The sequence below is a fragment of the Streptomyces sp. NBC_00986 genome (genome assembly GCF_045162565.1).
Lineage (GTDB): Bacteria > Actinomycetota > Actinomycetes > Streptomycetales > Streptomycetaceae > Streptomyces.
Genome location: NZ_CP108733.1, coordinates 9490215 through 9546805, shown reverse-complemented (window position 1 = coordinate 9546805; position 56591 = coordinate 9490215). Strand labels below are relative to the sequence as shown.

Sequence of the window (56591 nt, the reverse complement as noted above, 5' to 3'; positions counted from 1 at the left end):
GGCGCCGGATGCACGGAGACGTGGCTGGTCCCTCAGTGGGGCGGGCACGGACCGGGTGGCCGGGTGAGTGCCGGACCCAGGGAGGCATGGCTGGTCCCGGATCGGGCGCAGGCAGGGTGTCCGGGTGGGTGCGGGCCCACGGAGACGTGGCTGGTCTCAGGGTGGGCCGGGCCCAGGCAGGGTGACCGGGTGGGCGCCGGATGCACGGAGACGTGGCTGGTCCCTCAGTGGGGCGGGCACGGACCGGGTGGCCGGGTGAGTGCCGGACCCAGGGAGGCATGGCTGGTCCCGGATCGGGCGCAGGCAGGGTGTCCGGGTGGGTGCGGGCCCACGGAGGCGCGGCTGGTCTCGGGGTGGGCCGGGCGCGGGCCGGGTCAACGGGTGGGCGCCGGGCCCACGGAGGCGCGGCTGACCACAGGGCAGGCCAGGCGCCGGACGGTCGCGGGTGGTGTGGGGCCGGCTTCGATGGCGTTCAGGAGCAGCCGGGCCGCCGCCTCGCCCATCGCCCGGTGCGGCAGCGCGATGGAGGTGAGCGGCGGGGTGAGGAACGCGGCCATGTGCTCCTGGTCGTCGTAGCCGACCACCGACAGATCGGCGGGCACGTCGATCCCGAGCCGGGTCGCGGCGTGCAGGACGCCCGCCGCGACCCGGTCGTTGTAGCACAGGACGCCCGTGGGGCGACGGCTCGGCTCGGCGCCGTCAAGCAGGCGCAGCGCCCCCGCGTATCCCGCGGAGATCTCACCGCCGCCGCGCACGATCCACTCCGTGGGCACGGTGACGCCCTCGGCGCGCAGCGCGTCCCGGAAGCCGCGGGTGCGTTCCACCGAGGCGATGTCGTCCAGGCCGCCGATCACGGCGAGCCGGCGGTGGCCCGCGGCGAGCAACAGCCGGGCGGCGGTACGGCCACCGGCACGCTCGGCGGGTACCACTGCGGGCAGCGAGTCGTCCTCGGGCAGGCAGTTGGCCAGCACGGAGTGGGTGCGGTGCAGGCCCTCGGGGACACGGACCCGGCGCAGTGACATGGCCGCGTAGATGATGCCGTCCACGCGCCGGTTGAGCAGTTCCGCGACGGCCGCGTCCTCCTTGGCCGGGTCACCGCCGGAGTCGACGGTGAGGACGAGATGGTCGCTGTCCCACGCGGTCTCCATGGCGCCGCGCAGCAGCCGCCCGGCGAACGGCGAGGACGCGATCTCGTCGGTGACCAGCCCGATCACGGCCGTACGGCGACGGCGCAGCCCGCGGGCCACCGGGTCGGGGCGGTAGCCCAGCTGGGTCGCTGCCTGCCGGATGCGTTCCTGGGTGGCGGGCGAGAGGTTGCCGTCGGCGCGGCCGTTGAACACGAAGGACACCGCGGTGTGGGACACACCGGCGATCCGGGCGACGTCCCGTGACGTCGGGCGCCCGGTGCCCGTGTTCCTGCTCTCCTCGGCACCGCCCACGCCGTCCGCCGCCCTCGCCCAGCCCGTCCCTGTCGATCACCGCCCACCCTATCCGCGGGGAGCGCCACGGCACACAGGGCATCCTCAGGGCGGGCCCCCCGCCCGACCGGACCACCCGTGATCGACAGGCGGACGACGTCTCGGTTCTCGGCCGGGCGCCGACTCCGGTTCTCAGCCAGGTACCGCCTGCTTGAGTTCCGCCGTCCGTGGCTGTGCCGGTGCCGGCACCTCTCGGTGGGCCGGGTCCGTCACCTCGCCCACCAGGAGTTCCAGCACGTCCTCCAGGGCGACCAGACCGAGCACCTTGCCGGAGGCGTCGGCGACCTGGGCCAGGTGGGTCGCCGCTCGGCGCATCACCGTCAGGGCGTCGTCCAGGGGGAGTTCGGCCCGCAGCGTCGTCATGGGTCGCCAGATCTGCTGCGGTACCGCCCGCTCGGACTCCTCCAGGTCCAGGACGTCCTTGACGTGGAGGTAGCCCATGAAGGCGCCGGTCTCCGCGGCCACCGGGAAGCGGGAGTAGCCGGTACGGGCCGTGAGGGCGACGATCTCGCCCGGGGTCACCGAGGGACTGACCGTCACCAGGTCCTCGCGGCGCAGGAGTACGTCGGTGACCGGGCGGGAGCCCAACTCCAGGGCGTCCTCCAGGCGTTCCTGCTCCTCGGGGTCGAGGAGGCCGGCCTGGCCGGAGTCCTCCACCAGGCGGTTGAGCTGTTCGCTGGTGAAGACGGCCTCGACCTCGTCCTTGGGCTCGACGTGGAAGAGCCGCAGGATGCCCTGGGCGACGGCGCCGAGGGCCACGGTGATCGGCCTGCAGACGCGGGCGAAGGCGACCAGGCCGGGGCTGAGCCACATCGCGGCCTTCTCCGGCGCGGCCATCGCGAGGTTCTTCGGGACCATCTCGCCGATGACGAGGTGGAAGAAGACGACTGCGGCGAGCGCGAGGATGTAGCCGAGGGGGTGGATCATGCCCTCGGGCAGGTGCATCCACTCGAAGACCGGCTCCAGGACGTGCGCGACCGTCGGCTCGGCGACCGCGCCCAGCGTCAACGAGCAGACGGTGATACCGAATTGGGCCGCCGCCATCATCTGCGGCAGCCGCTCGAGACCGTAGAGGACCTGGCGGGCGCGGGCCGTGCCGAGGGGCTCGATCTGGCTGCGGCGGACGGAGACGAGGGCGAACTCGGCGCCGACGAAGAAGCCGTTGGCGAGCACCAGCAGGACGGCGAAGAGGAGTTGGAGGACGGTCATCGGGCCGCCTCCATGACGTTCACCGCGGGAACCGTGCGGACGAGGCGGACGCGCTCGGCGCGGTAGTGGCCCACCTGGCGGACCGACAGCCGCCAGCCGGGGAGTTCGGCCTTGTCGCCGGGGGCCGGGATGCGGCCGAGAAGGTCGGCGACCAGTCCGGCCACGGTCTCGTACGGTCCCTCGGGGACGTCCAGGCCTATGCGTTGGAGGATGTCGACCCGGCAGCTGCCGTCGGCGTCCCAGGCGGGTTTGCCGTCCTCCGGTGGCGCGGCGGCGAGTTCGGGTACGTCCTGGTCGTCGTGCTCGTCGCGGACCTCGCCGACGAGTTCCTCGACGATGTCCTCCAGGGTGACCACCCCGGCCGTACCGCCGTATTCGTCGACGACGACGGCGATCGGCTGTTCGCTGCGCAGCCGGGCGAGGAGGGGCTGGACCGGGAGAGTCTCGGGGACCAGCACCGGGGACTTGGCGATGCTGGTGACGGAGGTGCGCAGGCGGTCGTGCGCGGGCACGGCCAGCGCGTCCTTGAGGTGGACCATGCCGACGATCTCGTCGATCTTCTCGCGGTAGACGGGGAAGCGGGACAGACCCGTGGCGCGGGTCAGGTTGACCACGTCCTCGGCGGTCGCCGACGACTGCAGCGCGCTGACCTTCACGCGCGGGGTCATGACGTGCTGCGCGGTCAACTCGCCCAGCGACAGCGTCCGTACGAAGAGATCGGCGGTGTCCTGCTCCAGCGTGCCGGCCTGCGCCGAGTGCCGGGCCAGGGAGACGAGTTCGCCGGGGGTGCGGGCCGAGGCCAGCTCCTCGGTGGGCTCGACGCCCAGCGCGCGGACGAGTTTGTTGGCGACGGTGTTCAGCGCGGCGATCACCGGGCGGAACAGCTTGGCGAAGGCGTGCTGCGGTGCGGCGACGAAGCGCGCGACCTGGAGCGGCCGGGACACCGCCCAGTTCTTGGGCACGAGTTCGCCGATCACCATCTGCACGGCGGAGGCCAGCAGCATGCCGACGACCACGGCGACGCCGGAGACGGCGCCCTCGGGGATGCCGATCGCGCTGAACGGGCCGTGCAGCAGCTCCGCGAGGGCCGGTTCGGCGAGCATGCCGACGACCAGGGAGGTGATGGTGATGCCGAGCTGGGTGCCGGAGAGCTGGAAGGACAGCTCCTTGAGCGACTCGACGACCCTGGCGGCCCGTCGGTCGCCCTCGGCGGCGGCCTTCTCGGCCTCGGGACGCTCCACGGTGACGAGTCCGAACTCGGCCGCGACGAAGAATCCGTTGGCCAGAATCAGCAGCATCGCCGCTCCGAGGAGCAACAAGGGGATGGTCATGCCGCCGCCTCGATATGTCGGGAGGGGGCGGCGCAGGTACTACAGGACGATCCGTCCATCGCTGGAGGGAGTCACTCCTCGGGTCGCAGGGGGCCTCAGAAGACAGGGGGGAACATCGGTGGCGGAGGCGGGAACGAAAAACGCCACCGACAACAGATTAATCAAGACATGGCCCTCTACGGCAGATCCCTCAGCGACCGGTCCTCGGCGAGAGCCCGCAGAGCGCGTGCGTCGGCGATGGCCCGCTGCTTGGCGATACCGGGCTGAATGCCGAGAACGGGCAGGCTGGTGCCGTCGCTGAGGTTGAGGAAAACCCAGGGGTCGCCGGGCCGAAGGTTCACCTGGAGGATCTCGGCCCACGCCAGCCGGCGCCTGCTCACGATGTTCACGACGGTGACACCGGACTCGTCGGCGACGACCTTCACCCGGGCGAGCATGGCCAGTACGGCGAAGAGGAGGGCACCGGTGAGGACGAAGCTGAGCTTCTCCCCCGGGGTGAGCTGCTCCAGGAGCATCGCGACGGTCGTGATGACGACGAAGATCGCGATGCCCGCGGTGAGCAGCACGGCACGGGTGCGGCCCGGCCGGAACGTGACCGGCAGGGCGGGCAGTTGAGACATGGTCGGCGTGTTCCTCAGAGACGGCAGGCGTGGATGGCCGTCGTCAGGATGGCCCGGGCGCCGATGTCGTACAGGTCGTCCATGATCCGCTGCGCTTCCTTGGCGGGGACCATCGCGCGGACGGCGACCCAGCCCTCGTTGTGCAGCGGGGAGACGGTCGGGGACTCCAGGCCGGGGGTGAGCGCTACGGCCTTCTCCAGCTGCTCGACCCGGCAGTCGTAGTCCATCATCACGTACGTCCGGGCGACCAGGACGCCCTGGAGGCGGCGCAGGAACTGCTGGACCTTGGGCTCGGCGGTGTCGTCGGTCTCGGCGCCCGTGCGGCGGATGACGACGGCCTCGGACTTCATGATCGGGTCGCCGAAGACCTCAAGTCCCGCGTTGCGCAAGGACGTTCCGGTCTCGACGACGTCCGCGATGACCTCGGCGACACCGAGTTCGATGGCGGTCTCTACGGCGCCGTCGAGGTGGACGACGGAGGCGTCGACGCCGTTGTCCGCGAGGTACTTGGCGACGATGCCCTCGTACGAGGTGGCGACCGTCTTGCCCTTGAGGTCCGCGAGGGTGTTCGCGGCGCCCGGCTTGGAGGCGAAGCGGAACGTGGAGCGGGCGAAGCCGAGCGGGAGGATCGGCTCGGCGCTCGCGCCGGAGTCGATCAGCAGGTCGCGGCCGGTGATGCCGATGTCGAGGCGGCCGGAGGAGACGTAGATCGCGATGTCGCGGGGGCGGAGGTAGAAGAACTCGACCTCGTTGACCGGGTCGACGATCCGCAGTTCCTTGGACTCCCGGCGCTGCTGGTAGCCGGCCTCATGCAGCATGTCCGCCGCAGGTCCTGACAGGGAACCCTTGTTGGGGACGGCGATGCGCAGCATGAGGTCGGCTTCCTTCGCATGAAAAGGGGTGAACTGTCGGAAACGGCTCTAAAGGGGTTTTTACAGGTGGGCGTAGACGTCGTCCAGCGAGATTCCGCGGGCGACCATCATCACCTGGACGTGGTAGAGCAGCTGCGAGATCTCCTCGGCGGCCGCCTCCTTGCCCTCGTACTCGGCGGCCATCCACACTTCGGCGGCCTCTTCTACGACCTTCTTGCCGATGGCATGGACGCCCTTGCCGACCAGCTCTGCGGTGCGGGAAGTGGCGGGGTCGCCGGTGGCGGCCTTCTGCTGGAGCTCGGTGAAGAGCTCCTCGAACGTCTTATTGGACATGGTGCCGCCCACCCTATTGCAAACAATCGTGGGCTTAACGCCACGGTTCAGATACTGAGCGGAGGATGGCCGCCGTCGCCACCGCCGCCGTCACCGCCTCGTGTCCCTTGTCCTCGTTCGAGCCCTCCAGGCCGGCCCGGTCCAGGGCCTGCTCCTCGGTGTCGCAGGTCAGGACGCCCATGCCGACGGGGACGCCGGTCTCGACCGAGACCTGGGTGAGGCCCTGGACCACGCCCTGGCACACGTACTCGAAGTGCGGGGTGCCGCCCCGGATGACGACACCGAGGGCGACGATCGCGTCGTAGCCCCGGCCCGCCAACACCTTTGCCACGACCGGGAGTTCCCAGCTGCCGGGGACCCTCAGCAGGGTCGGCTCGTCGATCCCCAGGTCGTGCAGGGCGCGCAGGGCACCGTCCACGAGACCGTCCATCACCTTTTCGTGCCACTGCGCCGCGATGACGGCGACCCGCAGGTCTCCGACGTTGCGTACGGACAGTTCGGGTGCGCCCTTGCCGCTCACGTTCTCTGGTCTCCTCGGTGACTTCTGAAGGTGTCTTACTGGTTGCCGCAGGTGGACACGGGGGCCGTGTCCAGCCAGGGCAGGTCGTGCCCCATCCGGTCCCGCTTGGTGCGCAGGTAGCGGAGGTTGTGCTCGCCCGCCTGTACGGGCATCGGCTCCCGGCCGGTGACCTTGAGGCCGTGCCGGACGAGCGCGTCGGTCTTGTCGGGGTTGTTGGTCATCAGGCGCAGGCTGTGGACGCCGAGGTCCTCCAGGATCTGCGCGCCGGCGCCGTAGTCCCGGGCGTCGGCGGGCAGGCCGAGCTCCAGGTTGGCGTCGAGGGTGTCGCGGCCGCGCTCCTGGAGTTCGTACGCCCGGAGCTTGGAGAGCAGGCCGATGCCGCGCCCCTCGTGGCCGCGCAGGTAGACGACCACTCCCCTGCCCTCCTCCTGGATGCGCTCCAGGGAGGCCTCCAGCTGGGGGCCGCAGTCGCAGCGCAGGGAGTGGAAGACGTCGCCGGTGAGGCACTCGGAGTGGACCCGGACCAGGACGTCCTCGCCGTCGCCGATCTCGCCGTGGACGAGGGCCACGTGCTCGACGCCGTCCACGGTGGAGCGGTAGCCGTAGGCCGTGAACTGGCCGTGGCGGGTGGGGAGTTGGACCTCGGCCTCGCGGCGGACGGTGGGTTCGGCGGCCTGGCGGTAGGTGATCAGGTCCTCGATGGAGATGATCGTGAGGCCGTGCTTGCGGGCGAAGGGGATCAGTTCGGGGAGGCGGAGCATACGGCCGTCCTCGCCCGCGATCTCGACGATCGCGCCGGCCGGGCGCAGGCCCGCGAGGCGGGCAAGGTCGACGGCGGCCTCGGTGTGGCCGTTGCGGACCAGGACGCCGCCGGTACGGGCGCGCAGCGGGAAGATGTGGCCGGGGCGGACGAGGTCGTCGGCCTGGGCGTTGCCGCTCGCCAGGACCTGAAGCGTGGTCGCACGGTCGGAGGCCGAGATACCGGTGGTCACACCGTGAAGGGGCGCGGCATCCACGGACACCGTGAACGCGGTTTTCATGGACTCGGTGTTGTCCTCGACCATCTGCGGGAGCCGGAGCCGGTCCAGCTCGTCGCCCTCCATGGGCGCGCAGATCAGGCCGCGGCACTCGCTCATCATGAACGCGATGATCTCGGGGGTCGCCTTCTCGGCGGCGATGACGAGGTCGCCCTCGTTCTCGCGGTCCTCGTCGTCGACGACCACGACGGGGCGGCCTGCCGCGATGTCGGCGATGGCCTGCTCGACCGGGTCGAGGGAGAAGTCCTCGAAACCGTCGGTGCTGTACAGGATCGGCGGGATCGAGGGGGGGACGCGAAGCGTCTCGTTTAGGGCGGTGGTGGGTGACGGGCGGGCTGTCATGCCGGCGCTCCTTCCAGGACGGGCTGCGGGGTCTTGCGGGAGCGCAGCCACCAGTCGCGCATGCCCCACAGGACGAGTGCGCCGTAGATGACGTAGACGAAGCCGGAGAACGCGAAGCCGTTGGCGAAGTTGAGGGGGACGCCGACGAGGTCGACGAGGAGCCAGGCGAACCAGAACTCGACCATGCCGCGGGCCTGGGCGTACATCGCGACGACGGTGCCGACGAAGATGTAGGCGTCGGGCCACGGGTCCCAGGAGAGCGAGGGGTACGCCTTGAAGAGGGCGGCGACCGCGACCGTTCCCACGGCGGCGGAGCCGGCCAGGATCGCGCGCTCGCGCCAGGTGGCGAAGCGGGGCGTGATGTGGCCGTCGGCGGAGCCGCCCGTGCCGCGGTTCCACTGCCACCAGCCGTAGACCGCGACGACCATGACGACGACCTGCTTGCCGGCGCTGCCGGAGAGGTGGGCGGTGGCGAACGCGGCGAAGAGGATCACGCCGGAGACGAACTGGGTGGGCCAGCTCCAGATGGACCGCCGCCAGCCGAAGGCGAGGCCGATCAGTCCGATGACGTTTCCGATCATGTCCGACCACTTGATGTGCTGGCCGAACAGGACGAAGGCCTCGGAGTTGAGCCAGTTCACGGGGTCACCTCGCGCGCGCCCATCAGCCGCTCCACGTACTTGGCGATGACGTCGACCTCGAGGTTGACCGGGTCGCCGGGCTGTTTGAGGCCGAGCGTGGTCAGGCCGAGGGTGGTGGGGATGAGGCTCACGGTGAAGTAGTCGGGGCCCGCGTCGACGACGGTGAGGCTGATGCCGTCGACGGTGATGGAGCCCTTCTCGACGACGTAGCGCGTGAGGTCGGCCGGGAGCGAGATCTTGACGATCTCCCAGTTCTCGGACGGCTTGCGCTCGATGACCTCGCCGGTGCCGTCGACGTGCCCCTGCACGATGTGGCCGCCGAGGCGGGCGCCGAGGGCCATGGGGCGTTCGAGGTTGACGCGGGAGCCGACGGCGAGGACGCCGAGGCTGGAGCGGTTCAGGGTCTCGGCCATGACGTCGGCGGTGAACTCGTCACCCTCGTGCTCGACGACGGTGAGACAGACGCCGTTCACGGCGATGGAGTCGCCGTGCTTCGCGCCCTCGGTGACGATGGGGCCGCGCAGACGAAAGCGGGAGGCGTCGTCGAGACTCTCGACGGCGGTGACCTCACCCAGCTCTTCGACGATTCCGGTGAACACTTCCCGGGTCCTCCTGCCTCATAGGGCACGGACTCCGGGGCCTGTCGAAGACGACAGAATGAAACGGACGAGAACACCGGGAACGACGCCGGACAGAACCCGTCCACACAGGACGAGCCGATACGGCGGCGCGCACGAATGCCCGCCCGCCGCGCACTGCCTCCCATCCGGACTTTAACCGTCGGTCCAGGAATTCCACCTGGTCAACCGGCCGCTGAACAACACGGACGGGTCGCGGACTGTAACCGCCGGTTCGGACTTTCACCGACCCCGGAGTGCGCTGCTTCTGGTACACGGCCAGTGTGCCACGCCCGGCAAGGGTCCATCCAGGCGAAGGATGTGGGCTGGCTCACAGACAGTGCCGCTGGACTTCTCAAGCGGCCCCTACCTGCTGGATCATCTGGTCTAGTCCTTTTCGGATCTCCGGAGGGGACACCCCTGGACCGGTCCGGCGGTGGTGACGACGGCCCTTGCCCACCGCCGGGCCACTCAGGCCAGGTGCGACCGCGCACCCGGCCGGCTATCCGAACAACTCGCCCTGCGCACCGTCCTGAGCCGTCAGCAACGCCCCGCGCAGAACGGCGGCACCACCGAGGACGCTTGGCCGCACCTCGGCAGGCAACGGGGACATGCGGACGATCCGCTCCGCGACCCGTACGGCGAGTTCGTCACCCCCGGCCTGCCCGACCTCACCACCGAGGACCACGCACCCGGGGTCCAGCAGCGCGACGACCGACGCGACACCGAGGGCGAGCCGGTCGGCGAGGGTGTCCAGGAAGCGGGCGGCGGAAGGGGAGCTGGGGACTGAGGCGCCGCCGGGAGTGTCATCCGCGCCTCCCCCGGCACCCGACTCACCCCCGCCCACCCCCGCGACCGCCCGCCGCACGACCTCAGCGGCACCGCCCCCCTCAACCCCCGACACCCCGCACTCCCGCGCGAGTTCAAGCACAGCCCCCGCCCCCGCGAGCGAGTGGAAACCCCCCTCGCAGTCCGTGGACGAAGGGAGCCCCCGCGTCCCCGGCACCGGGAGAAAACCGAGTTCGCCCGCACCCCCCGACGCACCCCTGCGCAACGCCCCGTCCAACACCACCGCCGCACCGATCCCCATGCCCAGCCAGAGCAGGACGAACGTGTCCCGATCATGGGCCGCGCCGTCACGCTGCTCGGCCAGCGCCGCGAGGTTGGTCTCGTTCTCGACGACGATGCGGGTGTCGGGGAGGCGTTCGTGGAGGGCGGCGACGAGGCGGCGGTGCCAGGCGGGGAGGCCGGTGGTGTCGCGGAGTTCGCCGGTGGCCGGGTCGATGAGGCCGGGGGCGCCGACGCACACCGTGTGGAGGTGTTCCGCGCCCGCCTCCTTCGCCGCCCGTTCGACCAGCGCCACGGCCTGCTCGACCGCCGGGCCCGTGCCCGAGCCGCCGTCGATCGGTACTGACGCCTCCGCGAGCACCCGGCCCACCAGGTCGGAGACGAGCACGGAGACGCTCTCCAGCCGGACGTCCAGCGCGGCCAGGTACGCGCGATCGGCGACGAGGCCGTACAACCGGGCGTTCGGACCGCGCCGTTGCTCCCCGGCTTCGCCGACCATCTCGATCAGCCCGGAGGCCGTGAGGCGTTCGACGAGGTCGGCGACGGTCGGCCGGGAGAGTCCGGTGAGCTGCTTCAACTGCCCTGCCGTCAGGGGGCCTTCGTGCTGCAGAAGGCGCAGGGCGAGCCGGTCGTTGATGGCCCGGGCGGTGCTCGGGGATGCGGGCATGCCGGGAATCCTCCCAGATCGAGGGGGTGCGGCGGGCGGCCGGTAATTCGCTATCTATCAGGCAGGGTTCCTGATAGTTTACCCGGCGCGAGCGGGACGAGAACACGCGAGCAGGGACTGTGACGGCGGCGGGGACGTGACCAGCAGGAGGGGCCGACAATGAGCGAAGTGGTCTACGACCGACACGAGGTGAAGCGCGCCCGGTACGCCGTGGCGGCCGTCTTCGCCGTGCACGGCGCGGTCACCGGCTCGTTCGCGACCCGCGTGCCGTGGATCCAGGAGCACGCGCACGTCGCCGCCGGCTGGCTCGGATTCGCCCTGGCCTTCGGGGCGTTCGGCGCCTCGTGCTCGATGCCGCTGGCAGGCTGGATCACCCACCGCTTCGGCAGCCGCACCGCGCTGCGCGGCCTGATCGCCATGTGGACCATGTCCCTGATCCTGCCGTCCCTCGCGCCGAACCTGGTCACCCTGTGCCTGGCGATGTTCACGTACGGCGCGAGCGCGGGGATGGCCGACGTCGCGATGAACGCGCTCGGCGTCGAGATCGAGCGCCTCCTCGACAAGTCGATCATGTCGAGCCTGCACGGCATGTGGAGCGCGGGCGCCCTGATCGGTTCGGCGGGCGGCACGCTCGCCGCGCACCTCGGCTCGGACGCCCGGGTGCACCACCTCATCGCCGCCGTGATCCTCACCGCGCTCGGCGTGACCGCCTGCCACTGGGTGCTCGACATCCCCCCGGGCGAGAAGGAGGAGGCGCCGCCCCGGTTCACGCTGCCGCCCAGGTCCGCGCTGCTCATCGGCGCGGTCGGCTTCTGCGCGGTCTTCGCGGAGGGGGCGAGCCTGGACTGGTCTGCGGTGTTCCTGAAGGACCAGTTGGGTACGTCGGCCGGGCTCGCGGCGGCCTCGACGACCGGCTTCATGCTGACGATGGCGGTGGCCCGGCTGGTCGGCGACGGGGTCGTCAACCGCTTCGGCTCGGTGCGTACGGTCCGTGCGGGCGGGGTGCTGTCCGTGTTCGGCGGGCTGCTGATCGTCCTCGCGGAGAACCCGGCACTGACGATGGTCGGCTTCGCGCTGCTCGGACTCGGCATCGCCGTGGTCGTCCCGCTGTGCTTCGCGGCGGCGGGCCGCAGCGGCCCAAACCCCAGCCAGGCCATCGCGGGCGTCGCGACGATCACCTACACCTCGGGCCTTGTCGCGCCGAGCCTGATCGGCGGGGTGGCGCAGGCGACGAGCCTGGTCGTGTCGTTCTGCCTGGTCACAGTGCTGGCGGGCGGGCTCGTGGTCTTCGCGGGCGTGCTCCGCGCCGGGGACCGCGACCGCCCGAAGGTCAGCCCGCCGAGCGCAGCAGTGTCCGGCCCACGGCCCTGAACCCCTCGCTCCAGGGCGCGGGCCGCAACGTGCCCGCGTCCAGCCGCACGAGCACCCGGGTGCCGGTCGCGTACGTCGTCACGCCATCCGCCGAGCAGAACCGGAAGCCGTACGTCAGCCCCGTCGTCCCCAGCCGGTCGAGCCAGAGGTGTACGGCGTACGCCCCGGGCCTGGTGACCGGCGCCTCGTAGCTGATCAGCAGTTCCTTCACCACGTTGCAGGCGTCCCCGGCGCTCGCCCAGTCGCCGTCGAAGCGGACCCCGTGCCCCTGCCACAGCTCGGTCCACGCCCGCTCGACGAGGAGCGGGTAGCGGGCGTTGTGCAGCATGCCGAGCGCGTCGAGGTCGTCGAAGTGCACGGTGACGGCGACGAGTTGGCCGTACGACAGGGTGGCGGGCGGGCTTTCGACGGTCACGGCGGGGCTCCCGAGCGGTGCTGGTGGGGCGGTGGAGACTGTGGGGACGCCCCATTCTAAGCGACCGCTCAGGAGCCCCTGTCAGGAAGGCCCTGGTCAGGCCGGTGACCGGCCGGCGGTCACCCCGCGATCGAGTCCAACTGCTCGACCGCCGGACGCAGCGCCCAGAGGTCACCGCCGGGCGGCGCCTCCAGCTTCGGTAGGGCGGCCCTCGCCTTCGCGTCCCCCGCGTCGGCGGCCGCGTGGACGACGTCGCTCGCCGCGTACCGGTAGAACTCCAGCTCCGGATGCGACCACGCGGCGGCCCCGGTCGCGGCCGGCAGCAGATAGTCCACCGCTTTCAACAGGCCCTGCCCGTCCGGGCCTTGATAGGCCCACAGGTTCACGCCGACATGCCGGCCGATGGCGGCGAGCCGGGTGTACGCGACCAGGTCGAAGGTCGAGTAGTGCCAACTCCGCGTCCGCGCAAGCTCTTGCGGCTGGCTGCCGTCGCCCGCGATCTGCGGGTCGATGCGCTTGGCGCGCGCGTCCAGCGCGGTCCGCCTGGCCAGCGCGGTGTCGCCGGTCGCGTAGGCGAGGGCGGCCAACTCCATGTCGTAGAAGGTGCCGTGGTTGTTGGCGGCGGCACCTTCCTCCTTGCCGAAGGCGCTGTTCTTGAGCCAGGCGAGGAAGTCGGAGTTCCAACCGGCCATCTCCGTACGGTCGTTCCTCGTCCAGCCGGGGGCGCCGGTGCCGAGGATCGCGATGGCGTCGACGACGCTGGTGTACGACTGGGAGAAGTCGATGATGCCGATGGCGCGGCCGTCGTACTTGCACGGGATGAACTGGGCGTGGTCCAGGTTGGGGTTCATCTTCGTGGCCGGGTCGAGGAACCAGGTGCGCAGGACCTGGTCGGCCTTGTGGGCGTAGCGCTTGTCGCCGGTGTAGTACCAGGCGAGCGCGAGGTCGTAGGTCGAGTCGAAGACCTTCTCCACGTCCTGGCGGTCGGTCCCCGTGTCGACCTCGGGGTTGCGCTGCCCGTCGCGCTGGACGTACGGGCAGCCCCACGGATTGTCGGCGGTCGGGGTGGTCGTGGGCCACCAGTAGGGCGCCTGACTCAGGTAGTCGTGAACGTCCCCTCCGGGAGCGGGCTTCGGTTTGTCCACGACCGTCCAGGGGCCCTGGTGCAGCCAGTTGTCGGCGCGGGTCGTCAACTGCTTGAGCGCGCGCCGGAGTTGAGGGTCGCCGCGGTCCAGGCGGAGCTTGGCCTGCTGGAGGCGGGTGCCGTCGAGGACGGCGGTGCGGGGGACGGCGGGGGCCGTGTGCGCGGAGGCGGAGGGGGCGAACAGGGCTGTCAGCGTCGCCGCGGCCACCAGCAGAACACTCAGCCGGGGTCTTCTACTCACCGATCAACTCCGATCAGATACGTGAACGCAGTTCATGAGTGGAACCGTGCGAGCGTAGAACCCCGAGGTACCCGTGACAATGGTCCGGACCGTCTTCAGATAGACAGAATTCAGCTAGCAAATTCAGCTACAGAGAAAGCGAACCCCACCATGGACCTCGGCGTGCGCTGGAAGCTGCACGGTGACGGGCGGACGCCCGCGCCCGGAGCGGTCGTCCGCCCCGACGAACGGCTCTCCTGGCCGCGCACGATCGGGCTCGGCGCCCAGCACGTGGTGGCGATGTTCGGGGCGTCCTTCGTGGCCCCGGTGCTCATGGGCCTGGACCCCAACCTCGCGATCATGATGTCCGGCGTCGCGACCGTGATCTTCCTGCTGGCGACCAGGGGCCGGGTGCCCAGCTACCTCGGCTGTTCGCTGTCCTTCGTCGGCGTGGCCGCGGTGATCCGGGCGCAGGGCGGGACCAGCGCCACGGTGACCGGCGCGGTGTTCGTCGTCGGGGTCGTGCTGTTCCTGGTCGGGGTCGCCGTGCAGCGGTTCGGGGCGCGGATCATCCATGCCGCGATGCCGCCGATCGTGACCGGCGCGGTGGTGATGCTGATCGGCTTCAACCTCGCCCCGGTGACCGCCGCCACCTACTGGCCGCAGGACCAGTGGACGGCCCTGCTGGTCATGGCGTTCACCGGTCTGGCCGTCGTCTGTCTGCGTGGTTTCTGGTCACGCGTCGCGATCTTCCTGGGCCTGGTCTTCGGCTACGGCATCTCCTGGGCCTTCGACCGGATCTTCGGCCGCATCCACTCGATGAGCGCGAGCGGCGAGGTCACCGACCACTGGCGCCTGGACCTCTCCGCCGTCGGCAAGGCCGACTGGGTCGGGCTGCCGTCCTTCCACGGGCCGACGTTCCAGTGGTCGGCGATCCTGGTCGCGCTGCCGGTGGTGATCGCACTGGTCGCCGAAAACGCCGGACACGTCAAGGCAGTTGGGGAGATGACCGGCGACTCGCTCGACGACAAGCTCGGCACGGCGATCTCGGCGGACGGTGTCGCGTCGATGCTGTCGACCGCCGTCGGCGGCCCGCCCAACACCACCTACTCCGAGAACATCGGCGTGATGGCCGCGACCCGCGTCTACTCCACAGCCGCCTACTGGGCCGCCGCCGGCTTCGCGCTCCTCTTCGGCCTCTGCCCCAAGTTCGGCGCGATCGTGGCCGCGATCCCGGGCGGGGTGCTCGGCGGGATCACCGTCATCCTCTACGGCATGATCGGCCTGCTCGGCGCGCAGATCTGGCTCAACTCCGGTGTGGATCTGCGCAATCCGCTGAACCTGGTGCCGGCCGCGGCGGGCATCATCATCGGCGTGGGCGGTGTCACCATCAAGTTCACCGACAACTTCACCCTCAGCGGGATCGCCCTGGGCACGCTCGTCGTCATCACCGGCTACCACGCCCTGCGCTTCCTCGCGCCCGCCCATCTCAAGACCGAGCAACCGCTGTTGGACGAGGGGACGTCGTCGTACGACTCCCCCGGCGACGCGGGTCAGCAGGGTCAGCGCGCCAACTCGTAGGCGTACGACGCCGTGAACGTGCCGGCCGCGCCCTTGCAACCGTCCGACTCCCCCGGCAACTTGACCCACAAGTAGCCGTCGATCCGCGCCTCCCCGGTGCTGAGAGTTGGCGCCCGGCCGATCTTCCGGCCCGCCGGGTCGCACCACTGGCCGTCGGCCGGGGCGCCGTTGCCGTTGCGGCTGGTGTCGATGACCGCGCCGAGACCCGCGGGGCCGCCGAGGGCGTCGAGGACCTGACGGTCGTAGGCGATCTCGGCCGAAGTGGCGTGGAAATTCGAGACGTTGCTGAAGATCCCGTCCGAGGAGGCGGCGTTGGCTGCGCCCGCCTGTTTCAGCAGGTCCGCCTGCTGTGCGGCCGGGTTCCAGTCGGAGTGGCCCGCGTCGAAGTAGACGCGGGCCTTCGGGGCGGCGGTCTTCAGGACGCGGCCCGCGCGGGCCAACGCCTCGAAGCGGTCGGCGCGTTGGGCGGCGGAGAGGCAGTCGGCCTGGGCTATCGAGTCGGGTTCGAGGACGACCACGACCTCCCCTGAGCCCAGTCCCGCCGCGAAGTCGTCGATCCAGCCGTCGTAGGCGTCGAAGTCCGAAGCCCCGCCCTCGGACGCCCCGCCGCAGTCGCGGTCCGGGATCGCGTACGGCACGACCACCGGCACCCGCCCCTGCGCCGCCGCCCCCGAAGTCACCGCGCGCACCCGGGAGGTGATCGTCGACGGCGTGAAGTCCGCGAACCACACCGCCGCCGGCTGATCGGCGATCCGGGACTCTATGACCTCGGTACGGGGGTCGTCGGGGTGATCGCGGACCCAGTCCAGGACCTGCGACTCGGGGTGGCGGTAGAGGCTCGGGGAGACGGCCGCCGACTGCTTCTTGCCGGTCCTCGTGGGAGACGGCGAGGCGGTCTCCTTCGGCTCGGCGGAAGCCGACGCGGAGGAACTCGCCTTTGCGGGCGGGGAGGTTGACGGTACGTCAGGCAGCGGAACCAGCAGTGTCGCCCCGGTCGTGTCCGGCCCAGCCGTGTTCGAAGCGCGATCGTCGTCCAGCGCGTTGATCATCCCGGTCACGGTGCCGACCGCGACCACGACGGACGCGGCCACGACCAGCACGCTCCGCCGGGCGATCCGCCCGCGCTGCCGGCCACGTGAACCTGACACGCTGCCGCCCCCTCCCGCGCGTCGAACCCGTTCCCCCGTTCTGGGGAAGTGTCGGGCCCGGCGGCGCCTCGGCCAGCCTAGGGCTGGGACGCTGCCCCCATGGGGCAATTGGCACACTTCACCACACCCGTGGACAAGGTCGTCTCCCGGCTGCGCGCGCTCGACGAGGAACTGCCCGCGCGGGACGGGATCGCGGTGTTCAACCGCGTCTACCTCGCCGTCACCGAGGCGGTCGACCGGAGTGTCGACGCCGGGCGGTTCGCCGACGCGCGGGCCGCGATCACGCTGGACGTACGGTTCGCGGAGCGCTACCTCGCGGCCGTGGACGCGGCGGCCGACGGGCGCCGCCCGCCCGCCTGCTGGCGCCCGCTGTTCCAGCTCCGCCGCCATCCCGGCGTACGGCCGCTGCAGTTCGCCCTCGCGAGATAGTTAGACATGCACTTCACGGTTTATGCGGATGACCTGCGGAAATGAAGAAGCCCCACTCACGCAACGCGGGGGACGTCGCACGAGTGGGGCTCCTGTGCCACCCCGGGCAGTCCCTGTAGTTAGAGACTCCACCGACGGGCAGCGCCCCGCCTCCGATCACTCGGGGCGGGAAGTGCGGGGAACCCCGCTCGCCACAAGACGGCAGTCAGGCGAGCGGGATCCCAGCTCCGACGTGGGCGGGAAGGTGCGGAACCCACCACGTCGGTACCTCGTCCACGACCGCGTGTGTGATGAGCACGTCGGGACGAGGGTTCGGACGCTAGCGGGGGTGCGGGGAGTCGGCCGACCTCACATCAACCTCAACCCGGACCACCCCCGCCGCGCCCACCGCGAGCCGACGCCACGGGGCGCCAGGTCGCGGGCTCAGGGGGTCAAGAGAGGGCTATCGGGCGCCAGCCCGGACCCCAGTAGTGGACAGCAGCTACTCCGCCGGCACGGTCCAGGAGAAGGCCGCTATGGACGACTTCCTCCTCCAAGCAGGCGTGCGGTGCGTCCTCACATGTGATGGTGGCGCCCGCGTATGCGGGACTCAGGGCCATTCTCGTCAGTTCGCTCGGGTCGTCAGGGAGAGTCTTCGTCACGCCGCACACGGGGCCGTTGGTCACTGCCACGTCAGCTCCGCCACAGTTCCTGACGGTGAGACACCGGACGGGACGACGCGGAAGTTGGACTGTCGCACGACGCGGAACCTGTTGTGATGGGGCAGCGTCTCCATGTGCAGTTCCGCCCAGATCGACGGATCCGTCCCGTCCTCCAGGTCGCTGTTTTCGACGCAGGCCACGCACTCGACCCAGCTTCTCGCCGGCGCGGCATCGAGTTCGACGCGGTTGCGTATCACCGGAAAGGGATTCGCGGTCGTCACGAACGCTTCTCCTTCTGCCACGCGTGCGGGTGCCGCTTGATTTCGACGGCAAGATCCGTTGCGTGCGACAGGTCGTACGCGTGACCGTCTTTCTCCGTGGCTTGTCGCCACTGCTTCAGCAGGGCACCGCACACATCGCAACCGGGCGCCGGTGCCGGGGGTTCGACTTCGAGTGGGTCTGTCAGTTGAACGGGTTCTCTGAGCGTCGTCTCCAGCGCCATTCCTGCACCTCCGCCGCGGGCTTCTGTACGTCGAAGCTAGAAGGGGCGAGAGGGGAAGTTCCACGGAATCCTACGAAGTTCTACGCAACTTCAGTCGAGCGAGTCAATGGCCGCTGAGATGAGAGTGCGCGCGCCGGCTCCGTGTACCGCGAGCGACGCCATTTCCTCGAACGCATGGGCGTACTGCGAAATCTCGCCGGGCGTCGTCACGGTGATGGCTGCCGTCAGTAGTTCCACGTGGACGCGCTCGTCGTCGAATAGCGTGAATGTCTCCAGCGTCCACATGCCCCGCGGTCGACTCGCTGGGATGATCCCGACCGACACGGACGGAAGCGCCATCACTGAGAGCAGATAGCCCAGTTGGCCGGCCATCGTCGCCGCCTCCCCGACCACGTGACGGAGGACGGACTCCTCCAGGAGAATCCCGAAGCGGCGCCCTCCCTCACGGATGATGTGGGAGCGCTCGATTCGCGCGGCTGCTGCGTCGGCGACGTCGTCCGGGGTCCCGTGGACGCGCGCGATGTTCCCCAGGAGGGCCGCCGCGTACTCGTAGGTCTGGAGGAAGCCAGGGATGACGGTCGAGCTGTAGACGCGGAACTGTTGCGTTCGCTCGTACAGCGGGATGCGCGACTCCTGAAGGCGCCGGAGTCCTGTCCGCTGGACACGGCGCCATTCCAGGTACATCGACTCTGCGGTGCGGTTGGCCGCGAGGAGATCCGGGATCCTGTCCTCAGCGTTGCAGGCGCGGCACCACACGCGGATGTCGTCGTCCGAAGGGGGCGTAGTTGCGCTCTGAAGGCGCGACACCTTCGAGGGCAACCACCCTGCGCGGGCTGCGACCTCCCTACCCGTCAGCCCAGCGTCACGCCGGATCTCGCGGAGCTGCTCCGCGATGGCACGGCGTGCGGCGTCAAGGGCCGTCGACGGGTAGGGAGATTGCATTGTTGCGCGTCGCTCAGATCCGGAAGTCCTCGTGCGCGACGGCACGTTCCCAGACAGCAGCGAACGCTTCCGCGTGGCGCTTCACGACTTCGGCCGCGTCCTCCAGGACGTCAACGACAAACCGTCCGTCACCGGCGAACAGGCTGAACCGAATGAGTCGCTCGTCGAAGATCCACAGATCGTTGCCGGGGATCAGGAGATCCGACGCCAGACGTCGCGGCAGCCACCGGACGTCTTCGCCAGCCGCGATGTTCTGCGCCGTGCACGAGTGCTCGTAGCGGATGTAGTCGCTGACGGGCTCCGACACGACGCGGGCACGGCGAACGGTGACGCCACGTGCCACGGCGTCAGCGATGGACTGATGGAAGCCGTTCCACCAGGACGCCCGGTCACTCAGGTCGTACGTCTGCCCGTCACGCCACGCCGCGAAGTCGGCGTCTTCCTCTTCGACTCCGTAGACGTCCCGCGTCTCCAGGTGACCGGCAGACTGGTGACAGCCTGCGATCAGTTCACTGAACGGCGGCACCGTCTGCGGCATCGCACGCCTCCCTGATCTGCTGAACCATGCGGGCAGGCAGCCGGACGACTGCCTCCGTGTCGGGGATGGATCCCGTAGCAAGGCATTCTGCCTGGAGAACCTCGTCCGCCTTCCATCCCTGGAAGACGAACTCTTCCTTCTCCTCGTCGAGCCACACCGTCGGGCAGTGGTCGCCATTGGTCTCGGGGTCCTTGCCGAATGAGCGTAGAGCCATGATGACCTCCGTTGTCACGCGGGTTGCGCAATGTTCTACGACCATCACGCCGACGGGCGCGGACGTCAAGGGCACCTAGAGCCATCCCGCGTGGCGCATGCGACGTCGCCAACTCCTCCCGTGCTCCGGGTTGCAGTAACGCCGTACACGCCCCGCACCGGGGCTCTGTGCGACGTCACTGCCGCACTGTGGGCAGGTGACGTTCTGGTTCTTCGCGGGCTGTCCAAGCATCGTGCTCCTCCTGAAAGTCGAAAGCCCCGCGTCCATGTCGGCCGCGGGGCGTGGGAAGGGCCGCCCGTCATGTCGACGAGCAGCCCGTGTGTGCTTCAGGTGTAGCGGCCAGCAGTGATCAAGCGACCGGTGTCGGCGTCGTACGCCTCAATCTTCTGCTCGATGATCCCGCCCACCTCGCGGCCGTCGAGGTACGAGTGCACGACGACGTTGATGTTCGGCGTCGTCCCGCCTCCACTCTTCGCCGCCCGGATGTCGGACCACTGGGATCCGGTGAACACGGGCTCCGGGGATCCGGTGCCGTTGGCGACGAGGGAGAGGCCCGTCGGAAGCATTCCGCCGTCGTCGTACCAGCGAGGAGACCTTGACAGCCACTTGGAGTAGGCGTTGGCCGGCGTGCCGTACCGGTCGTCGATGTAGCCGAGACCCCAACGGATCTGCGTGGCGTAGTTCGTCAGCCAGTCGGAGCCGGCGGACGCCATCTTCGACGCGGGCAGCGCCTGCGGGATGCCGTAGGCGCCGGAGCTGGGGTTCTTCGCCCGGTAGTTCCACCCGGACTCGCCCTGCCACAACGACTTGAGCGGACCGAACTGTCCCGCGTCCCAGCCGTGTTGACCGAGTAGACCCTTCGCGTACTTCTGCGCCGTCCCTGCCGCTCCAGCGGTGAAGCCCTTCGAGCCCGTCAGGTACGGCATCGGGTCGACTGCACGCCCGTTGACCCGTGCCTCCAGGTGGAGGTGGGGACCTGTGACGTTGCCCGTCGCACCGACCTTGCCGATTTCCTGGCCCTGCGTCACGTGCCGTCCGACTGCCGTCAAGATCTCCGACATGTGGGCGTAGAGCGACGCCAGGCCTCCGCCGTGGGAGACGATGACGTGGTTGCCGTACGGGCCCCCGCTTGCTGCGCCTGTGACGTCACCGTCGGCCACAGCGTGGACCGGGGTCCCGGTCGGTGCGGGGAAGTCGAGGCCCGTGTGATGGCCGGAGGACCACATGGGGCCGGAGACGCCGAAGCGCGTTCCGAAGGGCACGTTGACAGGCTTGATCCACTGTCCGCCTCCCCCGCCTCCACTGGAGAACAGGGACTCAGCCGCAGTGACGAGCTTGTCCTTCAGACCCGCGACCATCTTCGTCGGAATCTTTGTCAGCGCCTCGCCCATCGGGGAGGAACCAACGCCGTGCGACACCTTGTTGAGGATCGGACTCGTGAGCTTCTTCCAGACCGACGAGGGGTCGGTGAGGAGGTCGGCTCCGGTCTTCGCCCAGTCGATGCCCTTACCAACGACGTCAGAGACGGTGTCCCGCGTCCAGTCCCAGACTCCCCCGAGCACGCCACCGGATGCGAGGAGCTGCGACCCGGCTGCCTGGTGCATGGCGAGCGCGCGTCCCCGGTACTTCGGATCCGTCGGGATGACGTACTCCGGGTACCGCGGGTTGCCCTCACCGACAATCGCCGTCGGGCGGTTCGTCTTCATCGGAACTGCGGGGCCCCAGCCGTTGCCGACCGTCCCGCCGGCTGCGAGCAGCTTCGGTGCGGCAGGGAGCGCGTCAAGGCCGACGAACTTTGCTACCCGATCCCAAACGGCCTTAATTCCGTTCGAGTAAACCCACTTGATGATGAAGTTGACGGGCGTCTTGGAGTGGTCGACTACGTCATCCCATGCCGCCTTGATGCTCTTGCCCATGGACTTGAAGGCACTGGCTATGTCATCGACGATCGGCTTGACGCCCTTGTCGTAGAGCCATTTGAACTTGCCGCCAAGCCACTGGATTCCATCCCAGATGTTCGAGAACGCAGGGGAAAGCCAGTTATCCCACAGCGCCTTGAGCTTGTTCCCGATCCACTCGGAAACGGGCTTGATCATGTGGTCGTACAGCCACTTGAACTTGTCGCCGACCCACTGAATCCCGTCCCAGAATCCTTGGAGGAACGGCTGAAGCTGCTTCGTCCACAACCACGTTGCCGCCTGCCCGATGAATCCGAGCGACGGTTTGATGGCCTTCTCCCACAGCCAAATGGAGATCAGGCCGAGAGCCTGGAAGGCAATCCACATGGGTGCGAGGACAGCTACTACCACGATGGCGAACAGGATTTTTGCGGCTATCCCGATGACGTTGAAAACGGGGGAAAGTACCTTCTGCCACAGCCAGACGGCTATGTCACCGACGAGCTTGATTGCGTCCCACATTCCCTGAAAGAACGGCTTGAGCGCCTTCTCCCAGAGCCAGACGGTTGCAATCTTCAGCCAGTCCCACACGACCTGAATGCCTTTGCGGAACCATGTGAAGTGATTGTAGGCGTAGATGACCGCGAGAACGACGGCACCAATCGCGAGGGCGATCCACCCCCACGGGCCGGCAGCCGCGATGACGTCGAACGCAGCTATGGCGCCGTTCGCAACGAACTGCCATACCGCCCACAACTTCGTGGCCAGATACAGGCCGTAGATCCCGACTACCAGTTCCGGCACGTTCGTCGCGAGCCAGCCGACACCCTGAGCGAGTCCGCCGATCATCGTCAGCAGCGGTCCGGACACCGGAGACAGAGCCGTTCCGATATCGATTAGAGCGTCTGCGATCTTCCCGAAGGTGTCGGCGATCAAGGGCGCCTTATCCGATGAGTAGGACAGGAAGCGCTCAAACTCAGGACTGCCCTTAAGTCCCTTGCCCCACTTGGCGAATCGCCCCGTGATCCGCTGCATGGTGTCGGATATCGACCCCATGTGCGGAAGGAAGGCGTCGACGACTCCGGCCATGCCGGTGACGATGTTCCCGAAGGACACACCCAACCCGACGATGGCCGGCTCAGCGTTCTTGTCGATGTCGTCCTTGAAGCCACGCCAGAAAGGCGACTTGAGGGACTTCGACGCCTTGTCGAAGAGGATCCCGGCTGCATCCGCAGCACCCTTCACCAGGGGCGTCAGACCCGGGAGAGAGTTCTTCGCTCCGTCGACTCCCTTCGTGAACAGAGGGAGGACGTCAGGCTGAAGCGACGTCGACCAGTCCTTGAAGGCGCCAGTCAGACCCTTCGGTCCCGCAAGGGAGTCGTAGAGGTCGCGTTGCTCGGGCGTGAGCTTCGCCAGTGCCTTTCGGTAGTCGTCGGTCGCACTGGCGCTCTTCGTCGAGGTGTCGACCCCGGACAACTGCGCTGACTGAAGGCCGCGTTCGGCCGACGCGACGGCCTCCGCACCCTGGACTTGCGCGTCACGGACCTTCGCTCGGTCGTCGGCGAGCGTGCGCTCCTGATCGGCAACCTTCTCGTTCGCCTGCCGGACTTGGTCTTGAGCCTGCTTGACCTGCTTGCTCCCGTTGACGCCTGCCTTGTTGGCGTCGTCAACGGACCTCTTCAGCTCCGCGTTCTTCGTCTTCTGCTTGTCCGCGTTGCGTACGGCCTCGTCGTAGGTGAGCTGCGCACGCTGCCGTTCAAGGTCCGTCGATGTGGGGTCGGCAATCGTCGCCGCGAGGTCGGCCCGTGCCTCATTGACGCGGAGCGTCGCCTCGCGCTGGTCCAACATCCCGTCAAGGAGTTGGTCGTTCAGATCCTTCAGGGTCTGCGCCGCGTCGGAACGGGCCTGTGTGAGGTCCAACTCAGCCTGACGCGCGCCTCGTTGGGCGTCGGCAAGGGACCGCTCGGCATCTTCGACCTGTTGGTTCGCCTGCGCGATGGCCTGTGCTGCCTGACGGTGTGCGGCAGTGAGCGACGCCTGAGCGCCGGCAAGCGTCAGCGCTTGCTGAGCGGCCTTAACCGAGGACGCCGCGGAATTGTCCGTAGCGGTCTTGCTCTGTTGCTCCGCTGCTGTCTTCTGCTGGATTACCGAGGTTACCGATTTGATGGCCGGAACCGCAGCGAGCGCGAGCGCTCCGACGCCAGCGCCGGCCGCTACTGCTGCCGACGTGATGGCACCAATTCCCGCGGCAGCAACAGGCACGACCGGTATTGCGGCGACACCCGCCACAGCAATTCCGATCCCGCGGAGCGCGGACATTGCCCCGGCGGAATCGACCTTAACTCGGATGTTCACGTCGTCGCGATCGACGCCGTTTATCTGCCGTTGGACTCCCGCCAACGCAGCACGCGCAGCAGCGGTATCGGCGGTTACCTGAACGCTCGGGTGTTGAGCGGCCAACCGCTCCAAACGCGCGTTGATGTCGGCGACTTCAGTGAGCGCCGCGCCGGCGTCGAGATCGATACCGACGGTCTTGCCGGCCAACGACTGAATCCGGGCGCGCAAACGGTCGAGATCTGCGTTCAACCCGGTATCACCAAGCCGAACGTCAGCCCGTGGGAGGGACCGCATAGCGGCTTCTAGTGAGCGCCGCACGCTTTCGCCTAGGGCGCCACCTATTTGCCCACCCTGACGCGTGGCGCTTACCCGCGCGCGCTGACCTCCAGCGGTTATCCCATCAGGGATGGAGATGGTTATGTGCCGACTGATGGCATCGCCTAGACGGGATCCCGCTTCCTCCCCTACCCGGTCAGCCACGGGGAGGACAATGGCCTTGAGCTTGTTATGGAAATTCGGAGCGACAGGAACGACGTCAACGGCTGCTCCGCCAACGACGTCGAGATCAGCGACCATGGAGCACGTCCAGCAATGGTCCGACCTGCAACGGCGATGTGCGGCCGTCCAACAGGCGTTGGAGCGCGTTTAGATGCTGCAACGACGCCGCAACGTCAGGCGACGGCTCGGAGCTTTCCAGGGCTCTGCGAAGCCATTCGGCGTCAGCGCAGGCATCTCCGCAGTAAACGGCGGGAAACGGCGTATCGCCGATCATCACTAGCTCAACGTGAAAGTTGCAGCCGTCCCGCGCGCAGGTATTTTCGTCTGTCATGAGTACTCGTTTCGGGCATAGAAAAAGCCCCTAGCGCGTCCGCTAAGGGCTTGGAATTCGGTCTATGGGCTGCGCGCGTCAGGCAGCCTTACGGGGATCCCTGAGTGCGCCTGGCACGGTCTGACCGGGGTGGGTGCGTGCGTCCAGTCGCCGCGCGAGCGCCAACAGCGCTGCCGCTTCCTCTGCGTCGCCGGAATCCGCCACGCGGCGCGCTCTCGCCTCCCAGACGAGGCATGCGTGACTGCAATGCTTCCGTGGGCGACGTCGGCCGTCGGGAATCTCGCGGACACTGCGCGGCAGGGTGCAGCCGTTGCGCACACACTGAAGTTCGGGGGTGGGCATCGTGCTCCTCATCGCTTCGAACATGCCGAAGCCCCGAGGAGACTCCTCGGGGCCGTTACGCTTTTAAGCCTCTGACCTGCGGTTTATGGTGGTAAGAGTTGGATCTTCCGGCTACCGCTTGATCGTCTGACGCCCACGATCCGCCTCGTCCGTCGCGCGGAATGGCCTCTGAGAGGGGCTCAGGGGCCGCTATGGGGGCGCCTGTGGACGCCTGGACGGCATCCCCCAGACCCGTACAGACAGCGAGGCCCAGCACCTTTACGATCGGCAGATTCTCCTGGAGGGGGTCACCCCCTGGGTCCGGGCTAGTCGATCTTCGCAGCGAAGCCGGCGCGGGGCTCGCGACGATCACCGTCGGCAAGCTCACCCTTGATCTCCAAGCGGCTTGGGACGAGCGTGATCGTCACCGTCGTGCAGCGTCGGTCTTGGAGGCTCGCAGCAGCGTCTCAACGTCGACGGCATCGTCCATTCTCGTCCAGTCCCACACGACGCACGGCATGCGAGTTGGGATGGCTGCTAGCCTGATGGCGAGGAGACCGTGATGGACTCCTGCGGAGACCGTGATGGTCAAAGCCACTACCCAGAGTGCGCAAACTGGGACGGCCTCAGGTAGAGGTCTGACAAGGAAGTTGCCTCGTCCGAGATGGGCGGGTGGCGGACGCACGTGAAGTGCGTTCAGTGGCCGCACAACGATGGCGCGTGATGCGCTGTCAGAAATACCCCCTTGACGCAAGGTCTCCGCACAGAGACCTCAACGACATGCACCGCAACGGTGCAGCGCGCTCCGCGGCCGGCGCGTTCCGACAGGACACCTGTCGTCGTTGAGGTTGCTCGCGCTCCTCCACGCGACAGGCGAACACCGTTGCCGAGGAGAGCTTGTCGTGTGGTCCGTGCTGGGTGAACTCGCCATGGCTGCGCCGTGGTTGGTCGTGGCACTCGTGGCAGTACTGTTCCTGATCGTCCTCGTCTCTCTGCCGCTCAGCCTGTGGGGCTCAGCGGCCAACGAGAGACCGGAGATCATCCGTGCGCTTGCCGAGTTCTGGAGGTTCTGGCGCCGCTGACGTCAGCCCTGGCCCAGCGAACTGACGTGGTCGAGCCGCACCTTGTGCACCTTCGTCGACACGGTCACAGTCAGCGCGTTGGGCCACTGATTCCCGCCCGCCGGCCAGCCGGACAGGGTCTCGGTGACGTACGTCAGGGTGCCGGCGAGCGTCTGCCCTCCGATCAGGTTGACGCTCACGGACGTGCCGTTCAGCGCGATGGCCTGTTCACGGATGGCAGACAGGTACTCGTCACCCATCAGCGTGTGGGTTGTGGGGTAGCCGGTCATCGGGACTCCATGCTGTAGGTGCGGGTAGCGAACGGGTTCCGCCCGTCCGTCACTGCGGGGCGCTCTACCGCCTGCGGGTGGCGATCGGCGTAGAGCGCTGCGCCAGCCGCAACGCCTGTCGGCGTGGCGACGTCGGGGCCACGGCTCCCGCCTGAACGGGGCACGGGCGCAACGGAGTTGGCCGTTCCCAGCTCTGCGGCGAAAGCCGTTGCGTCGGCCGTCAGTTCTTCGTCAGTGGCGCCCTGGAGGCGCGCGGACTGTTCGACGGTGAGCCCCGCGGTGAGTCCGGCGCGGAGTCGGGCGAGTTCGAGCACCGCGGGATGCGGCTGCTCGGGGGTCTGCTCGGTCATGAGTGCTCCTAGAAGCGGTTGAAGTTAGGCGGCTTGGGGTCGCTCACGGACGCGGTGGGCTTGGGCTGCGCGGGAGCGGGCTGCGAGCTGTCCAGGTGCGGCGTGGAGCTGTGCGCGAACACCTTCGACGGCACGGGCGCAGGCTCGGGGGTCACGCTCGGGCTGAGGTCTTCGATGCGTCCGTCAGCGCCTGAGGTGACGTCGATCAGATCTGCTACGCCGGCGTAGCGGTGGATATCGTCGTAAGACGTCGGCACATGGGCCGCATCGGCGTTCGCGAGCCACAGGAGTACGGGCGCGGAGTACCGTCCGGTGGCGGTGGCGGCGCGGACAAAGGCGGGCAGGTCGTCGAGCGGGGCTCCGACCTCGCCGTAGCCCTGCGCCCTCCACTTCCTGATCTCCCGGCGCTCATCGCCGTCAAGGTCGGAGACGATGCCCCGCGGAGGCACGGGCGGGAGAAGCAACGTCCACTGTGCGGCGCGGATGTTGGCCAGGTCTTCGACGAGCCCCTGAAGGCTTCCCCACGCCGCTACAACGGCGCCTCCGGCTCTGATGGCGTCCTCTGCCGTGCGTGCATCGCCGAGCGTCTCCGCGGCCTCCCTGGCGGCGCTCAGGACGTCGCTGAGGCGAGTCCCCAGGAACTCCAGGGCGTCAGAGGCGAGCAACTGCCGCGTGTCGTAGGCGAGGAGTTCCGTTGAGTCCTTCGCCTGCTGACGGGCGAGCCTCTCCGCCTCCCACTCCAGCGCCGTCGTGTACGCCGTCGCTGCGCCTGTTCCGATGCCCGCCGGCCATGTGCCTGTGCTCTGGAACTTGACCACAGCGTCGTTGATCACGGATTCCCGCGCCCGGTCAGGTGACAAACCGGCGGGATGCTCGCGCAGTCGCTTCTTTGCGTCGTCCAGCAACGCCTCCGTCCGCGCGATGTCGGGGACGGTCGCGAGTGCCGCGACGAGTTCGGGATTGGGATTGGGATTGGGGGTCATGAAGTCCTCTCAGGGCTTACAAGAAAGGCCACTGACCCGAGTTGGTCAGTGGCCTGGTGGTGTGGCGTAGGGCGCCATTGCGGGGTGTCCCGGAGCAACTCCGCACGCTCCGCACGTCGCTGCCGCACACGGGCACGGATGGCGTCGGCCGACGCCGCGTAGCGGGCACGCTCAGCCGCGTTGCAGCAGTCCCGGCAACGTCGCCTAAGCCCCTGCCTGCCGAGCGCGTCACGCTGGAAGTGGTCGACGGTCCGCGGGAGTTGGCGCCGGCACACGGGGCACGGCTGATCCTGTTTCGGTGTGGGGACGTCGCACATCGACATGGCGTCCTCCGTTCTGTCCGTCTGGCGAATGGATGGCAAATGAAAAGGGCGCCACCCGGAGGCAGCGCCCGAAAATTTGAAGGTCGGTGGCGGAGCACGTCGACGAGGAGCGCGACCGGAGGAGAGTACGGCGGCTCGACACGGACGAGGCTCAACGCCACCGACCTAGCGTCGCTGCGCGAGAGGAGGAGCAGCAGCGACGCAGCTTGCAGGAAGAGCCGCAGCCCACAGCTCGCGGAATCTCCTCCTACTACTGTTATGGGGTAAGGGTGACGCGTTAGCGATCTTGAATTGATCACGACCTGCGACTACTCGAAAAGCTACAAAAACTCTTTGCGGTAGCTTTACGTTTGAGGTTTGCGGCTCCGTCACCGTGCGTGACAACTCGCCAGGCGGCACGGAGGGCGCCCTGTGCGCGACTGACGCGTTCGGCGGACTCGTTGCCCATGCCCGCGGCGGCAGGCTCTTCAGCGGGCACACAGAGGCCTTCTCGGGCCTCGTCCGTCCCACCGCCTCCGTCAGCCTCCGCGCGCGGCGTCGACGAGGGGCCGCGGACAGAGTGAGGTCCAAATCGCCAAACTAACTGCCATTTTCCTTTCTCTCTTAACGCGCCTTAGAGAGAAGTGAAGTTAGGGGTTAGTTTGTCATTTTGGCACCCAGAACAGCCCCACGGTAGACGCAGTGTGACGACTAGGCGGAAATCCGTAACGCTGCGCATTCGCTCCTGAAGTGCTTGCGTACGCCACAGAGTTGGGCGCCGGCATGGAGGATGTCGACGAGGCGCCGGAACGCGACGGGGGCGCTCCCCGGTTTCCCGGAGGCGCCCCGTATCGGTCACGGTGTGTAGCTACTTTGCGTGCGCTTCCTCTTCCGCCAGTTTCCGGCGGAGGTAGTCGACATCCCACGCGATGTCTGGCGGGTCCTCGTCGTGCAGTACCCCTCGGACCGTGACGCGGACCAACATCGCGCGCTCGACAAGCCGTCGGTCGTCGACGTCATCGTCAGCGCCTCGTACACAGCCTCCAGGAGGGCGCGGAGTGCCTGCACTTCGGCGCTCATGCGGCGGCCACCAGCGGGGCGCCAGGAAGGGCAACGCGGGCAGCTTCGGCGACGCAGGACGGGCAGACGCTCACGGTCCACGTGTTGCCGCGGAGGACCGGAGCCGCCTCGTCGTCGACCTCCCCGCAGTGGCCGCAGGTCTTCGTGGGCTCGTAGGCGTACAGCTCGTCGGCACCGATCGCGAACATGTCCGCCTCCAGTGCCTCCGTGCCCAGAACGGCACTCGGGACGGAGTCGAGCCACGTGTCATAGAGGACAACGCCGGCGTAGGCGGTGACGTCGTACGCCATGGACGTAGCGACCTCCGCGGGGAGTTGGATGCGGTCGGCCACATCGAAGGCGAAGGCCGTCAGGTCTTCCAGGTCCGCGGGAGTGGTGGTGTTGCCGACGACGAGGATCGTGTTCCGTGCCATGCTGAGACCTCCAGTAATGGAACGAAGGGCCCGCTGCGTCCGCCAAGATTCCGCGGGCCCTTCGTCATGCTTGCGTCGGGGTGTGGCTACACCTTAGGCAGAGGTGTAGCCACACCGCAACCCTTCGGTGTGGCTACACCCCTGTTACCGTCTTCCTGTGCCCAACCAACCGAAGACACCAATCAGCCGCTTCCGTATCGACGCGGAGCTGTGGAAAGCGTTCGGGGACGCCGTACCCGATGACACAGACCGATCAGACGTCCTGCGGCGATTCGTCGCGCACTACTGCCGCCGGCCAGGCGCCAAGCCCCCTGAGCGCCCCCCTGCGGGACCATGGAGCGAAGTCCCGCAGGAGCATCAACAGCCGTCGCACGAGAGTGAGTAACAGAAGGGTCACGGTGACCCTTCGAAAGTATAGAAGTTGTGAGAATTTCGCCAGCGCCCCTATGCAGACGTTGTAAGAGCGCAACGCCTTTCGACTTCAGCCGAAGCGCGAATGACCTCACACTCTGTTGGTATGCCCACCGAGAAGCGTCGTCCAGGCGCCGTAGCTTCCACCCTCACGAAACCCGCCATTGACCTGCGGATTGGGGGAATTCGTCTCACTGTGCAGCGCGTACCTACATGGCTCCTAGCGCTTCCGACCACAGCCGCGGGCACTGGCTTAGCCTGGTGGGCCCACCGATGACACGACTGAGCCCCCGTCAACTGACGGGGGCTCTCTGCTGTTGCTGGGTCTACAACAGTTCTTGAGCTGCGACGTCGTCAAGCTCATCGCGTACCGGGTCGTCTCGTTCGATGGTCATGACCAAACGCTCCTCGACAGGCCGGCGCCAACCAGTGGGCGGCCCGACGGTGACCCGGACCCCCATGTCGAGCATGATCTGTCGCTTCCCTTCGTCAGTGGCGTCTATGAAGGCGTCGCCCCACGTCGTATCCAGCTCGACAACCTGAATCCGGGGTGGCTCGATAGGAAGAGCCTGGAGCGACGCCAGGCGATCAGAGATCCCGTTCATTTGGCTCTCCACCAGGTCGGCCGCAGCTCCGCGCATCCGGGGGAAGCGACCGTTCAACTCGTGGAGGTTCTCCTCCAGCTCCGCAATCTCCGGGCGATGGTCGACGCCGGCGGTGCGCACGATCTGAGTGCGGCGCATGAAGCCGAACCGCTCGACGAACTCCGCGTGCACCCACGCGAGCGTGGTCGCTTTGGTGACTGTCGGCTTCGGCGTTCCCTTGCCGTGTCGGTCACTGTTGCAGCGGAACACATCCGCGCGCGTCCCGTCGGGCATCGTCCGGGAACCCGTGTGCATGTTGTTCACACAGTCGTGGCACACCAGTACCCCGAGTAGTTCGTGAGCGTCTCGGCGACGAGGAGCTTGAAGAACCTCCACTGCCATAGCCACCGTTGCCTCTTTGAGTGCTCTACTCGTCTCGTCGCTGATCAAAGCGTCCCCCTGGAGTACGGGACTTCCGTCGGCATTCCGGACGGTAGTGCCGTCCCGTGTAACGAGGTGCCCCCTGTTCAGATCGGAAATCATCATCGATCTGACGACCGTACTACTCCACCGGCTTTCGGGATCCTCGGCGCGGCCAGCCAGGCGAGCCCGGTGATTAGCCGGAGTTACCGCGCCGGACGTCGAAAGCCATTCCGTTGTCGAGCTGTACGACTTATGCGCGATAGTCCGCGCAATGGCTTGACGCCGAACGTCCGCGGTCTCCGCGTGCTCTCCTAGCCACCATCCTTCATTCCCGTCAGGAAATGTCTTCCGCACAGGCATGAAGCCGTAAGGAACGGGCCCTCCCGCCCATCTCCCAAGGGATTGAAGGCGTGCAGCCGCACCCTGATTCCGCTCCGTGATGGTCTGCCCCTCAAGCTGCGCAGCAAATGCCAGAATCAACATGATGAGTTCCGACATTGCTGAGCTGAAGTCCAGCTCTAGCATGTCACCTCCAGGGCCGGAGGCGAAGACAAGTCGCTTGCCGTGCTGCTTGGCAAAGCGCCCCAAGTTGGCCATGTCCGCCATGCTCCGGACGGCTCGGTCCATGCGTTGCCAGATCAGCACGTCCCACTCGTCGGGATGTTCGAGCCAACGGGACAGCTCCTCACGCTCCCAAGGGGACGTCTTGAGCGCCGATACGTCGATATCCTTTGCCCACCCGACTATGGCACCGCCTACCCGGTGTGCTGCGAGCGTGATCATCTCCTCTTGCACTTCAGGAGACGTGGATGAGTCGTGGTGGCGGCTGAGCCGGATTGCGCCGACGATCCGTGGAGCGTGGCGAGGAGCCAGCGCTTGGCGCGGTACAGGGAGCGTCATGGCTGTGATGCTACTCCGGTAAGTTCGCCCTGTCCGGCATCAACGCCCACATCGGCCACGATCTGGCGCTCGCCGTCGTGGACGCCTGTCGCACGCTGGACTGCGAACCGGCCGAGCTGGAGGACGAGTTCGACCGTGTGGGCGATCTCCTCGTGTCGCTGGAGGAGCGCATCCGCGAGGAGCTGATGCCGGGGCCCGACCTGTTCCAGATCGCCGACCCGCTCACCCATCTGCTCGGCTCGTGGAGCCTGGAGCGCGCCCGGGAGGCGACCTGGACGGCAGCGCGGGCCCTGTGGGCGCTGCGCGGACTGCCCGATGTCGCCGAGGAGTTCACCGAACGGCTGGACGCGGCTGTGGGGCTGGCGGGCCGGATGCTGCTCACCCCGCTGTCCGGCTGAGGTGGCCTGATCCGATCGACGCCCGGCCCCCTTCGGAATCTCCTTGTGATCGCCTTGCGTTGACGGCACGCACCCGACTGCGAAGGAGCACCGGAATGACGACTCGGCTCGGCCTCAGCCTCCCCCAGATGCGGCAGTATTCCATCGGCACGGACGTTCCCGACGTGGCCCGCAGAGCCGAGGAGATCGGCTACGAAAGCCTGTGGGTCTTCGAGCGTGCCCTCTTCCCGGAGCCCGCCACCCAGGGCCTTTACAACATCGAGGGCCTCGCCTGGCCGGACGTGTACCGGAACGTGGCCGAGCCCCTGGTCACACTCACCCTCGCCGCCGGGGCCACCGAGCGGGCACGGCTGGGCACCAGTGTGCTGGTGGCGCCGCTGCGCATTCCCTTCCAACTGGCCAAGGCCCTGGCCTCGTTGGACGCGGCGAGCGGTGGCCGGGTGGTCGCGGGCCTGGGCACCGGCTGGTCGCTCGACGAGTACGCGGCCGCAGGCATCCGGCCATTCGAGGAGCGCGGCCGTGTGCTCGACGAACTGATCGAGGTGTGCCGGGCGGTGTGGGGCCCGGACCCGGTGAAGTACGACGGCCGACTGACGAAGATCGCCTCCGCGGTGGTCGGTCCCAAGCCCGCCCGACCGATCCCGATCCTGCTGGCCGCGAGCGGCAAGAAGGCCCAGCGGCGGCTGGTGGACCACGCCGACGGCTGGATTCCGGTGGCCATGGGCGCCGAGCAACTGGCCGCCGAGTGGCAGGAGTTGCAGGACCTGGCGGCCGAACGCGGCCGCACGGAACCGATCCAGAAGGTCGTGCGGGCCAACGCCGTGCACACCGCCAAGCCCTATGACGGACCCGACCGCCAGCCCTTCCAGGGCAGCGCCGACCAGATCGTCGAGGACCTGGCGGCACACGCGGCGCTCGGCCTGGAGGAGATCCTGGTCGACCTCCAGACCACTCCGCGGGACGCCCAAGAGCTCAAGGACGTCGCCGCCGAGGTGTACGAGAAGGCGCGGGCAGCCGGGATCTGAACTCCCGTCAGTCCTCCGGCAGTTCGACCGGTGCGATCTCGTCGTAGACGTCCCCGGGCCCGGGGTTCGTCGGGTCGGTCGCTCCCCCGAGTTGGTGCATGACGCCCCAGACCGCGTTCAGCGCGGTCTGGACGGCGCCCTCGGCCCAGCCGGCCGTCCAGGAGATGTCGTCGCCGGCGAGGAAGACGCCCCGCTTGTCGGCGGGCAGCCGATCCTGCATGAAGTGGGTGAACAGGCGCCGCTGGTAGCGGTAGTGGCCGGGCAGGTTGGCCTTGAACGCGCCCATGAAGTAGGGCTCGTTCTCCCAGGAGACGGTCACCGGGTTGCCGATGACGTGCTTCCTGATGTCGACCTTCGGGTAGATCTCGCCGAGCGACTTCAGCATGACCTCCATCCGCTCGTTCGCGGACAGCGGCAGCCACTTGAGGCTGTCGTCGCACCACGTGTACGAGAGGCAGATGACGGCCGGCTTGTCCGGGCCGTCGTCGAGGAGGTAAGTCCCGCGCGTCATACGGTCGGTGAGGGTCATCGACATGACGTCCCGGCCGGTCTCCTCGTCCTTGTCCAGCCAGAACGGCCGGTCGACGGGGACGAACAGCTTCGAGGACTCCATGTAGTGGGTGCGCTCGATCGCGGTCCAGTGGTCGATCGGGAAGAGCGAGTCGTCGCAGGCGATCTTCGAGAGCAGCATCCAGGACTGGGCGGTGAAGATCGCCGCCTGGTAGGTGCGGATGTCGCCGTTCGCGTCCGTCACCGTGATCCCGTTGCCGGCGGTGCGGTGCAGCCGGGTCACGGCGGGGCGGGGTTCGCCGCCCACGTGCAGGGACGCGAGCGAGGTGCCGTGGGGCCAGTGGACGATCTTCTGGGGCTCGCGGTCCCAGAGGCGGAGCGGGAGTTGCTGGGAGCCGCCGACGATGCCGCGGTGGTGGTCGTCGGCCTCGGTGTAGACGACGCGCAGGATCTCGAGGATCGAGTTGGGGAAGTCGGTGTCCCAGCCGCCCGTTCCGAAGCCGACCTGGCCGAAGATCTCGCGGTGCCGGAAGGACTTGAAGGACTCGGAGTCGCAGAGGAAGCCGTAGAAGGTCTGGTTGTCGAGTTTCTCGACGAGCTTCGACCAGATCTCGCGGATGCGCGGGACGTCGCGTTCGCGCATGGCGCGGTTCATGTCGGAGAAGTCGGCGCCCTCTTCGAGGCAGGCGTTCCAGGCGTGCATCACGTCGCGGTAGACCTGCGGGAGGTCGTCGACGGTGGTCGCGTAGTGCGACTCGCCCTTGAGGTCGACGACCGTCGAAGGAGTCGCCTCCGCAAGGGGGTTGGGGAACGGCCGGGTCTCGAGTCCGACCAGGTCGATGTAGTGCTGGAGAGCGGTGGAGGAGGGCGGGAAGCGCATCGCGCCCATCTCGGCGGTCAGCGACGGGTCGCAGCCGTCGAAGCCGACGGTCCGCAAGCGCCCACCGATCTGATCGGCCTCGTAGACGACGGGCTTGAGGCCCATCTTCATCAGTTCGTAGGCGGCCACGATGCCGGACAACCCGCCGCCGATCACCGCGACTTCGGTGCCGTGCCCGGTCGCGGGTATCTGGCCGAGGCCCGCCGGGTGGGCGAGGAAGTCGTCGTACGCGTACGGGAAGTCCGGCCCGAACATGGTGATCGGCGGCTGCCGCTCGTCGGCGTGCTGGACGGCGTTGGGCACCGTGGACGTCATGGGGTACGGACTCCTAGCAAATACAGAACAGGGCAGGAAAGTCAGGGGAGTTCAGCCGAGGGACCCGTAGAGACCGGGGCGACGGTCCGTCAGATACGGGTTCGCCGCACGGGAGTCGGCGAGGAACTCGGGGTCCAGATCCGCGAACAGGAGTTCTTCGCCGCGGCCGGCGCGGGTGCGGGCGACTCCGTCGGGGCCGGCGAGCGTGGAGAGGCCGAAGAAGTCGAACTCCCCTTCCTGGCCGATGCGGTTGATGTACGCCACGTACATCTGGTTCTCCCAGGCGCGCACCGGGACCAGGGACTCGGCGACGAACTGGAACGGGTGCATGTTCGCCGTCGGGACGAGGAGCAGGTCGGTGCCGGCGAGGGCGTGGGCGCGAACGGGCTCCGGGAACTCGACGTCGTAGCAGATCATCAGGCCGATCCGGATGCCGTTCAACTCGGCCTGGACGACCGGCTCTTCGCCCGGGGTGAAGTGGGCGCGCTCGAAGTCGCCGAAGAGGTGGGTCTTGCGGTAGTTGGCGAGGCGGGTGCCGTCGGCGGAGATCAGCTGGGCGGAGTTGTACACGGCCTCGCCGTCGCGCTCGGGGTAGCCGTAGGCGATGGCGAGTCCGTGCCGGCCGGCGATCTCGGCGACGGCGTCCGCGGAGTCGCCGTCGGCGGGCTCGGCGAGGCGGCCGATGTCGTCGCCGATCGCGTATCCGGTGAGGAACATCTCCGGCGCGGCGAGCAGCGCGGCACCGCCGGCCGCGGCCCGGCCCGCGGCCTCGTCGAGGACCTTGAGGTTCTCGACGACGGAACCGGGGCGGCCGGAGCTCTGGAGGAGGGCGGTGCGCATGTGTGGTCCTCACCGGTACGAAAAGGTTGAAGAGCCACCTATCGGGGCCCACCTAGACGGTACGGCCGAGGGACTGGGCCGGACAAGAAGGAGCTGTTGCGCGCCGGTGAGCGGTTTGTTGCGTGCGGGCGGGGTGGGGCGGCGATTCGTTGCGTGCCTGGTGGGTGCGGGTGGTACGGGTGCGGCGAACCGGTTGTCAGACCCCGGGCGTAGGTTTCCGCCCATGAATCCCGACCTGATCAACCGGCTCGCACCCTTCCGCGAGGAAGCACTGGGGCGCGGGATACCGCCCGAGGACGTCGAGCGGTGGATCGCCGCCGCGCGTCCCTCCGGGACCCTCGTCACCGGCGGGGACGGCCCGGTCGTCGGCAGGTTCGGCGGCCCGCTGCTGCTGCCCGCCGACGCCCCCGACCCCTGGTTCCCGTTACTCGCCACCCTCGACTGCGCGGCCCTGCCCGAGGAGACGACCGGCCTCCAACTGCCGCCTGACGGCCGCCTGTTGCTCTTCGGCTTCCCCGAGATGACGTACTACGGCGGTACGGCCGGCGAGGTCGTTTACATCCCCGAGGGGACACCCGTCGAGGAACGGAACACGAAGTACGCCTGCGTCCACGGCGAGGAGGGGGACCAGTTCGACGACACCGACACGCTCGCGATCTACGAGCAGTTCCCGCGGGAGGAGCTGCGGCTGGCGCCCGATGTCTCCCTGCCGTACCACTTCCTGGTCCCGTCCCCGGAGGGCGGCGACGAGACCGTCACGCTCCCCGGCCATCCCCGCGCCTGGGACCTGGCCGAGGTGTGGGACGAGACGTACGGCGACATCGTCGTCGACGGCCCGCTGCACATCGGCGGGTACGCCTCCCACGAGTGCACGGAGACGGACCCGGTCACGGACGCCGCGACGGAGGCGGAACAGGCCCGCCGCCACCGGGCCGACGCCGCAGAACTGCCCGCCCCCGAGGAGTGGACCCTGCTCGCCCAGTGGGACATAGGCCTCACCGGCCGCGAGGGCGCCACCCTGCACTGGGTGATCCCGCGCCGGGACCTGGCCGCCCGCCGCTTCGACCGCGCACACGTCTCCTTCTTCTGGAACCCCTGACGGGTCATACGCGGGTCCGGCAGGGCGCCCCGTAGGGGCGCGGGGCTGTGTCGATTTGCGGCTCCGCCGCGCGGGCGCGCCCAGCCACAACAAACCCGCAGCCGACACACAACCCTTCGACCGGAGGACTAACGCCGGGGCACCCCAAACACCGTGAGAACAGCCGCATGGTCCGACGGCCAGCAGTTACCAGACACATCCGGCCACGGGCTAGGCGTGCCGACCACGAACGTCCGGGAGTCCAGCACGGTCAGCCCCCGGTGCAGGACATAGTCGATCCGGTCCTGCGGCTCGGCACGCCCACTGCCGTCCTCGTTCACAGGATGGATCGGCGACCAGGTGTGCCCGGGCTCAGCAACCGGGTCCGGGTGGACCTCCCGGTACGAGTCCCGCAACCCCGCATCCGCCGCCGCCTTCGTCACAGGCCACTCCACACCCGGCCAGTCCAGATGCGAAGGGCTGTTGAAGTCACCGACGAGCACAACGGGAACGGCATCGTCGCCCACCTCCGCGATCCGGCCAAGGGCATCCCGCATCTGCGCGAGCCGGACGCCCTCGTGGGCGATCAGGTCGGCGGCCGGGAGCCCGTCGTAGGCGAACTCGTAGGGGCCGTAGGGCGTGTAGTCGAGATGGCAGGTCCAAAGATCGACCTCCCGCCCCTCCCCTACGGCGATGCGCACCCCGGCCGCGCCGTAGAAGCCGACGTCCGGGTCACCGAAGCGGGCGGTGATCGGATGGCGACTGATGACGCCGAGGTTCTCGCCGGCCCGGTGGTGGTGCCAGCCGAGCGCCTCGGCCAGTTCCTCCGCCGCCGTACCGCCGGTCTCCTGGAGGCCGACGACGTCCGCGCCGGTCTCCGCGATGGCCTTCAGCTGCTTGGTCCGGTGGTCGTCGACCTTGCTGCCGCCGAGCCAGAGGTTCCAGGTCAACACGCGTAGCTCGTACGGCTGTTCACGCGTCACCATCGCGCGCAGGGCCGCCGGGGTGACCCCGACGAGACTGTCCCGTACGGTCCGGCCGGGAGCCGCGTCGATCGGGGCCAGCGACGGGACCGCGAGGACCGCGCAGCCGGCCGCCTCGGCGGAGCTGACGCCGGTCTGGGTGTCCTCGACGGCCACGCAGGCCGCCGGGTCGACGCCGAGGGCGCGGCACGCGGCGAGGTAGGGGTCGGGGGCGGGCTTGGTGAGCCCGGTGTCGTCGGCGGTGACGGAGACCGCGAAGCGGCTCGCGCCGAGGGCGTCGAGGACGGTGTCGGCGACCGCGCGGGGGGACGCGGTGACGAGCGCCGTGGGGACGCCGTCACGGGCGAGGGCGTCGAGCAGGGCGAGCGCGCCGGGGCGGGGCACGATGCCGGTGCGGACGCGGGCGGCGAACTCCCGGTGGAGTTCGACCGCGAGGTCCGCCGCCGACGCGCCCGTGTTCGTGCTCGTGGCGAGCCAGGCGGCGGTGTGCTCGACCGGGCGGCCGAGCACCTCCGGCTGGTCCGCGTCCGTCAGGGTCCTGCCCGCGACCTGCTCCACCGCCTCGCACCACAGCCGCTCGGTGTCGACGAGCGTTCCGTCCATGTCGAACAGGACGGCCTGGAGCGGGAGTTGGGTGTGGGGGGTCACGTTTCTCTCTTTCGGTACGGGTGCACTACGGGCCGTTGGGCCCTACGGGTTGACGCGTTCTGCCACGAGGACCGGCCGTTCCGGCAGCGACACCCGTACGGCGACGCCGGCGCCCAGCCCCGCTGCCTCGTGCGCGGGCAGGTCGGCCTTGACCTCGGTGGAGTCGGCGAGCTGCACGGTGAGGCGGACGACCGAGCCGAGGAAGGCGGTGGCGACGACCCGCGCGTCACCGGCGGCGTCGGCGTGCACGTGGATCGCCTCGGGGCGTACGAGCACGTCGACCTCGGGTCCGGCCGGTGCCTCGCCGTCGACCGGCAGCCGCTGGCCGAGCACCTCGACGACCCCGTCGGTGAGATGCCCCGGGAGGCGACTCATCGTGCCGACGAACTCGGCGACGAACGCGGTCGTGGGCCGGCCGTACAGCTCGGCCGGGGCGGCGCACTGTTCGAGCTTTCCGGCGCGCATCACGGCGACCCGGTCGGCTATGGACAGTGCCTCTTCCTGATCGTGCGTCACGAAGAGGGTGGTGATGCCGAGTTCCTGCTGGAGGCGGCGGATCTCCTCGCGCAGGGACAGCCGTACCTTGGCGTCGAGTGCCGACAGCGGCTCGTCCAGGAGCAGGACGCGCGGGCGCAGGGCGAGCGCGCGGGCCAGGGCGACGCGCTGCTGCTGGCCGCCGGAGAGCTGGTGCGGGAAGCGCTCGCCCTTGTCGCCGAGCCCGACGAGGTCGAGCAACTCGGCCGCACGGGACCGCCGTTCGGCCGTACGCACCTTGCGCATGCGCAGGCCGAAGGCGACGTTGTCGAGCGCGTTGAGATGCGGGAAGAGGCTGTACGACTGGAAGACCATCCCGGCGTCACGGCGATGGGCGGGGACGTCGGTGACGTCCTTGCCGTCGACCAACACCTCGCCGGAGGTGGGGTGTTCGAAGCCGGCGAGCATGCGCAGGGCGGTGGTCTTGCCGCAGCCGGAAGGGCCGAGCAGGGCCAGGAACTCGCCGGGCCGGACGGTCAGGTCGAGTCCGTCGAGGGCGACCGTGGGGCCGAACTCCCGGCGCAGGCCCCGGAATTCGACGGTGGCGGCGTTGTCCGTCGTGGTCTTCTCAAGCGTGGTGGCGGTCATGGTTCATCCCCGGGACGAAGCGGTTTTGTCACGTCCGCCGACACCGGCGAGCGTGAGGAGGAGTGCCCAGGTGACGACCAGGCTGAGCACGGAGACGGCGACGGAGAGCTGGGCGTTGGACCCGCCGACGCTGTAGATCCACACGGCGAAGGGCTGGAAGCCGAGCAGCTGGGCCACGGTGAACTCGCCGAGCACCAGCGCCAGGGTCAGAAAGGACGCGTTGAGCAACGCCCCGCGCAGATTGGGCAGTACGGTCCGCACGAGCGCCTGCGGCCAGTTCGCGCCGCAGCTGCGGGCGGCCTCGACGAGGGTCTTCACGTCGATGGCCCGCAGCCCGGAGTCCAGCGCCCGGTACACGAACGGCAGCGCCATCACGACGTACGCGAGGACGAGGATGAACGGGAAGCTCGGGTTCTGGATGGCGACGAAGGTCTCGAACAGCGGGGTGCGCGAGAGGTAGTCGGGGCCCCACTTGAGGACGGTGGCGATACCGGCGACGAACGCGATCGGCGGTACCACCAGCGGCAGTGAGCAGATCACCTCGACGACGGGCCGCAGGCGGGGCGCGCCGAGCCGTAGCGCGACCATGGCCGGGACCATCAGGAGCAGGACGACCGCGATGGTGGCGGCGGCGAGTTCCAGCGAGAGCACCAGGCTGGAGGTGAAGCCGTCGGCGGAGACGATCTGGGTGTAGGCGTCGAAGGTGACGCCCTCCCCCGGCACGTCGACCGTGAAGATCACCGACGCGGCGAGCGGGACCAGGAAGTACAGGGCGGCGAGGCCGAGGACGACCCACCGCCAGAGGTTCAGGCGTCCAGCCATCGCGCGCTCCGTCGTTGCAGGGGCAGGTACACGGCCATGACCAGGCCCGCGATCAGGACCATGTCGAGGCTGAGGGCGAGGGCCACGTTCTCCTGGCCCACGAGCACATTGCCGGAGATGGCGTCGGCGATCTGCAGGGTGACCAGCGGGATCGAACTGCCCACCATGGCCGCGGCGGTGGCGTAAGCGGCGAAGGCGCTGCCGAAGAGGAGGACGAACCCGCCGAGCAGCGAGGGCAGCAGCACGGGCAGGGCGACGTGGCGCCAGTACTGCACGCCGGTGGCGCCGTTGTTCTGCGCGGCCTCGCGCCACTGGGTGCGCAGGCCCTCCAGGGCGGGGGTGATGGTGAGGACCATCAGCGGGATGAGGAAGTAGAGGTAGACGAGGACCAGGCCGGAGAAGCTGTAGAGGTCCCAGCCCTTGTCCTTGAGGCCCAAGTGGGTCGTCAGGACACCGGCGTTGCCGAGGGTGGCGACGAACGCGAAGGCCAGCGGGACACCGCCGAAGTTCGCGAGAACGCCGGACGCGGTGAGCACGGCCTCGCGCAGCGCGCGGAAGCGGGAGGTGACGACGACCTGCGCGAGCGGCAGCCCGAGCAGGGTACCGAGGGCGGCCGAGAGCGCGGACAGCTTGACGCTGCCGATCAGCGCGGTGAGGTAGGCGCCCTTGAGTGACTCGGTCAGGTTGGCGGTGCTGTACGAAGTGGCGCCCGTCGTCTGGTTCTTGACGGTGAAGGCGCCGTTCAGCATCGCGACGGCGGGCACCCCGAAGGCGACCGCGACGAACACGAGCAGCGGGACCACGGCGATCCAGCCGGGGACACGGCGCCGCCGCTTCGAGGAAGCGGCGGCGACCACATCGGCCCGCGTGAGCGTGGCCGTCATCCGGAGACGGCCTTCGCCCAGCCGGACGCGATGACCGTCTTGGCCTTGCTCTGCTGGGCCTCGGTCGGGAAGGACGGCGTGCCGGTGACCTTGGGGAGCTTGGCGGCGGCGGTCTTGTCGAGGGTGCCGGCAGACTCCATGGAGGTCATGAGCGCCGGGCGCGCGTACCCCTTGAGCCACAGGTTCTGGCCCTCGGCGCTGTACAGGTACTCCTGCCACAGGCGGGCGGCCGCCGGGTGCGGGGCGTCCTTGTTGATGGCCTGCGAGTAGTACTGGGCGTACTGGCCGTCGCTCGGGATGGAGACCTTCCAGTCGACGCCCTTGGACTTGAACTCGTCGGCGTAACCGGCGTTGAGGTAGTCCCAGTCGATGGAGATGGGGGTCTCACCCTTCTCGACGGTGGCCGGGGTGGACTCGACGGGCGTGTAGTTGCCGTTCTTCTTCAGCTTGGCGAAGAAGTCCAGGCCGGGCTGGATGTCGTCGAAGGAGCCCTTGTTGGCGAGCGCCGCCGCGTACACGCCACCGAAGGCCGAACCCGACTTGGTGGGGTTGCCGTTGAGGGCGACCTGACCCTTGTACTGCGGCTTCAGCAGGTCCGCGAAGGTGGTCGGGCAGGTCTTGACGCGCTTGGCGTCGCAGCCGATGGAGATGTAGCCGCCGTAGTCGTTGAACCACTGCCCCTTCGGGTCCTTCTGGCCCTCGGGGATCTGGTCGAAGGAGGCGACCTTGTACGGCGCGAGCAGGCCCTGCTGGGCGGCGCTCAGCGCGAAGGAGGAACCGAGGTCGAGGACGTCGGGCGCACGGTCCTGGCCCTTGCGGGAGGTGACGGCGTTGATCTCGTCCTGGCTGGAACCGTCCGGGTTCTCGTCCGTGATCTTGATGCCGTACTTCTTGGTGAAACCGTCGATGAGGGCACCGTAGTTGGCCCAGTCGCGGGGCAGCGCGATGGCGTGCAGCGTGCCCTCCTTCTTGGCCGCCTTCACCAGGGCATCCATGCCGCCGAAGTCGGCGACGGAGGTGGCGGTGGCGGCGTTCTTGCCGTCGGCGGTGGTCGACGAGTTGGTCGGGGCGGCGCCGCAGGCGCTGAGGGCGAGCGCGGCGACGACGGCGAGGGATCCACCCAGGACGGCGTTTCTCGGCGGGGACACGGTCACGGTCTCTCCAGGGGTGCGCACGAGGGTTAGAGCAGAGCGGAGAACTTGTCTGAACAAGTTGGCCTCAGTACGCCCGGCGATGGTGTCTTGTTCGTAAACATTGGCGAAACCGTGACCCCTTATTCACTGCACACTCCTGGCTGACACGGATCACCGAGGGAACTCGACTACGCTGCTCACGCTGTGCACAGTGGCCAACTCGGAGGGGAAGCATGACGGCGCGACACGAGGAGATCGCCGACGAGCTGCGCAGGGCCATCGACCGCGAGGAGTACACAGTCGGCAGCCTGCTGCCCGCGGAGACGGACCTCGCCGCGCAGTACGGCGTCTCGCGCGGCACGGTGCGTCAGGCCGTCGCGACCCTCACCGCCGAGGGGCTGATCGGCTCCCGCCAGGGCGCCCGCCGGGTCGTCCTGGCCAGCCGTCGCAGCCAGAGCTTCGCGGAACTGCGCAGCTTCGCCGAGTGGGCCCGCGCGATGGAACGCGAGGCGACCGGACACGTGGTCGCGCAGGAGTACCGTCCGGCCACCGCCGAGGACGCCGTACGCCTCCAACTCGCCGCCGGCACGCCCGTGTTGCACGTCCTGCGGGTCCGCGGCCTGGACGGCGAGCCGGTCCTCCTGGAGCGGACGGTGTACGCCGACTGGATCTCCCCCGCCGTCGAGGCGATCGAGCCGGAGTGCCCGTCGGTGACCCAACGCCTGTACGACGACACGGGGTTGGTCTTCGCCTACGGCGAGCACGTCATCGACGCGGTCGCGGCGGGGGCACAGGACGCGGAGCTGCTGGGCATCCGCCGCACCAGCCCGCTCCTTCGGGTTCGCCGGGTGACAACCACCCGCGAGGGGCGGCCCGTTGAGTGGTCTGACGATCGCTACCGCTCGGACGCGGTGAGCTTCAGCGTGCACAACTCCATAGGGAACAACGCGCTGGCGCGGAAGACGGCGGAGTGAGAGCCTCCGGCCTCGCTGTGGGACAGTCGTAGCCAGGGGGACGGGTCCGACGTCATGGAGGTCCTGATGGAGATCGCCGCGTTGCCCCAGGTCGGGGAACAGACCACGGTCGTGGCGGCGGAGCCCGACGCCGTGTGGCGCGCCCTGAGCCGGGTGATGGGCCACTCCTCCGCGCCGGCGACCCTGTACGCACGCCTGGTCCGCGCCGCCGACCGCGAGTCCTCCGGGCCCCGGCCCCTCGCCGAGGGTTCGGCGTTCGCCGGTTTCCATGTGACCTCGGCGGTCCCGGGGCGCGAGCTGGTCGTCGAAGGCAGCCACCGCTTCTCGTCGTACGCCCTGGTCTTCCACGTCGAGCGGACCGGCCCGGGGCGCTCGCTGCTGCGGGCCGAGACCCGGGCCGTCTTCCCCGGCCCGGCCGGGGGCCTCTACCGGCGGCTCGTCATCTCCAGCGGCGGACACGTGATCGCCGTACGCCGGCTGCTGTCGGCGGTCCGCCGCCAGTCCGAGTAGCCCCCGCGGCTCAGGTCGGCGAGCCGGACGAGAAACGCCGGAGCAGCGGGGACAGCACCAGCACGGACTTGGTCCGCTCCACGAACGGCTCCCCCGCGATGCGCTCCAGGACCCGCTCGAAGTGGCGCATGTCGGCGGCGAAGACCTGGACGACCGCGTCCGCGTCACCTGTGACCGTCGACGCGGCCACGACCTCCTGGTAGCGCTCCAGGCCGCGGCGGATGGTGTCCGGGGAGGTGTTGTGCCGGCAGTAGATCTCGACGAACCCCTCGGTCTCCCAGCCGAGCGCCGACGGGTCCACCCGTACGGTGAAGCCGGTGATGGCGCCGGTGGCCCGCAGCCGGTCCACGCGCCGTTTCACGGCGGGCGCGGACAGGCCGACGAGCTGCCCGATGTCCGCGAAGGAGCGGCGGGCGTCCTCGGCGAGGGCGTGCACGATGCGTTCGTCGAGTTCGTTCAGCACGGTGGATCGATCACTTCTCGGGTGGTGCGGTGGGTGCCAGTCGGGAGCGGCGCTGGCCGTATACGAAGTAGAACACGAGCCCGACGGCCATCCAGATTCCGAAGACCACCCAGGTGACGGCCGAGAGGCTGCCCATCATCCACACGCACAGCGCGAAGCCCACGGCGGGCAGCACCGGCGACAGCGGTACGCGGAAGGTGCGGGACATGTCGGGGCGGGTCCGGCGCAGCACCACGACGGCGATGTTGACCAGCGCGAAGGCGAAGAGCGTGCCGATGCTGGTCGCGTCCGCGAGCTGCCCGAGCGGGACGGCGGCCGCGAGGACTCCGCAGAACAGGGAGACGATGACGGTGTTGGCGCGCGGCGCCCCGGTCTTCGGGTGGACCTTGCCGAACACCTTGGGCACGAGTCCGTCCCGGGACATCGCGAAGAGGATGCGGGTCTGGCCGTAGAGCACGGTCAGGACGACGCTCGCGATGGCGATGACCGCGCAGGCGGCGAGAAGGGTGCCCCAGAAGGACTGGCCGGTGACGTCGCGCATGATCTGGGCGAGGGCGGCCTCGGAGTCGTTGAAGCGACGCCAGGGCTTCGCGCCGACGGCGACGGCCGCGACGAGGACGTACAGCGCGGTGACGATGACGAGGGACAGCATGATCGCGCGGGGCAGGTCGCGCTGCGCGTTCTTCGCCTCCTCGCCGGCCGTGGAGGCGGCGTCGAAGCCGATGTACGAGAAGAAGAGCGTCGCTCCGGCCGCGCTGACGCCGGCCATGCCCAGCGGCATGAAGTGGTCGTAGTTGCCGGACTTGAAGCCCTGGATGCCGATCGCGCAGAACAGCACCAGCGCGGCGATCTTCACGCACACCATGACCGTGTTGGCGCGCGCGGACTCCTTGGCGCCGCCGAGCAGGAACGCCATCGCGAGGAGTACGACGATCAGCGCCGGGAGGTTGAAGATGCCGCCGTCGCCGGGCGGGGCGGACAGCGCGTCCGGGATGGTGACGCCGATCGTGCCGTCGAGCAGTTCGTTGAGGTACTCGCCCCAGCCGACGGCGACGGCGGCGACCGAGACGCCGTACTCCAGGACCAGACACCAGCCGCAGATCCAGGCGATCAGCTCGCCGAGCGTGGCGTAGGCGTACGAGTACGAGGAACCGGCGACCGGGATGCTGCCCGCGAGTTCCGCGTACGAGAGGGCCGAGAAGAGGGCGGTGAGGCCGGCGATCACGAAGGAGAGGGTGACGGCGGGGCCGGCCTTGGGGACGGCTTCGCCGAGGACGACGAAGATGCCGGTGCCGAGGGTGGCGCCGATGCTGATCATGGTCAGCTGCCAGAGCCCGAGGGAGCGCCGAAGTGACCCTCCCTCGCCCTGACCGCCCTCGGCGACCAGGAGTTCCACGGGCTTGCGGCGCATCAGACGCGCGCCGAGCCCCGGGGACGGCTCGGCGGTCTGGCTGCGGTGGTGCGGGGGTGCGCCTTGGTCGAGCACGCGGGTGGCTCCTTGTCGCTGCCGGTCACGGCGGCAGGGACGGGCGGCACGGAGGGAGCCGCCGAGCGGAGGTCCTGCCGCGCGCTGGGTACAGCGCTTGACCCTACGAGGCCGCGCGTCCTGGTCGTAATGCGGCAACCTTGCGCGTCTCCGCAAGATCGTTGCGTTCATCGGGTGCGGGTGCGGATTCGTTGCGCGGTGGGTGTCGAGCGTTGCGCCATGCCTCGTCCGCGCCCGGTTCACCTTCCGTCAACACCTGGTTCAGCCCTCGTCCGGCTCCCCCGCGAGGGCCCGCGCCGCGGCCAGGTCCTCCTCGTCGAACCCGATCCGCCCGGGCTGCCCGAACACCTCCGCCTGGGCGTCGATCCATCGTGTGTGCGCCTCCCACGCGGCCTGCTTGCTCATGCCGAGCGCGGCCCCGATCTGCGTCCAGGACGCACCGCCCTCGCGGGCCGCGCGGACGGTGAGCTGCCGGCCGTAGGCGGCCTTGCGGGCGACGACCTCGGTCAGGGCGAGCAGTTCCAGCGTCTCGGTCTTGTCGAGCGCCTCGGCGTCACTGCCGAAGCCGGCGAGGGATTCGCGGGTGCGGAGGTGGTCGAGGCGGGCGACGACGGTGAGGAGGGTGTGCTCGGGTTCGATGCTCTGGGGTGTGGTCATGGGGGCAGCGTTGCGTCAAGGATGCTTGACGTCAAGGGGGCCTGACGGCAGTTCCTTGACCAGGAACACACACGGGTCGGCGTGCTCGTGCCGCACACCCTCGGCATCGAGGTGCGCGTGACGGTCGACGTACGTGACCGTGGGCCGGTAGCCGAGTCGCGCGTAGAGCGCCGCCGCACGCAGGTTGCCGTCGCGGACCCCGAGCCCGATGGCGTCGATGCCGCGCTCGCGAGCCAGCCGCTCGGCCTCGCGGACCAGGGCCGCGCCGATGCCCTGCGAGCGGAGCGACTCGGGCCAGACGAACAGGCCGTTGATCTCCGGACAGCCCGCCGCACCTCAGGCGCCGCGCACCCCGTCCAACGGACCTCAGCGTGCCCGACAGGACGGCCGTCGAGCCAGGGGATCAGATAGCTGCTCTCTCCGGCCTCCTGCCGTGCGAACCGAGCCCGGTGGTTTCCGTCGATGCTGTACGACGGCATGAGGTGATCCAGTACGACGATGTCCTCGGCCCTGCAGGCGGCAATCCGCATGCCCTGACGGCAGGACCCCGGACATGCCGACGGCCCCCGAATATCCCGGGCGCCGGGACAACAGGGGCCGCCGCAAGGCGAGTTGGTCAGCTCCAGCCCACGTGCAACGGCCTGCCCCAGGACAGCAACCGCGCAGCACACCCACAGCCCCGAACATTCCGACGCCCGGAAACAAGGGCCGTAGGAAAAAGGGAGTCAGTCAACTCCAGCCCATGTGCTGCGACTTGGCCCGGAACGGTACCCGCCGCAGCACGCCCGCGGCCCCCGAAACGTCCCGGCGCCGGGACAACACGGGCCGCGCAGAAGGGAGTTCGTCAGCTCCAGCTGGCGTGCAGGGGCTTGCCCTCCGCGTAGCCCGCCGCGCTCTGGATGCCGACGATCGCGCGCTCGGCGAACTCCTCCAGGGAGGCCGCGCCGGCGTACGTGCAGGAGGAGCGGACGCCCGCGATGATCGAGTCGATCAGGTCCTCGACGCCCGGGCGGGCCGGGTCGAGGAACATGCGGGAGGTGGAGATGCCCTCCTCGAACAGCGCCTTGCGGGCGCGGTCGTAGGCCGACTCGTCCGACGTGCGGTTGCGCACCGCGCGGGCGGACGCCATGCCGAACGACTCCTTGTAGAGGCGGCCGTTGGCGTCCTGCTGGAGGTCGCCCGGGGACTCGTACGTGCCCGCGAACCACGAGCCGATCATCACGTTCGACGCACCGGCCGCGAGCGCCATCGCGACATCACGCGGGTGGCGGACACCGCCGTCGGCCCACACGTGCTTGCCGTACTTCTTCGCCTCGGCGGCGCACTCCATGACGGCCGAGAACTGCGGCCGGCCGACGCCGGTCATCATGCGCGTGGTGCACATCGCGCCGGGTCCGACGCCGACCTTGATGATGTCGGCGCCCGCGTCGATGAGGTCCTTGACGCCCTCGGCGGCGACGATGTTGCCGGCCACGACGGGGACGTGCGGGTCGAGGGCGCGCACCTGCTTGATCGCGCTGATCATCGACTCCTGGTGGCCATGGGCCGTGTCGATGACCAGGGTGTCCACGCCCGCGTCCAGCAACTGCTTGGCCTTCCGCACGAAGTCGCCGTTGATACCGACGGCGGCCGCGATGCGCAGCTTGCCGTCCGCGTCGACGGCCGGCGAGTACAGCGTGGCGCGCAGGGCGCCCTTGCGGGTGAGGATGCCGGCGAGCTTGCCGTCCTTGTCCACGGCGGGCGCGTAGCGGCGGTTGGCCGCGTCCAGCTTGTTGAACGCCTCGCGCGGGTCGATGTCCGCGTCGAGCAGCAGCAGGTCACGGGACATGACCTCGCCGAGCTGCGTGAAGCGGTCCACCCCGGTCAGGTCGGCGTCCGTGACGACACCGACCGGGCGCTGGGCCCCGTCCACGACGACACCGGCGTTGTGCGCGCGCTTGGGCAGCAGGGCCAGCGCGTCGGCGACGGTCTGGTGCGGGGCCAGCCGGATCGGGGTGTCCAGGACGAGGTGGCGGCTCTTCACCCAGGACACGACCTCGGTGACGACCTCGATCGGAATGTCCTGCGGGATGACCACGAGACCACCGCGCCGGGCCAGCGTCTCGGCCATGCGGCGCCCGGCGATGGCGGTCATGTTGGCGACGACCAGCGGGATGGTGGTGCCCGTGCCGTCCGGGGAGCTGAGGTCCACACCCTGACGCGATCCGACCGCGCTGCGGCGGGGCACCATGAAGACGTCGTCGTACGTCAGGTCGTACGGGGGCTGGATGTCGTTGAGGAAACGCACGTGCTGCACATCCCAGTCGATCAGAGGTGGTCCCCGGACAGGTCAGCCAGGGGGAGGAGCACGTACTTCATTGTCCCATGTCGGGCGTAATGCCATGCCTCGGATCATCGTCCAGGCAGGTCGACGGCTCCGCTGGAGGAAGATCTAAACGAACCTGTGATTCACATGTGGGCAACCTTCGGGACACCTCGCGTATCGAACGTGCATGACCTTCCACCGCACGGTGCTCGGGGCGGCGCTCGCCGCCGTGGTGCTCGCCCTCGCACCAGGATCCGCGGCCCTGGCCGCCAGTCCCTCCCCCCTGCCGACGCAGTCCTACGCCGTGATCGACGCGGACAAGCAGCTCAACGTGGGGGCGTCCGCGCAGTCGGTCCACGTGGGCTGGACGTTCTACGACGGCGGGGCGAACGTTCCCCTGCAGACGAACGAGACGCTCGTCATCGATGCCCGGGGCCTGTCCGGCGTCGCCAGCGTCGCGGTCGACGACCCGAGGTGCACGACCGCCGGGCAGGTCCTCACCTGCGTCAACAAGGACACCGCCCAGCAGCCGTACGTCGACTTCACCGTGCGGGCGGACACGGGCGCCGCCGTCGGCGCCACCGGCACGATCGAGTACACCGTCTCCGCCGACCACGGCACCGGCGCGACCGCGGAGGCGAAGGTGGTCGTCGGCGTCCCGAATCTGGTCGTCGGCAAGGTTCCGGACGTGACGCACGCCAAGATCGGGTCCCGGATCGAGCTTCCGCTGCGGCTGCGCAACACCGGCGACCTGGCCACCGACCGGCGCATCATGCTGCGCTGGGAGGAAGTGGGCGGGCTGGTCTTCGACCGGAAGTTCTCCAACTGCACCTACGGCGACGGCGACGACCCCGTCGAACCCGGCAGCCAGGCGTCCGTCACCTGCGTCTTCACCGCCCCCGTGGCCGCGGGCGCCACCGTCGAGCTGAGCAGCCCGCTGACCGCCACGGTCGGCAAGCACGTCCTGACCGCCGTGACCGACTACTCGGCCGAGCTCCTGAAGCCCGGCGTGGACCCGGGTGGCGGCAGCTACCCGGGCACCGGGCCCGCGCTCACCCTGGTGCCGGCGTCCGGGTCGGGGGACGGCTTCGAGAGCGGCGCGACGGGCCAGGTCCGTGTCTCGACCGACAGCTCGGCGGACCTCGCGGCCACCGCCGCGGTGACACCCCGCGGTACGGCCGGCGAGTGGACCCTGACCCTCAACGCCGTGAACCACGGCCCGGCCTCCGCGTACGGCGTCGGCAACAAGGCCGTCGCCCTGGTCGACGTGGTCCTGCCCAAGGGCACGGTCGCGACCGGCAACGCCTTCGAGGAGGGGGAGGACACGCCCTACGGCGAGTGCTTCCTCTGGGTCAGCACCACGAAGACGGCACCCTTCGCGGCGGGCCACCGGCACTACGTCTGCCCCGTGCCGCGCGGTGTCGCCGCCGGGAAGAGCCAGCTGTTCGTGCTGTGGGTGAAGCCGGCCAAGGACTACACCGACGCCAAGGGCACGGCGACCGTAGGCCCCGGTCCGGCGGGTATCGCCCTCAACGACCGGAACACCGCCAACGACAGCGTGACGTTCGCCTTCGACAAGGCGGCCACGTCACCGACGTCGAGCGCGTCCGCGTCCTCGCCCACGTCCGGCACGTCCGCCACCCCGGGAGCGTCGGGCGGTGCGTCGGCCACACCGACCGCGACGACCGCGCCCGGCGGCACGCTGCCGCACACGGGCACGGGCCCCATGGCCCTCATCGCCACCGCGGCGGGCGGGGCCGTGGTGCTGGGCTCGGCGGCCCTGCTCGTCGCCCGCCGCAGGCGCAACTCCCGCTGACGCGGGCCCAGTTCGGTACGGGACACGCGAACCCGGATCAGTACAGGAAGCGATGCAACGGAGCCGACTCGGTCAGCAGCATCGTGAGCCGGTGGGCGAGGCGCTGCCACGCCTCGTCCTGCCCGTAGCTGAGTCTCACGTCCTCGCCGCCGCCCGCCTCGATCGCCGCGAAGAGGGTGGCCGTGTCGGCGTCGGGCGTGAGGTCCACCAGGGAGAGCACCCGGGCCAGCGCGCCGACCAGGCCGACGGCGGTCTTCTCGGGGGTCAGGACGGTGGTGCGGACGGTGGCCACGACGCCGGAGGGGTCGGGCAGGTCCGGCGGGGCCACGAGGAGTCCGGAGAGCTCGCGCAGCAGCGCGTACAGCAAGTCCGTGTCCTCCGTGGGCAGTTCGACGATGCGCAGACCCTCGTGTTCCCAACGGCCGTTCGGCGACAGCACCTTGGGCCCGCGCGCCACCGCGTCGGCGAGTGCCTCCCGCACCCGCCGGAAGACGGCGAGCCCGTCCGCGAACAGCGCGTGCCCACTCGCTCCCCCGACGGTCTCGGCCAGGGGCGCCAGCAAGTGCTCTTCCACGCGGTCGCACTGCGCTTCGAGATCCGGGTCCACGACCACGAGACGAACCGACGTGCGCTGCTCCTGTTGCTCCATACCGAACACTCTGCCAGCCGCCTCGGACAATCGGCCTAGCGCCCGGTTCCACCCAGCGCGAGCACCACGGAGAGCGCGGGCGTCCGGTCGACCGCGTCACCGAAGACGTCGACGGCGATCTCCCACTCGTCGGGCCGCGCCTTGGCGTACCCCTGCCAGTTCCGTACGACGATCAGCAGCCCCTGCTCCACCGCACCCTCGGGCCACACGATGTGGTCGCCGAGGCTGTCGGCGAGGGCGTCCCAGTTCCGGCCGAACCAGCCGGGCAGGGACAGCGCACGGGCACAGCGGTCCATCAGGCCGGCCTTGTCCGTGACCCCGTCGAGGTCCAGCGTGACCGCGAGCTCCGTCATCTCAGCACCGTCCTGAACGACTTGTAGTGATCATCGGTGTAGTAGATCTCGCTGTCCCGCCCGGTGACAATGCGCCGGGCTCCGCGATCGCGCGAGCCCGGCGTCCTGACGGTGTACTCGTGGTAGTAACCACGCTTTTGCTGGGGCAGCAGCTTCTCGTAGTTCCCGAAGACGACCCCATCCTTGGCGTACGGGAAGGGTCCGCCCTTGTCGATGAGAGCGACGGTCTGCCGTGCCTCGGCGGGGAGTTGGGAGAGTTGGACCGTTGCGGTGCCGGTACCGCTGGTGGCCGTAGAAGAACAGCCCACCGGCAGCAGTACGGCCAGAAAGACGAGAAGCACCCGGGAGACGAACCGCAGCAGCATGCGCCCGATGCTGCCACGGCCGTCCCCGTACGAGCCGTTGTCAGGGCCCGTCGGTGTCGGTTCAGATCCCGTCGGGGTCCGTCCGGCTGAGCGCCGACTTCGGCGGTGACCCGGCCGTCATCAGATAGTCGGCCGCCGCGGTGTCCGTCACCAGGCTGGTGACCAGACCGGAGCGCAGCACCGCGTCGATCGCCGCCGCCTTGCGCTGCCCGCCCGCGATCGCGACGACCTCGGGGATACGGCGCAACTGGTCCGCCTTGACGGTGATGCACCGCTCGCCCAGGTCCCGGCCGACCCGGCGGCCCTCGGCGTCGAAGAGGTGCGCGGACGTCTCGGCGGCGACACCGAAGGACGAGTAGTGCGCCCGCTCCTCGTCGCTGAGCATGTCGTAGACCGTCGAGATGCCCGGCTCCCAGGAGCCGATGGAGACGCAGGCGACCGTGACCTTGTCGAAGTACTCGAAGGCCCGGGCGATCCCCGTCTGGTGGCGCAACGCTTCTGCGGTGGCCGCGTCCGGCAGCAGCATCGGCGCGTAGATGGGGTGGGCGTCGCCGCCCGACACCTGCGCGGCCCGCCGTACGGCCTCCACCGAGCCGCGCTCGGCGGTCCCGGCGTCGTACACGCCCGTCAGCTGGACCACCGTGCAGGGCGGCAGCCGGTCGAGGGCCGCCGCCATGTGGATGGTGGACCGGCCCCAGGCCAGGCCGAGCACATCGCCCTCGTTGACCAGCTCGCCGAGCAGGTCGGCCGCGACCTCCCCGAGGTTCTCGGGATCGGGCGACTCCTCGCTGACCTCGGCCGGGGACTCGACCACGACGGCGTGCCTCAGGCCGTACCGGGCACGCAGCGCGTCCGAGCGCTCCGCGTCCAGTTCGGCCGGTACTCGGATCTCGATCCGTACGAGATCCCGTTCGAGAGCGGTCTCCAGGACCCGGGCCACCTTGAAGCGGCTGACGCCGAACTCCTCCGCGATCTGGATCTTGGACTTGCCCTCGAGGTAGAAGCGGCGGGCCATGGCCGCCGCCTGCACCAGCTCAGCGGGTCCCATCCGCATGGCTGACCGGCCCGCCGACATACCCGACACGGCGATCTCCTCACTGCTGTTCACACTCTGGATTCGCCGTTCATCCTCGCAGATCCGGCGCACTTGATCAGCCTTGATGGCCGCCGTTCACATACCTGCCGCTCAGTGGTCGCACGCCCAGGATGCCTTGCCGGTGGCCCCCTCCGCCTGTGTGCGCAATGCACGTACCGCCGCGGCCGGGTCGGATGCCCCGTACACCGCCGAACCGGCGACGAACACATCCGCGCCGGCGTCCGCGCAGCGCTCGATCGTCGCGGCCGAAACTCCCCCGTCGACCTGCAGCCACAGCTCCAGTCCGTGCTTCTTGATCAGCTCCCGGGTGCGGCGGATCTTCGGCAGCATGATGTCGAGGAACGACTGGCCACCGAAGCCCGGCTCCACGGTCATGATCAGCAGCATGTCGAGTTCGGGGAGCAGATCCTCGTACGGCTCGATGGGCGTCGCCGGCTTCAGCGCCATGGACGCGCGCGCTCCCTTGGCCCGAATCTCACGGGCCAGCCGCACCGGCGCACCCGCCGCCTCGACGTGGAAGGTGACGGAGGAGGCACCCGCCTCGACGTACTGCGGCGCCCAGCGATCGGCGTCCTCGATCATCAGATGGCAGTCCAGCGGGGTGTCCGTCGCCCGGGCCAGCGACTCTACGACCGGCACGCCGAGGGTGAGGTTCGGGACGAAGTGGTTGTCCATGACGTCCACGTGGAGCCAGTCGGCGCCGGTCACTGCGTTCGCTTCATCGGCGAGGCGGGCGAAGTCGGCGGACAGGATGCTGGGGTTGATCTGCACGGGCATGCCCCAAGCCTGCCATGCCCTCCGGGGGTTGGCCGCATCGGTCCGTTGTGGATGCGCTCGGATTTCGGGTGCCGGTCGTGTGTGGCTGGTCGCGCCCCGCGGCGGAGCCGCAAATCGACACTGCCCCGCGCCCCTTACCCGGCGCTGTTCTGGACGGGGTGGAAACAGTTGCCGTTCCGGTGAGTGGACTGAGGCGTGACCCCGTGTCCAGGCCGGGCCCCGGGCGACCGGCTCTCCGAGGAAGAGGAGCTGATCCACACGCTGCTCCTCGTGATCGGCGCGGGCTTCGAGACGACCGTCAACCTGATCGGCAACGCCGTCCACGCCCTGCTCCGCCACCCCGACCAGCTCAAGCGGGTGCTCGCCGGGCAGTCGACCTGGGACCAGGTGAGCCAGGAAACGCTGCGCTGGGCCCCGTCGATCGCCAACGTGCCGTTGCGCTACGCGGTGTCCGACATCACGACGGCCGACGGTACGACGATCCGCACCGGGGAGGCCATCCTCACGACCATCGCCGCCGCGGGCCACGACCCGGAACGCTTCGACCCCGACGCCCACCTGTTCGACGTGGCCAGGAACGCGGACGGCATCTCGCCCTGGGCATCGGCGTGCACCGCTGCGTCGGCGCCCGCTGGCCGGCACGGAGGCGCTCACCGCGCTGCCCGCACTCTTCGCACGCTTCCCGGGCATCTCCCTCGCGGTGGAGGACGACGACCTGGAACAGGTCCCCTCGTTCATCGCCCAGGGCTGGCGCGAACTGCCCGTCCGGCTCACCCCCGCGAATCCCTCCACCTGACCCAGGGTGCGAGAATCCTGCACTTCACCGGCTTTCAGCAGCGGGCAGGGCACCTCAGCGCAGAGGGAGATGGCGTGGGCACGGGACAGCCGTTCGGCTCCTACCAGAACGAGATCTACCTGAACGGGCTCGGCGGCATCGTGCCGTCCTACCCGATGGCCTTCGCGGAGCTGGAGGACCGGGCGAGCTCCGCGCTGCCGCCCTCCGTGTGGTCGTACGTCGCGGGCGGCGCCGGAGACGAACGCACCCAGCGGGCCAACGTCACCGCCTTCGACCACTGGGGCCTGGTCCCCCGCATGTTCGTCGGCGCGGCCGAACGCGACCTGTCCGTGGACCTGTTCGGGATGCGCCTGCCCTCCCCCGTCTTCATGGCACCGATCGGCGTCATCGGCCTGTGCGCCCAGGACGGCCACGGCGACCTGGCAACCGCGAGGGCCGCCGCACGCACCGGAGTTCCGATGGTCGCCTCGACGCTGACGGTCGACCCGCTGGAGGAGGTCGCCGGAGAGTTCGGAGAGACCCCGGGCCTCTTCCAGCTCTACACGCCCACCGACAGGGACCTCGCCGCGAGCCTCGTCCACCGCGCCGAACAAGCGGGCTACAAGGGCATCGTCGTCACCCTGGACACCTGGGTCACCGGCTGGCGCCCCCGCGACCTGTCCACCGCCAACTTCCCCCAGCTGCGCGGCCATTGCCTCGCCAACTACACCGGCGACCCGGTCTTCCGCGCCCGTCTCCCCCGCACCCCGGAGGAGGACCCCCAGTCCGCGGTCCTCCTCTGGACCCAGCTCTTCGGCAACCCCCTCACCTGGGACGACCTCCCCTGGCTACGGTCCCTCACCGACCTCCCCCTGATCGTCAAGGGCATCTGCCACCCCGAGGACGTACGGCGCGCGAAGGACGGAGGCGTGGACGGCATCTACTGCTCCAACCACGGCGGCCGCCAGGCCAACGGCGGCCTCCCCGCCCTGGACGCGCTGCCCGCCGTGGTCGAGGCGGCGGACGGCCTCCCGGTCCTGTTCGACTCCGGCATCCGCAGCGGCGCCGACATCGTCAAGGCCATCGCCCTGGGCGCCACCGCCGTAGGCATCGGCCGCCCGTACGCCTACGGCCTCGCCCTCGGCGGCACGGACGGCATCGTCCACGTCCTCCGCTCCCTCCTCGCGGAGGCCGACCTGATCATGGCGGTCGACGGCTACCCGACCCTCGCCGACCTCACGCGGGAGGCGCTTCAGCGCGTGCTGTGACGACGCGCCCGAGCGGGCCGGGGAACGCGGTACCGAAGGCCGTTCGCGATGCCCGTACAGCCGCTCCACGAGAACGGCTTGCCGGGCGGTCGGCGAGGGCGGGGGCGAGATCGGGCGGCTCGTCCGAGTCGGCCGAGTACACCACGCTGAGCCCCGAGCACGAGGGCCGACGGCGAGCCCGGATCGCGCACCGATGAGTTTCCCGCGCCGCGCCGGTCCGTACACGCGAGACCGACTCACGGAAGGCCGGCGCCATGCGGAAACTGATCTACGGCATGAACCTGACCCTGGACGGCTACATCGCCGCGGCCGGCGACGACATCGGCTGGGGCGGACCGCCGGGCGACGAGCTGTTCCAGTGGTGGCTCGACCACGAGCAGGCGAGTGGCCTGTCGCT

At 69.2% G+C, this 56591-nt stretch carries 51 protein-coding genes, 4 pseudogenes and 1 riboswitch (1 of these 56 only partly in view); of the genes and pseudogenes, 13 read left to right on the top strand and 42 right to left on the bottom strand.

The window, feature by feature from the left end; genetic code table 11:
- Window positions 1–374: 374 nt before the first annotated feature.
- The 11 genes from OG504_RS42940 to OG504_RS42890 form a co-directional block, all read right to left on the bottom strand.
- The gene (locus OG504_RS42940; RefSeq protein ID WP_405994604.1) at window positions 375–1439 is read right to left on the bottom strand and encodes a LacI family DNA-binding transcriptional regulator; all 1065 of its coding nucleotides are present in this window, start codon (window positions 1437–1439) and stop codon (window positions 375–377) included.
- Between the two features lie 171 nt (window positions 1440–1610).
- Window positions 1611–2687 carry a hemolysin family protein gene (locus OG504_RS42935; protein WP_405994603.1) on the bottom strand — a complete coding sequence of 359 codons (1077 nt, stop codon included), beginning with the start codon at window positions 2685–2687 and terminating at the stop codon, window positions 1611–1613.
- A complete protein-coding gene (locus OG504_RS42930) occupies window positions 2684–4018 on the bottom strand; it encodes a hemolysin family protein (protein WP_405994602.1) in 1335 nt (444 codons plus the stop codon). Before OG504_RS42930 ends, OG504_RS42935 begins: the two co-directional genes overlap by 4 nt.
- A 176-nt stretch (window positions 4019–4194) precedes the next feature.
- Window positions 4195–4638, bottom strand: coding sequence for a PH domain-containing protein (locus tag OG504_RS42925; protein WP_405994601.1), 444 nt, complete (start codon window positions 4636–4638; stop codon window positions 4195–4197).
- A 14-nt stretch (window positions 4639–4652) separates the two neighbouring features.
- Complete coding sequence (gene hisG / locus OG504_RS42920; protein WP_327405484.1) at window positions 4653–5510, bottom strand: ATP phosphoribosyltransferase; 858 nt, start codon at window positions 5508–5510, stop codon at window positions 4653–4655.
- Between the two features lie 60 nt (window positions 5511–5570).
- Window positions 5571–5843 carry a phosphoribosyl-ATP diphosphatase gene (locus OG504_RS42915; protein WP_018534786.1) on the bottom strand — a complete coding sequence of 91 codons (273 nt, stop codon included), beginning with the start codon at window positions 5841–5843 and terminating at the stop codon, window positions 5571–5573.
- A 34-nt stretch (window positions 5844–5877) separates the two neighbouring features.
- On the bottom strand, window positions 5878–6363 hold the full coding sequence (ribH, locus tag OG504_RS42910; RefSeq protein WP_405994600.1) for a 6,7-dimethyl-8-ribityllumazine synthase: 486 nt from the start codon (window positions 6361–6363) through the stop codon (window positions 5878–5880).
- Window positions 6364–6398: 35 nt separating this feature from the next.
- Entirely contained in the window at window positions 6399–7742 is a 1344-nt protein-coding gene (locus OG504_RS42905; protein ID WP_405994599.1) for a bifunctional 3,4-dihydroxy-2-butanone-4-phosphate synthase/GTP cyclohydrolase II, read from the bottom strand.
- The gene (locus OG504_RS42900; protein WP_405994598.1) at window positions 7739–8383 is read right to left on the bottom strand and encodes a nicotinamide riboside transporter PnuC; all 645 of its coding nucleotides are present in this window, start codon (window positions 8381–8383) and stop codon (window positions 7739–7741) included. Before OG504_RS42900 ends, OG504_RS42905 begins: the two co-directional genes overlap by 4 nt.
- On the bottom strand, window positions 8380–8982 hold the full coding sequence (locus OG504_RS42895) for a riboflavin synthase (RefSeq protein WP_033282331.1): 603 nt from the start codon (window positions 8980–8982) through the stop codon (window positions 8380–8382). The genes OG504_RS42900 and OG504_RS42895 overlap by 4 nt, the downstream gene beginning before the upstream one ends.
- A gap of 149 nt (window positions 8983–9131) precedes the next feature.
- Window positions 9132–9265, bottom strand: a riboswitch (FMN riboswitch).
- Between the two features lie 237 nt (window positions 9266–9502).
- On the bottom strand, window positions 9503–10735 hold the full coding sequence (locus OG504_RS42890) for an ROK family transcriptional regulator (RefSeq protein ID WP_405994597.1): 1233 nt from the start codon (window positions 10733–10735) through the stop codon (window positions 9503–9505).
- Between the two features lie 159 nt (window positions 10736–10894).
- Here OG504_RS42890 and OG504_RS42885 point away from each other — a divergent pair, with 159 nt between their 5' ends.
- Complete coding sequence (locus OG504_RS42885) at window positions 10895–12106, top strand: MFS transporter (protein WP_405994596.1); 1212 nt, start codon at window positions 10895–10897, stop codon at window positions 12104–12106.
- Here OG504_RS42885 and OG504_RS42880 read toward each other — a convergent pair.
- Both OG504_RS42880 and OG504_RS42875 read right to left on the bottom strand, forming a co-directional pair.
- Entirely contained in the window at window positions 12066–12521 is a 456-nt protein-coding gene (locus OG504_RS42880; RefSeq protein WP_405994595.1) for an acyl-CoA thioesterase, read from the bottom strand. The two genes, OG504_RS42885 and OG504_RS42880, sit on opposite strands and share 41 nt — an antisense overlap.
- A gap of 119 nt (window positions 12522–12640) precedes the next feature.
- Entirely contained in the window at window positions 12641–13906 is a 1266-nt protein-coding gene (locus OG504_RS42875) for an alginate lyase family protein (RefSeq protein WP_405994594.1), read from the bottom strand.
- A gap of 150 nt (window positions 13907–14056) precedes the next feature.
- Between OG504_RS42875 and OG504_RS42870 the strand changes: the two genes are divergently transcribed.
- A complete protein-coding gene (locus OG504_RS42870; protein WP_405994593.1) occupies window positions 14057–15466 on the top strand; it encodes a uracil-xanthine permease family protein in 1410 nt (469 codons plus the stop codon).
- Here the strand turns inward: OG504_RS42870 and OG504_RS42865 are convergent.
- Window positions 15448–16566 (bottom strand): glycoside hydrolase family 6 protein, encoded by a 1119-nt coding sequence (locus OG504_RS42865; protein ID WP_405996574.1) that lies wholly within the window; start codon window positions 16564–16566, stop codon window positions 15448–15450. The genes OG504_RS42870 and OG504_RS42865 overlap by 19 nt on opposite strands.
- Window positions 16567–16713: 147 nt before the next feature.
- On the opposite strand from OG504_RS42865, the pseudogene OG504_RS42860 reads away from it, so the two are divergent.
- Window positions 16714–17037, top strand: a pseudogene (locus OG504_RS42860) (DUF5995 family protein); the annotation flags it as partial.
- A gap of 667 nt (window positions 17038–17704) precedes the next feature.
- On the opposite strand, the gene OG504_RS42855 reads toward OG504_RS42860, so the two are convergent.
- From OG504_RS42855 to OG504_RS42830, 6 genes are all read right to left on the bottom strand, one after another.
- Window positions 17705–17965 (bottom strand): hypothetical protein, encoded by a 261-nt coding sequence (locus tag OG504_RS42855; protein ID WP_405994592.1) that lies wholly within the window; start codon window positions 17963–17965, stop codon window positions 17705–17707.
- Entirely contained in the window at window positions 17962–18186 is a 225-nt protein-coding gene (locus tag OG504_RS42850; protein WP_405994591.1) for a hypothetical protein, read from the bottom strand. The genes OG504_RS42855 and OG504_RS42850 overlap by 4 nt, the downstream gene beginning before the upstream one ends.
- A gap of 90 nt (window positions 18187–18276) precedes the next feature.
- Window positions 18277–19128, bottom strand: coding sequence for a helix-turn-helix domain-containing protein (locus OG504_RS42845; RefSeq protein WP_405994590.1), 852 nt, complete (start codon window positions 19126–19128; stop codon window positions 18277–18279).
- Between the two features lie 13 nt (window positions 19129–19141).
- Window positions 19142–19666 (bottom strand): DUF6879 family protein, encoded by a 525-nt coding sequence (locus tag OG504_RS42840; protein ID WP_405994589.1) that lies wholly within the window; start codon window positions 19664–19666, stop codon window positions 19142–19144.
- On the bottom strand, window positions 19638–19880 hold the full coding sequence (locus OG504_RS42835; protein ID WP_405994588.1) for a hypothetical protein: 243 nt from the start codon (window positions 19878–19880) through the stop codon (window positions 19638–19640). The genes OG504_RS42840 and OG504_RS42835 overlap by 29 nt, the downstream gene beginning before the upstream one ends.
- Before the next feature lie 326 nt (window positions 19881–20206).
- On the bottom strand, window positions 20207–24322 hold the full coding sequence (locus tag OG504_RS42830) for a peptidoglycan DD-metalloendopeptidase family protein (RefSeq protein ID WP_405994587.1): 4116 nt from the start codon (window positions 24320–24322) through the stop codon (window positions 20207–20209).
- A 1845-nt stretch (window positions 24323–26167) separates the two neighbouring features.
- On the opposite strand from OG504_RS42830, the gene OG504_RS42825 reads away from it, so the two are divergent.
- Window positions 26168–26347 (top strand): hypothetical protein, encoded by a 180-nt coding sequence (locus OG504_RS42825; RefSeq protein WP_405994586.1) that lies wholly within the window; start codon window positions 26168–26170, stop codon window positions 26345–26347.
- A 2-nt stretch (window positions 26348–26349) separates the two neighbouring features.
- Here the strand turns inward: OG504_RS42825 and OG504_RS42820 are convergent, their stop codons facing one another.
- The 5 genes from OG504_RS42820 to OG504_RS42800 all read right to left on the bottom strand — a co-directional run bounded on the left by OG504_RS42820 (window position 26350) and on the right by OG504_RS42800 (window position 32062).
- Window positions 26350–26616 carry a hypothetical protein gene (locus OG504_RS42820; RefSeq protein WP_405994585.1) on the bottom strand — a complete coding sequence of 89 codons (267 nt, stop codon included), beginning with the start codon at window positions 26614–26616 and terminating at the stop codon, window positions 26350–26352.
- Window positions 26613–26966 carry a hypothetical protein gene (locus OG504_RS42815; protein WP_405994584.1) on the bottom strand — a complete coding sequence of 118 codons (354 nt, stop codon included), beginning with the start codon at window positions 26964–26966 and terminating at the stop codon, window positions 26613–26615. Before OG504_RS42815 ends, OG504_RS42820 begins: the two co-directional genes overlap by 4 nt.
- 8 nt (window positions 26967–26974) lie before the next feature.
- Complete coding sequence (locus tag OG504_RS42810) at window positions 26975–27949, bottom strand: hypothetical protein (RefSeq protein ID WP_405994583.1); 975 nt, start codon at window positions 27947–27949, stop codon at window positions 26975–26977.
- A gap of 1378 nt (window positions 27950–29327) precedes the next feature.
- Entirely contained in the window at window positions 29328–29744 is a 417-nt protein-coding gene (locus tag OG504_RS42805) for a hypothetical protein (RefSeq protein ID WP_405994582.1), read from the bottom strand.
- Window positions 29745–30481: 737 nt separating this feature from the next.
- Window positions 30482–32062 (bottom strand): recombinase family protein, encoded by a 1581-nt coding sequence (locus OG504_RS42800; RefSeq protein WP_405994581.1) that lies wholly within the window; start codon window positions 32060–32062, stop codon window positions 30482–30484.
- A 20-nt stretch (window positions 32063–32082) separates the two neighbouring features.
- Here OG504_RS42800 and OG504_RS42795 point away from each other — a divergent pair.
- Both OG504_RS42795 and OG504_RS42790 read left to right on the top strand, forming a co-directional pair.
- A pseudogene (locus OG504_RS42795) lies at window positions 32083–32460 on the top strand (DUF5995 family protein); the annotation flags it as partial.
- 95 nt (window positions 32461–32555) lie between these two features.
- Window positions 32556–33485, top strand: a complete 930-nt coding sequence (locus OG504_RS42790) for an LLM class F420-dependent oxidoreductase (protein ID WP_405994580.1) — start codon at window positions 32556–32558, stop codon at window positions 33483–33485.
- 7 nt (window positions 33486–33492) lie between these two features.
- On the opposite strand, the gene OG504_RS42785 is transcribed toward OG504_RS42790, so the two are convergent.
- Both OG504_RS42785 and OG504_RS42780 read right to left on the bottom strand, forming a co-directional pair.
- Complete coding sequence (locus tag OG504_RS42785) at window positions 33493–35190, bottom strand: flavin monoamine oxidase family protein (protein ID WP_405994579.1); 1698 nt, start codon at window positions 35188–35190, stop codon at window positions 33493–33495.
- Window positions 35191–35241: 51 nt separating this feature from the next.
- A complete protein-coding gene (locus tag OG504_RS42780; RefSeq protein ID WP_405994578.1) occupies window positions 35242–36030 on the bottom strand; it encodes a carbon-nitrogen hydrolase family protein in 789 nt (262 codons plus the stop codon).
- A 223-nt stretch (window positions 36031–36253) separates the two neighbouring features.
- Here OG504_RS42780 and OG504_RS42775 point away from each other — a divergent pair, with 223 nt between their 5' ends.
- A complete protein-coding gene (locus tag OG504_RS42775) occupies window positions 36254–37129 on the top strand; it encodes a DUF1963 domain-containing protein (protein WP_405994577.1) in 876 nt (291 codons plus the stop codon).
- 128 nt (window positions 37130–37257) lie between these two features.
- On the opposite strand, the gene OG504_RS42770 is transcribed toward OG504_RS42775, so the two are convergent.
- From OG504_RS42770 to OG504_RS42750, 5 genes are read right to left on the bottom strand one after another with little or no spacing between them, the layout of a single operon-like run.
- Window positions 37258–38739, bottom strand: coding sequence for an HAD-IA family hydrolase (locus tag OG504_RS42770; protein ID WP_405994576.1), 1482 nt, complete (start codon window positions 38737–38739; stop codon window positions 37258–37260).
- 42 nt (window positions 38740–38781) lie between these two features.
- Entirely contained in the window at window positions 38782–39861 is a 1080-nt protein-coding gene (locus tag OG504_RS42765) for an ABC transporter ATP-binding protein (RefSeq protein WP_405994575.1), read from the bottom strand.
- Window positions 39862–39864: 3 nt separating this feature from the next.
- Entirely contained in the window at window positions 39865–40683 is an 819-nt protein-coding gene (locus OG504_RS42760) for an ABC transporter permease subunit (protein ID WP_363096577.1), read from the bottom strand.
- Window positions 40668–41567, bottom strand: coding sequence for an ABC transporter permease (locus tag OG504_RS42755; RefSeq protein WP_405994574.1), 900 nt, complete (start codon window positions 41565–41567; stop codon window positions 40668–40670). The genes OG504_RS42760 and OG504_RS42755 overlap by 16 nt, the downstream gene beginning before the upstream one ends.
- Window positions 41564–42721: an ABC transporter substrate-binding protein gene (locus OG504_RS42750; protein WP_405994573.1), complete on the bottom strand. Its 1158-nt coding sequence runs from the start codon at window positions 42719–42721 to the stop codon at window positions 41564–41566. The genes OG504_RS42755 and OG504_RS42750 overlap by 4 nt, the downstream gene beginning before the upstream one ends.
- Window positions 42722–42933: 212 nt before the next feature.
- Here OG504_RS42750 and OG504_RS42745 point away from each other — a divergent pair, with 212 nt between their 5' ends.
- Together OG504_RS42745 and OG504_RS42740 are read left to right on the top strand one after the other, a co-directional pair.
- On the top strand, window positions 42934–43674 hold the full coding sequence (locus OG504_RS42745) for a GntR family transcriptional regulator (protein WP_405994572.1): 741 nt from the start codon (window positions 42934–42936) through the stop codon (window positions 43672–43674).
- Between the two features lie 66 nt (window positions 43675–43740).
- Window positions 43741–44184 (top strand): hypothetical protein, encoded by a 444-nt coding sequence (locus OG504_RS42740; RefSeq protein ID WP_405994571.1) that lies wholly within the window; start codon window positions 43741–43743, stop codon window positions 44182–44184.
- A gap of 10 nt (window positions 44185–44194) precedes the next feature.
- Here the strand turns inward: OG504_RS42740 and OG504_RS42735 are convergent, their stop codons facing one another.
- The 5 genes and pseudogenes from OG504_RS42735 to OG504_RS42715 form a co-directional block, all read right to left on the bottom strand.
- Window positions 44195–44647 carry an Lrp/AsnC family transcriptional regulator gene (locus OG504_RS42735; RefSeq protein ID WP_019059706.1) on the bottom strand — a complete coding sequence of 151 codons (453 nt, stop codon included), beginning with the start codon at window positions 44645–44647 and terminating at the stop codon, window positions 44195–44197.
- A gap of 10 nt (window positions 44648–44657) precedes the next feature.
- Window positions 44658–46133, bottom strand: coding sequence for an amino acid permease (locus OG504_RS42730; RefSeq protein ID WP_405994570.1), 1476 nt, complete (start codon window positions 46131–46133; stop codon window positions 44658–44660).
- Between the two features lie 261 nt (window positions 46134–46394).
- Complete coding sequence (locus OG504_RS42725) at window positions 46395–46790, bottom strand: hypothetical protein (RefSeq protein WP_405994569.1); 396 nt, start codon at window positions 46788–46790, stop codon at window positions 46395–46397.
- A 15-nt stretch (window positions 46791–46805) separates the two neighbouring features.
- A pseudogene (locus tag OG504_RS42720) lies at window positions 46806–47320 on the bottom strand (GNAT family N-acetyltransferase).
- Between the two features lie 314 nt (window positions 47321–47634).
- Window positions 47635–49077 carry a GuaB1 family IMP dehydrogenase-related protein gene (locus tag OG504_RS42715; RefSeq protein WP_405996573.1) on the bottom strand — a complete coding sequence of 481 codons (1443 nt, stop codon included), beginning with the start codon at window positions 49075–49077 and terminating at the stop codon, window positions 47635–47637.
- Window positions 49078–49282: 205 nt separating this feature from the next.
- Here OG504_RS42715 and OG504_RS42710 point away from each other — a divergent pair, with 205 nt between their 5' ends.
- On the top strand, window positions 49283–50911 hold the full coding sequence (locus tag OG504_RS42710) for an LPXTG cell wall anchor domain-containing protein (protein WP_405994568.1): 1629 nt from the start codon (window positions 49283–49285) through the stop codon (window positions 50909–50911).
- Window positions 50912–50948: 37 nt separating this feature from the next.
- On the opposite strand, the gene OG504_RS42705 is transcribed toward OG504_RS42710, so the two are convergent.
- From OG504_RS42705 to rpe, 5 genes are all read right to left on the bottom strand, one after another.
- Window positions 50949–51560: a hypothetical protein gene (locus tag OG504_RS42705; protein ID WP_405994567.1), complete on the bottom strand. Its 612-nt coding sequence runs from the start codon at window positions 51558–51560 to the stop codon at window positions 50949–50951.
- Window positions 51561–51595: 35 nt separating this feature from the next.
- Window positions 51596–51913: a barstar family protein gene (locus OG504_RS42700; RefSeq protein ID WP_405994566.1), complete on the bottom strand. Its 318-nt coding sequence runs from the start codon at window positions 51911–51913 to the stop codon at window positions 51596–51598.
- On the bottom strand, window positions 51910–52278 hold the full coding sequence (locus OG504_RS42695; protein ID WP_405994565.1) for a ribonuclease domain-containing protein: 369 nt from the start codon (window positions 52276–52278) through the stop codon (window positions 51910–51912). Before OG504_RS42695 ends, OG504_RS42700 begins: the two co-directional genes overlap by 4 nt.
- Before the next feature lie 61 nt (window positions 52279–52339).
- Entirely contained in the window at window positions 52340–53386 is a 1047-nt protein-coding gene (locus tag OG504_RS42690) for a sugar-binding transcriptional regulator (RefSeq protein WP_019059715.1), read from the bottom strand.
- A 78-nt stretch (window positions 53387–53464) separates the two neighbouring features.
- Complete coding sequence (rpe, locus tag OG504_RS42685; protein WP_405994564.1) at window positions 53465–54151, bottom strand: ribulose-phosphate 3-epimerase; 687 nt, start codon at window positions 54149–54151, stop codon at window positions 53465–53467.
- 222 nt (window positions 54152–54373) lie between these two features.
- Between rpe and OG504_RS42680 the strand changes: the two are divergent.
- The 3 genes and pseudogenes from OG504_RS42680 to OG504_RS42670 all read left to right on the top strand — a co-directional run.
- Window positions 54374–54947: pseudogene (locus OG504_RS42680) on the top strand (cytochrome P450); the annotation flags it as partial.
- A 74-nt stretch (window positions 54948–55021) separates the two neighbouring features.
- The gene (locus OG504_RS42675; protein ID WP_405994563.1) at window positions 55022–56194 is read left to right on the top strand and encodes an alpha-hydroxy-acid oxidizing protein; all 1173 of its coding nucleotides are present in this window, start codon (window positions 55022–55024) and stop codon (window positions 56192–56194) included.
- Window positions 56195–56448: 254 nt separating this feature from the next.
- Window positions 56449–56591 carry the 5' end (the start) of a dihydrofolate reductase family protein gene (locus OG504_RS42670; RefSeq protein ID WP_405994562.1) on the top strand. It continues 424 nt past the right edge of the window, so the window shows 143 of its 567 coding nt (coding positions 1–143); it begins with the start codon at window positions 56449–56451; its stop codon lies beyond the right edge, outside the window.

Coding starts and splice junctions, on each gene's coding strand:
- OG504_RS42935 (WP_405994603.1), bottom strand. CDS start 2,687: ATGACCGTCCTCCAACTCCTCTTCGCCGTCCTGCTGGTGCTCGCCAAC.
- OG504_RS42930 (WP_405994602.1), bottom strand. CDS start 4,018: ATGACCATCCCCTTGTTGCTCCTCGGAGCGGCGATGCTGCTGATTCTG.
- OG504_RS42925 (WP_405994601.1), bottom strand. CDS start 4,638: ATGTCTCAACTGCCCGCCCTGCCGGTCACGTTCCGGCCGGGCCGCACC.
- hisG (WP_327405484.1), bottom strand. CDS start 5,510: ATGCTGCGCATCGCCGTCCCCAACAAGGGTTCCCTGTCAGGACCTGCG.
- OG504_RS42915 (WP_018534786.1), bottom strand. CDS start 5,843: ATGTCCAATAAGACGTTCGAGGAGCTCTTCACCGAGCTCCAGCAGAAG.
- OG504_RS42905 (WP_405994599.1), bottom strand. CDS start 7,742: ATGACAGCCCGCCCGTCACCCACCACCGCCCTAAACGAGACGCTTCGC.
- OG504_RS42890 (WP_405994597.1), bottom strand. CDS start 10,735: ATGCCCGCATCCCCGAGCACCGCCCGGGCCATCAACGACCGGCTCGCC.
- OG504_RS42885 (WP_405994596.1), top strand. CDS start 10,895: ATGAGCGAAGTGGTCTACGACCGACACGAGGTGAAGCGCGCCCGGTAC.
- OG504_RS42870 (WP_405994593.1), top strand. CDS start 14,057: ATGGACCTCGGCGTGCGCTGGAAGCTGCACGGTGACGGGCGGACGCCC.
- OG504_RS42850 (WP_405994591.1), bottom strand. CDS start 18,186: ATGGCGCTGGAGACGACGCTCAGAGAACCCGTTCAACTGACAGACCCA.
- OG504_RS42845 (WP_405994590.1), bottom strand. CDS start 19,128: ATGCAATCTCCCTACCCGTCGACGGCCCTTGACGCCGCACGCCGTGCC.
- OG504_RS42840 (WP_405994589.1), bottom strand. CDS start 19,666: ATGCCGCAGACGGTGCCGCCGTTCAGTGAACTGATCGCAGGCTGTCAC.
- OG504_RS42835 (WP_405994588.1), bottom strand. CDS start 19,880: ATGGCTCTACGCTCATTCGGCAAGGACCCCGAGACCAATGGCGACCAC.
- OG504_RS42820 (WP_405994585.1), bottom strand. CDS start 26,616: ATGACCGGCTACCCCACAACCCACACGCTGATGGGTGACGAGTACCTG.
- OG504_RS42815 (WP_405994584.1), bottom strand. CDS start 26,966: ATGACCGAGCAGACCCCCGAGCAGCCGCATCCCGCGGTGCTCGAACTC.
- OG504_RS42810 (WP_405994583.1), bottom strand. CDS start 27,949: ATGACCCCCAATCCCAATCCCAATCCCGAACTCGTCGCGGCACTCGCG.
- OG504_RS42805 (WP_405994582.1), bottom strand. CDS start 29,744: ATGGCACGGAACACGATCCTCGTCGTCGGCAACACCACCACTCCCGCG.
- OG504_RS42800 (WP_405994581.1), bottom strand. CDS start 32,062: ATGACGCTCCCTGTACCGCGCCAAGCGCTGGCTCCTCGCCACGCTCCA.
- OG504_RS42790 (WP_405994580.1), top strand. CDS start 32,556: ATGACGACTCGGCTCGGCCTCAGCCTCCCCCAGATGCGGCAGTATTCC.
- OG504_RS42785 (WP_405994579.1), bottom strand. CDS start 35,190: ATGACGTCCACGGTGCCCAACGCCGTCCAGCACGCCGACGAGCGGCAG.
- OG504_RS42780 (WP_405994578.1), bottom strand. CDS start 36,030: ATGCGCACCGCCCTCCTCCAGAGCTCCGGCCGCCCCGGTTCCGTCGTC.
- OG504_RS42775 (WP_405994577.1), top strand. CDS start 36,254: ATGAATCCCGACCTGATCAACCGGCTCGCACCCTTCCGCGAGGAAGCA.
- OG504_RS42765 (WP_405994575.1), bottom strand. CDS start 39,861: ATGACCGCCACCACGCTTGAGAAGACCACGACGGACAACGCCGCCACC.
- OG504_RS42760 (WP_363096577.1), bottom strand. CDS start 40,683: ATGGCTGGACGCCTGAACCTCTGGCGGTGGGTCGTCCTCGGCCTCGCC.
- OG504_RS42755 (WP_405994574.1), bottom strand. CDS start 41,567: ATGACGGCCACGCTCACGCGGGCCGATGTGGTCGCCGCCGCTTCCTCG.
- OG504_RS42745 (WP_405994572.1), top strand. CDS start 42,934: ATGACGGCGCGACACGAGGAGATCGCCGACGAGCTGCGCAGGGCCATC.
- OG504_RS42740 (WP_405994571.1), top strand. CDS start 43,741: ATGGAGATCGCCGCGTTGCCCCAGGTCGGGGAACAGACCACGGTCGTG.
- OG504_RS42725 (WP_405994569.1), bottom strand. CDS start 46,790: ATGACCACACCCCAGAGCATCGAACCCGAGCACACCCTCCTCACCGTC.
- OG504_RS42710 (WP_405994568.1), top strand. CDS start 49,283: ATGACCTTCCACCGCACGGTGCTCGGGGCGGCGCTCGCCGCCGTGGTG.
- OG504_RS42705 (WP_405994567.1), bottom strand. CDS start 51,560: ATGGAGCAACAGGAGCAGCGCACGTCGGTTCGTCTCGTGGTCGTGGAC.
- OG504_RS42700 (WP_405994566.1), bottom strand. CDS start 51,913: ATGACGGAGCTCGCGGTCACGCTGGACCTCGACGGGGTCACGGACAAG.
- OG504_RS42695 (WP_405994565.1), bottom strand. CDS start 52,278: ATGCTGCTGCGGTTCGTCTCCCGGGTGCTTCTCGTCTTTCTGGCCGTA.
- rpe (WP_405994564.1), bottom strand. CDS start 54,151: ATGCCCGTGCAGATCAACCCCAGCATCCTGTCCGCCGACTTCGCCCGC.